The sequence below is a fragment of the Parahalioglobus pacificus genome, assembly GCF_014652275.1.
Taxonomy (GTDB): domain Bacteria; phylum Pseudomonadota; class Gammaproteobacteria; order Pseudomonadales; family Halieaceae; genus Parahalioglobus; species Parahalioglobus pacificus.
The window spans coordinates 230,687-283,249 of record NZ_BMYM01000003.1 but is presented as its reverse complement, the minus strand read 5'-3'; the positions used below and the strand labels follow the sequence as shown (position 1 = coordinate 283,249).

Genomic DNA, 52,563 nt, shown 5'->3' with positions numbered 1-52,563 from the left:
GCGATGGAAGAAGGTCTGCGTTTTGCGATCCGTGAAGGCGGTCGTACTGTAGGCGCGGGCGTTGTTGCTAAAATCATCGAGTAATCGATACGCATGCAGGTTTATCTTGCACGCTTCGGAGAACCCGGCCTTGTGCCGGGTTTTTTGTGCCTGTCTGAAGTGGACGATTTGTCCACATGGCTCATGCCGCGATTCGATACCCGGACACTCCATAGTTACATCCTCGAGGACCTGCGATATACAACTCAGCTTGCCGCGCCGATTTGGAATCTGTCTGATGCCGCGATTCGGCACCCGGACACGCCGTGAATACATCCATGTAGGCTCGCGCCCGGCCTCCTGCCTCGCGACGGTCCAAGCTGCTGAATTCTCGGCATCACTAGGCAGGTTCTGAGCATTACGTTCCGAGAATTTGAGTACGCGTGACCTTCACTTCGGATGGGCAGTTTTCAGGGGGCTAGTCAGTTGCGTAAGCGGATTGCTTCAGCGGAACGATCGAGTCGCGATTTGCGACGCAACCAGCTCTGGAGCTGTCGGCGAGCACTGTTCGAGTCCCGATTCTTCGCGCAGCGAAAAATGGTCGAGTAGCGCAGCAGCGAGTACTGTTGAAGTCGCAGCGACTGTTCCGTGAGGCAATGTGTGCTACGCAGCTATATGAGCTGTGCTCACCTCACCCGGCGTTGGCGCGTCAATAGTCTCGATTAACGTCGGACAATTGTTCATTCAGGGTCAAAAGATCCCAAAGCCAGCCGAGCAGGAACAGGCCGCCGGTGCACAGCCAGATGAGGCCGGTGAAAATTTTCCCCATGTAGAAGCGGTGCACGCCGAAAATGCCAAGGAACGTCAGCAGGATCCAGGCAAGGTTGTAATCGACGGGTCCGGCGACGTACCGTCGATCGGCCGAGCGTGACATGCCGGGTATGAGAAACAGGTCGATAATCCAGCCGATGAAGAACAAGCCCAGGGTGAAGAACCAGATGGTGCCCGAGATCTGACGGCCGTAATAGAACCGGTGTGCGCCCATGAATCCGAAGATCCAGAGCAGGTAGCCCATGAATATTGAGTGGGTATCGTCTTCTCGCGCCATAGTCGCTTCCAGTGTGTCGATCAGTGTCCATAATCCTGTGCGCAGTAAAGGTGGTCAAGGTGTGAAGGTGGAAGGATCTGTATCTATACTCGTGGAGATAGGCCGGTCGCAAACAGCACCACCGCTCTTCTGCGCGTTTGATAGACAAGGAAGGCATATGTTTGGTGAACACCACGACCTAGTGCATGAGTTTCCAGAGCTCAAGGACAAAATTCACGAGCTTAAGACCAGTGATGCGCAATTTCGCAAGCTCTTCGATGAATACCATGAGCTGACGAACTCAGTGGAAAACATGGAGGCGGAAGTGACTCCAGCGTCCACCAGGACCGAGGAAGAAGCCAAGGTGCGTCGCGTCCACCTAAAGGATGAGCTCTACAGGATGCTTGCCGCCTAGGTGCATTATTCTATCTGATTATAACTCCCAGGGCTGAAAGCCCAGAGTTCTATGCTCACGCGCGTCAGTGTGGGCATGCCCTTTTGGCGGTAGATTTAGGGCTTCTGGGCCCGCGAATCGACGCCTGATATTCCCCCTAAAATAATCCTGAATCCGCCTTGACAGGGTAGGGAGCGATCTTTAGAATTCGCGTTCCTTTTTCGGGGGGTCCCATGGCGGGCCTCTGGTTTTTTATTGATTGGAGTTAGGTCAGGTGCAGAATCAACGCATTCGGATTCGCCTAAAGGCTTTTGACCACCGTCTCATCGACTCTTCTACTCAGGAGATTGTAGAGACTGCACGCCGCACCGGTGCGCAGGTTAAGGGTCCTATCCCCCTTCCCACTCGGAAGGAAAAGTACACCGTGCTGGTTTCGCCGCACGTAAACAAGGACGCACGTGACCAGTACGAAATTCGTACCCACAAGCGTCTGTTAGACATCGTTGAGCCCACAGAGAAAACCGTGGACGCATTGATGAAACTCGACCTGGCAGCAGGTGTAGAAGTACAGATTAGTCTTGGTTAACGACAACTCGTAGCAAGACCTGCCCGGCATGATGTGGTCTGTCATGTTGGGCGTGTAACTCCCGGTAGCAGTATTACCGGAAGGCCATAGAGGGTTCAGCCCCGTACACTGGAGGTTAGCAAAATGACTATTGGCTTAGTCGGCCGGAAGTCCGGTATGACGCGCGTCTTTACAGAAGATGGCGTTTCAATTCCAGTAACCGTAGTGGAGGTTTCTCCAAACCGCGTTACTCAAATCAAAGAGCTCGATAGCGATGGCTATCGTGCAATTCAGGTCACTGCGGGTAACCGCAAGGCCGCGAAAGTGAGTAAGTCCGAAGCAGGACACTTCGCCAAGGCGGGTGTTGAAGCGGGCAACGGTTTGTGGGAGTTCCGCCTGGAAGCGGAAGACGAGGCGCCTGAAGTAGGTGCTGAACTGACTGTTGAGCGTTTCGAAGCCGGTCAGAAGGTCGACGTTGCGGGCAAATCCAAGGGTAAGGGTTTCCAGGGTGCTGTTAAGCGCTGGAACTTTAAGACTCAGGACGCCACTCACGGTAACTCGCTTGCTCACCGTGCCCCGGGTTCAATTGGCCAGTGCCAAACCCCCGGACGCGTGTTCAAGGGCAAGAAAATGGCTGGTCACATGGGCGCCGAGAACGTCACTACCCAGGGTCTGGAAGTGGTGCGTGTCGATGCCGAGCGCAACCTGCTGCTTATCAAGGGTGCCGTACCCGGTGCGCCCGGTGGTGACGTCGTTGTACGTCCCACAGTCAAGGCTTAATAGGGGGTCTCTGACGTGGAATTGAGTGTAATCAAGCCGGGCAATGAGTCTGCGGGTACTGTTTCAGTATCTGACGTGGCATTTGCCCGTGAATACAACGAAGACCTGGTACATCAGGTTGTTACTGCCTTTATGGCAGGTGCTCGCCAGGGTACTCGCGCCCAGAAGAACCGCGCTGCGGTCAGTGGTGGTGGTAAGAAGCCTTGGCGCCAGAAGGGTACAGGCCGTGCGCGTGCCGGTACCATTCGCTCGCCCATTTGGCGCAGCGGTGGTGTGACTTTTGCGGCACAGCCGCAGGATCACTCCAAGAAGGTTAATCGCAAGATGTATCGCGCAGCTCTGTGCTCCATCTTGTCAGAGCTGGCTCGTCAGGAGCGCTTGCTGGTGGTTGAGAGCATGGAAGTTGAAGCTCCCAAAACCAAGCTGCTGGTTAAGCAGCTGGGCGAGTACGGTGTAGACAACGTGCTGATCGTTTCCGACGAGGTAGGTGAAAACCTATACCTGGCGTCACGCAACCTGCACAAGGTAGACGTGCGTGATGTCGATGCAGTGGATCCGGTCAGCCTGATTGCCTATGACAAAGTCATGGTGACCGTTGATGCGGTTAAGAAGATTGAGGAGATGCTGGGATGAACCAGGAAAGAGTATTCCAGGTACTGGTAGGCCCTCATGTCTCGGAAAAGGCAGCCATTGTTGCCGACGAGAGCAATCAGTATGTATTTAAAGTCGCGGTAGACGCTACCAAGGCTGAGATCAAGAAGTCAGTTGAGCAGCTGTTTAAGGTCAAGGTGGACAACGTTCGCACGCTCAAGGTCAAGGGCAAGGTAAAGCGTAACCGTTTCGGTTATAGCACCAAGCCGACCTGGAAGAAGGCCTATGTACGACTGGAGCAGGGTCAAGATATTGACTTTGCCTCGGCTGAGTAAGGAGTAGTTCCCAATGGCAGTAATGAAGAGCAAGCCCACTTCACCCGGTCGTCGTCACGTAGTCCGTGTTGTTGGTGAAGACCTGCACAAGGGTGCACCCTACAAGCCGTTGCTGGAGAAGCAGTCTCGCAATGGCGGTCGTAATAACAATGGTCGTATCACCACACGTCATGTTGGTGGTGGCCACAAGCAGCATTACCGCATTATTGATTTCAAGCGCACCAAGGACAGCATCCCTGCGACTGTAGAGCGTCTAGAGTACGACCCCAATCGCACAGCGCACATCGCGTTGCTGCTGTTCAAAGACGGTGAGCGTCGCTACATCATTGCGCCCAAGGGTGTAAAAGCGGGCGATGTGCTGCAATCAGGGTCTGCTGCGCCTATCAAGGCAGGTAACTGCTTGCCTCTGCGCAACATTCCGGTGGGCTCTGTTGTCCACGCGGTAGAGCTGAAGCCTGGTAAGGGCGCCCAGCTGGCGCGCTCAGCGGGTTCATCCGTGCAGCTGGTAGCACGCGAAGGTCAGTACGCAACTATCCGTCTGCGCTCTGGCGAAATGCGCAAAGTGCTTTCAGATTGCCGCGCCACATTGGGCGAGGTATCTAATTCTGAGCACAGCCTGCGCAAATTGGGTAAGGCCGGTGCTGCGCGTTGGCGCGGTGTGCGCCCCACAGTTCGTGGTGTCGCGATGAACCCGGTAGATCACCCGCACGGTGGTGGTGAAGGTCGAACTTCGGGCGGTCGTCATCCGGTGAGCCCCTGGGGTACACCTACCAAGGGCTACAAGACCCGTAAGAACAAGCGCACCGACAACTTAATTGTTCGTCGTCGCGGTAAGAAGTAATAACGGTCGCTAGTACCAAGAGATATAGAGGAAAAGATAGTGCCGCGTTCATTGAAGAAAGGCCCCTTTATCGATCTGCACCTGATGAAGAAGGTGGAAGCTGCGATCGAAGCGAATGATCGTCGCCCGATCAAAACCTGGTCGCGTCGTTCAATGGTTTCACCCGATATGGTGGGTCTGACTATTGCAGTTCACAACGGTCGCCAGCACGTGCCCGTTTTGATCAACGAAGACATGGTTGGCCACAAGCTTGGCGAATTTGCGGTTACCCGCACGTTCAAAGGGCACATTGTGGACAAGAAAGCCAAGCGCTAAGCGCGAGCGAGGATTTGGAAATGGAAGTATCAGCAAGACTGAAAGGTGCTCGCATCTCCGCGCAGAAAGCGCGTCTGGTTGCAGACCAGGTCCGCGGTAAGCCCGTGGAAGAAGCGCTGGACCTGCTGGAGTTCAGCCCCAAGAAGGCTGCTCACCTGGTGAAGAAAGTATTGAACTCAGCGATTGCCAATGCTGAGAACAATGAGGGTGCCGACGTCGATGAGCTGAAGGTATCCAGCATTTTTGTAGATGAAGGTATGACCATGAAGCGTCTGCGCCCCCGTGCTAAGGGCCGTGCCGATCGCATTCTTAAGCGTTCCTGTCATATCACTGTAAAAGTCGCTGACGGCGAAGGCTAAGGTTTAGGAGAAGACCACATGGGTCAGAAAGTACATCCCACCGGCATCCGACTGGGTATCGTCAAGGATCACAACTCGATCTGGTACGCCGATAGCAAGAACTACTCCAAGCAGTTGATTACTGATTTGGAAGTTCGCGAATTCATCGAGAAGACACTGGATCACGCATCAGTGAGCCGTGTTGTTATCGAGCGTCCGGCGCAAACTGCACGCATCACCATTCACACTGCACGCCCCGGCGTTGTTATTGGTAAGAAAGGTGAAGACGTCGACAAGCTGCGCAAGGTCCTGAGCAAGAAGATGGGTGTGCCCGTGCACATCAACATCGAAGAAATTCGCAAGCCGGATCTCGATGCTCGCCTGGTCGCACAAAACGTTGCACAACAGCTGGAGCGTCGAGTGATGTTCCGCCGCGCTATGAAGCGTGTAGTGCAAAACGCCATGCGTCAGGGTGCCGAAGGCATCAAGGTGCAGGTTGGCGGTCGCCTCGGTGGCGCAGAGATTGCGCGTACAGAGTGGTACCGCGAAGGTCGTGTTCCTCTGCACACACTGCGCGCTGATATCGACTACGCGACTTACGAAGCTTCAACTACCTACGGAATCCTGGGTGTGAAGGTTTGGATTTTCAAAGGCGAAGTGATCGGCGGCGAAGAGCAGGCCGATAGCGCCAAGAAGACAGCAACTAATTAAGGGTTACGCAGATGCTTCAACCAAAGCGTACAAAATTCCGCAAGACCCAGAAGGGTCGTAATCGCGGACTTGCCCACCGCGGCAGCAAGGTGAGCTTCGGCGAATACGGTCTTAAAGCGACCGGTCGCGGTCGCGTCACTGCGCGCCAGATTGAGGCGGCTCGTCGTGCGATGACTCGTCACATCAAGCGTGGCGGAAAGATTTGGATCCGCGTATTTCCGGACAAGCCGATTACCGGCAAGCCCCTGGAAGTACGTCAGGGTAAAGGTAAGGGTAACGTCGAATACTGGGTAGCCCAGGTTCAGCCCGGCAAGGTTCTGTACGAAGTGCAGGGTGTGTCGGAAGAGCTGGCTCGTGAGGCATTCGAACTGGCTGCGGCCAAGATTCCCGTTTCCACAACATTCGTTAAACGGTCGGTGATGTGATGAAAGCAAGCGAACTTCGCGACAAGTCGGTCGACGAGCTGAACAAGGACCTGCTCACTTTGCGTGAGGAGCAGTTCAAGCTGCGCATGCAGAAGTCTACTGGTCAGCTGGGTCAAACCCATCTGCTCCGTCAGAACCAGCGCGACATCGCTCGTGTTAAGACTGTGCTCGGTCAAAAGGCAGGTAACTGATTATGACAGCTGCAGAACAGCGTACTCGTACGGCAACCGGCAGGGTTGTAAGCAACAAAATGGACAAGACCATCACGGTTCTGATTGAGCGTAGGGTTAAGCACCCTGTGTACGGTAAGTACATCACGCGTTCATCGAAAATCCACGCGCACGATGAGCAGAACAGCTGCAACATCGGCGACACAGTGACGGTTTCTGAGTCTCGTCCGCTGTCCAAGACCAAGACCTGGCAGTTGGTAGAGATCGTAGAAGCCGCCACAGCGGTTTAAGCGCACAGTAGCGGCTGCGGTCGCAGTTTGGAGTAAAAGATGATTCAGACACAGTCATATTTGGAAGTCGCAGACAACAGTGGTGCGCGCCGTGTGATGTGCATCAAGGTGCTGGGCGGTTCCAAGCGCCGTTATGCCCGCGTAGGTGACCTGATCAAGGTGACCGTTAAGGAAGCGATTCCCCGGGGCAAGGTTAAAAAGGGTCAGGTTATGACCGCTGTTGTTGTGCGCACCAAGAAAGGTGTTCGCCGCGCAGACGGTTCACTGATCAAGTTTGACGACAACGCTGCGGTTCTCCTGAACGCTCAGGAAGCACCGATCGGAACGCGTATTTTTGGCCCCGTAACTCGTGAGCTGCGCGGTGAAAAATTTATGAAGATTATCTCCCTCGCGCCGGAAGTTATCTAGGCCGGGTAATAGGGAAGAGGAAAGGCAATGAAGATCAAGCGCGATGACGAAGTGGTTATCTTGGCCGGTAAGGACAAGGGTAAGCGCGGCAAGGTTCGCAAAGTGTTGGCTGACAACCGTCTGGTAGTCGCTGGCGTGAACATGATGAAGAAGCACACCCGTCCGAATCCGCAGATGGGCGTTGCTGGCGGTATCGTGGAAAAAGAAGCTCCGATTCAGGTCTCCAATGTGGCGATTTTCAACGCTGCAACCAATAAGGCAGACCGTGTGGGCTACAAGGTAGAAGACGGCAAGAAAGTGCGCGTTTTCAAATCCACGGGTGAGGCGATCGACTCTTAAGCCTGGTGCTGACGAGCGAATAGGTAAACGACATGGCAACTTTGAAAGACAAGTACAAGAGCGAGCTCGCTCCCCAGCTGAAAGAAGAGCTGGGTCTGGACAATGTGATGGAAGTTCCTCGCATCACCAAGATCACCCTGAACATGGGTGTTGGTGAAGCGGTAGGTGACAAAAAGGTTCTGGAGAACGCCGTCGCTGACATGCAGAAGATTGCGGGCCAAAAGCCTGTGGTCACCAAGGCGCGCAAGTCTATCGCCGGATTCAAGATCCGCGATAACTGGCCGATTGGCTGTAAGGTCACTCTGCGTTCAGACCGTATGTACGAATTCCTGGAGCGTCTGATCACTATCGCAATCCCGCGTATTCGTGACTTCCGCGGTATCAGCCCCAAGTCGTTTGACGGTCGCGGTAACTTCGCGATGGGTGTGTCGGAACAGATTATTTTCCCGGAAATTGATTACGACCAGGTAGATGCCCTGCGTGGCCTGGATATCACTATCACTACCACGGCTCGTACGGATGATGAAGGCCGCGCTCTGTTGCGTGCGTTCAACTTCCCGCTGAAAGGTTAAGAGGCTTTATAGATGGCTAAGAAATCGATGATCGCGCGCGAGAACAAGCGTACTCGCATGGTGGCCAAGTTTGCTGGCAAGCGTGCAGAACTGAAGGCAATCCTCAAGGATCCCAACGCGTCAGATGACGACAAGTGGAATGCTCAGGTCGCTTTGCAGAAACTGCCTCGCGATGCCAGCCCGGTGCGTCAGCAGCGTCGCTGTCAGGTAACCGGTCGTCCACACGCCGTATATCGTAAGTTTGGCCTGTGCCGTAACAAGCTGCGTGAAGCTGCTATGCGCGGTGATGTACCAGGTCTGGTTAAAGCCAGCTGGTAACGGAGAGAAATAGACTATGAGTATGCAAGATCCTCTGTCAGATATGCTGACACGCATTCGCAACGCGCAAATGGCTGGCAAGGCCCAGGTAGAAATGCCCGGTTCCAAGCTGAAAGCTGCGGTGGCGAATGTTTTGAAGGAAGAAGGTTATATCACGGGCTTCTCCACCTCGGAAGAGGGCAGCAAGCCGCGTCTGAGCATCGACCTTAAGTACTACCAGGGTAAGCCTGTTATTGCCGAGATCGATCGTATCAGCCGTCCTGGTCTTCGTAACTACGCCGGCAAGGGTGAACTGCCCTCTGTGCGCGGCGGTCTTGGAATTGCCATTGTGTCCACGTCTCGCGGCGTGATGACCGATCGCGCCGCTCGTGCGGCCGGTGTTGGCGGTGAAGTGCTCTGCACGGTTTTCTAAGATTTACTGCATTAAAGAGCAATAGACATGTCTAGAGTTGCAAATAATCCGGTCGAGCTGCCCAGTGGCGTCGAAGTCAAAGTTGACGGCAGCCAGCTCACCGTAAAGGGAAGTAAAGGTTCCCTGGAGCTCTCCCTGACCGAGGGCGTGCAGGTCAATCAGAACGACAACGTTCTGAATGTCGCTTATGACAGTGACAAGGCCAAAGCCATGGCGGGTACTACTCGTGCGCTGATCAACAACATGGTTGTTGGCGTAAGCGCAGGCTGGGAGAAGAAGCTGGTACTGAACGGCGTTGGTTATCGTGCCAAGGCATCTGGTAAGAGCGTCAACCTGACTGTGGGTCTGTCCCACCCGGTTGATCACGAGCTCCCAGAAGGTGTCACCGCCGAAACACCCAGCCAGACAGAGGTTGTGGTTAAGGGTATCGACAAGCAGGCCGTGGGCCAGGCAGCGGCTGAGATCCGTGCCTACCGTCCGCCGGAGCCTTACAAAGGTAAGGGCATTCGTTACGCAGACGAGTACGTTCGTCGTAAAGAAGCCAAGAAGAAGTAGGTAAGTTGAGATGAGTGCAAAGAACGATTCAAGACTGCGTCGCGCACGTCGCTCACGCATCCGCATGCGCACCCAGGGCGTTAACCGCCTGAGTGTGCACCGCACCCCGCGTCACATCTATGCGCAGATTATTGCTGCCAGTGGCGACAAGGTGCTGGCGAGTGCTTCCACGCTGGATTCTGATCTGCGTGGTGGCAAGACAGGCAACGTAGAAGCTGCTGCTGCTGTAGGTAAGCTGGTTGCTGAGCGTGCCAAGGAAGCCGGTATCGAGAAAGTGGCTTTCGATCGCGGCGGTTACAAGTACCACGGGCGCGTTAAGGCACTGGCCGACGCAGCGCGTGAAAGTGGACTGGAATTCTAAGGTAGAACTATGGCTTTCAACGATCAAAAGAAGCAGCAACAGGATGGTGACCTCCAGGAAAAACTGGTTCAGGTCAACCGTGTTGCCAAGGTGGTCAAAGGTGGTCGTATCTTTGGTTTTACCGCACTGACAGTAGTAGGCGACGGCAACGGTAAGGTTGGCTTCGGTCGCGGTAAGGCGCGTGAAGTGCCTGTCGCCATCCAGAAGGCAATGGAAGCTGCACGTCGCAACATGATCAGCGTAGAGCTGAACAATGGCACGATCCAGTACCCGGTTAAGGCGAGCCACGGCGCGTCAAAGGTGTACATGCAGCCTGCCTCTGAAGGTACCGGCGTTATTGCTGGTGGTGCTATGCGCGCCGTGCTTGAAATTGCTGGCGTACACAACGTACTGGCGAAGTGCTACGGCTCTACCAATCCGGTGAACGTGGTGCGTGCAACCTTTAATGGCCTGCGCGACATGGCAGCACCCGAAGACGTGGCAGCCAAGCGTGGCAAGTCCGTCGAAGAAATTCTGAACTAATTAGCGAGCTGATCAGTCATGGCTAAAGCAACTATCAAGGTCACGCAGATCAAGAGCACCAATGGTCGCCTGAAGAACCACAAGGCGTGCGTTGCAGGCCTGGGTCTGCGTCGTATTGGTCACACGGTCGAAGTTGAAGATACCCCGTCGGTACGCGGCATGATCAACAAGGTTAACTACCTGGTACGGGTTGAGGATTAAACAATGTCTGAAGTAATGCGACTGAATACCCTGAGCCCCGCGCCAGGTGCCCGCAAAAATGCCAAGCGCGTTGGTCGCGGCATTGGTAGCGGCGTTGGTAAAACCGCAGGACGCGGCCACAAAGGTCAGAAGTCCCGCTCTGGCGGCAAGGTTGCACCCGGATTTGAGGGTGGTCAAATGCCTCTGCAGAAGCGTCTGCCCAAGTATGGCTTCTCTTCCCGTATTGGTCGCACCACTGCGCAAGTTCGTCTCGGTGAGTTGAACAAGGTAGATGGCGATACTGTAGATCTGGCGGCACTTAAAGCGGCTGACCTGGTCAAAGAGAACGTGACACGCGCACGTGTATTCCTGTCTGGCGAACTAAGCCGAGCGCTTACGATCCAGGGTCTCGCGGTCACCAAAGGTGCGCGCGAAGCGATCGAGCAGGCAGGCGGAAAAGTAGAGGACTAAATGGCGACAGGTCAGCTGCCAGGGGTCAATAAGGCAGGCATGGGCGAGCTCTTTGCTCGCCTTCGTTTTGTTTTACTGGCCATTATTGTTTACCGGATCGGTACGCATATACCGGTACCCGGTATAGACCCCGCCCAGCTGGCGGCCCTGTTTAACCAGAACCAGGGCACGATTCTGGGGCTGGCCAATATGTTCTCGGGCGGTGCCCTGGAGCGTATGAGTATTTTGGCGCTGGGCATCATGCCCTACATCTCTGCATCCATCATTATGCAGCTGATGTCAGCGGTAACACCGCAGCTGGAGCAGTTGAAGAAAGAGGGCGAGGCTGGCCGCCGTAAGATCAGCCAGTACACGCGCTACCTGACGGTAGTGCTGGCCATTGTTCAGGCCACAGGGATGACTGTGGGCATGGCCAACCAGGGAATGTCATATGACACTTCGATCCTGTTTTTTGTGATCGCTATTACCTCCCTGGTCACTGGCGCCGTCTTTATGATGTGGCTGGGCGAGCAAATTACAGAGAAGGGCGTGGGTAACGGTATATCACTGCTTATCTTCGCCGGTATCGTCGCGGGTTTGCCGGCGGCGATCGGGCAGTCGCTGGAGCAGGCGCGACAGGGTGAAATCAATATTCTGATTCTCCTGTTTATCCTCGCACTGGCCATTGCGGTGATTTACATGATTGTGTTCATCGAACGCGGCCAGCGTCGCATTACGGTGAACTACGCCAAGCGCCAACAAGGGCGCAAGATGGTCCAGGCGCAGAGCTCGCATCTGCCGCTGAAGGTGAATATGGCGGGTGTGATCCCCGCAATTTTCGCCAGCTCCATCCTGCTGTTCCCGGCATCGATTGCCCAGTGGATGGGTAGTGGTGATGGCGCTGATTGGCTGCAGGATTTGGCCGTGGCTATTGGTCCCGGTCAGCCGCTGAACATCTTGTTGTTCACGGTGTTTATTGTGTTTTTCTGCTTCTTCTATACGGCGTTGATGTTCAACCCGCAGGAAGTGGCTGACAACCTGAAGCGTTCCGGTGCCTTTGTGCCTGGTATTCGCCCGGGTCAGCAAACCGCCAACTACATTGATGGCGTGTTGACCAGACTGACGGTCTTCGGCTCAGCGTACATTGCGCTGGTGTGCCTGATGCCTCAGTTCCTGGTTGTAACGTGGAACGTGCCCTTTTATCTGGGTGGTACCTCGTTGCTGATCGTTGTTGTGGTTGTCATGGACTTTATGGCCCAGGTGCAAAGTCACTTGATGTCTCACCAGTATGACTCGGTGATGAAGAAGGCCAACTTGAAGAATTATGGTGGTTCCGGTCGCATTCGTTAAAGCGCGGTCGGACAACGGAGAGAGTAGAGATGAAAGTACGTGCTTCTGTGAAAAAGATCTGCAGGAACTGCAAGGTCGTCCGTCGCAAAGGCGTGGTGCGTGTGATCTGTAACACCGATCCCCGCCACAAGCAGCGTCAGGGCTGATTCGCTGCTGCTGTTGATTTTTTGAAACGATATCGCTAGAATGCTGCGCCTTTCGCCTCCGGTCCACAAAACTGAGTTAAATCAGGGGCTTGGAGTGCGTGCGTGGGCACGCTATGCGTCAATTTGAGTATTTGGAGAAAGTTGGATGGCTCGTATTGCCGGCGTCAACATACCCGATAACAAACATGCTGTTATCTCGCTGACCTACATCTTCGGTGTCGGCCGTACCCAGGCTAAGCGCCTGTGTGCCGAAACCGGTGTTGCAGAAAGCGACAAGATCGGGCAGCTCACTGAAGAGCAGATGGATTCACTGCGTTCCAAGGTCGCTGAAATGACCGTGGAAGGCGATCTGCGTCGTGAAGTGTCAATGAACATCAAGCGTCTGATGGATCTGGGCTGCAATCGCGGTCTGCGTCATCGTCGCAGTCTGCCGCTGCGCGGTCAGCGCACCAAGACAAATGCACGTACCCGTAAGGGCCCGCGCAAACCGATTCGCAAGTAATTCGATACCGAACAGCGAATCCTTTTTAGTGTAGCTGCGCCGTAGCGCAGTGTTGATATTAAAGTAGGAATTAACTATGGCTAAGCCAGGTGCCAAAGGCACTCGTAAGAAAATCACCAAGACAGTGGCAGACGGCATCGCCCACGTCCACGCGTCTTTCAACAACACCATTATTACTATCACCGACCGCCAGGGTAATACCCTGAGCTGGGCGACGGCTGGTGGTTCCGGTTTCCGCGGCTCTCGCAAGAGCACGCCATTCGCTGCTCAGGTAGCAGCAGAGCGCGCTGGCGAAGCGGCAAAAGAGTATGGTCTGAAAAATCTGGATGTTCGCGTTAAGGGCCCTGGGCCCGGTCGTGAATCTGCAGTACGTGCGCTGAATGCTTGTGGCTACAAGATCAGCAACATTACCGATGTGACGCCTGTGCCTCACAACGGTTGTCGTCCGCCCAAGAAGCGTCGCGTGTAATAGGAAGAAATATCATGGCTAGATATATTGGACCCAAGTGTAAGCTGTCGCGCCGCGAAGGCACCGACCTGTTCCTTAAGAGCGGTGTTCGTTCACTCGATAGCAAGTGCAAACCCGAATCAGCGCCCGGTCAGCACGGTGCCCGTCGTGGCCGCCTGTCTGACTATGGCATTCAGTTGCGTGAAAAGCAGAAAGTACGTCGCATCTATGGCGTTCTGGAAAAGCAGTTCCGTAACTACTACAAGGAAGCGGCCCGCCTGAAGGGTGCAACCGGTGAGAACCTGCTGCAGCTGTTGGAGAGCCGTCTGGACAACGTTGTTTACCGTATGGGCTTTGGCGCTACGCGCGCAGAAGCGCGTCAAATGGTTGCTCATAAGGCCATCCTTGTGAATGGCACAGTGGTAAACATCGCCTCGTACCAGGTGAAAGCCGGTGATGTTGTATCACTGCGCGAAAAGGCCAAGAAGCAGCTGCGCGTTCAGTCTGCCCTGGCGCTTGCAGCACAGCGTGGCGAGCCTGAGTGGATTGAAGTTGACGCCACTAAGCTCGAAGGTGTGTTCAAAGCGGTACCTGATCGTCAGGACTTGTCCTCAGAGATCAATGAAAACCTGATTGTGGAGCTTTACTCCAAGTAATCCGCTTCCAAGTAACGAATACTTAGCTACAGGTGCCCTATGCAAAGTGCTGTTAAAGAATTACTGACTCCGCACAAGATCGACGTCGATCAGAAGAGCGGAACCCGCGCCCAGGTAACTCTGGAGCCGCTGGAGCGTGGCTTTGGCCACACGTTGGGCAATGCCCTGCGTCGTATTCTGCTGTCGTCCATGCCCGGCTGCGCGATCACCGAAGTCGAAATCGATGGTGTACTGCATGAGTACTCTGCCATCGAGGGCGTACAGGAAGATGTTATTGAGATCCTGCTGAACCTCAAGGGTGTTGCCCTTGTGATGAACGGCAAGGACGAGGCTGAAATCACCCTGACCAAAAAAGGTCCTGGCCCGGTAACAGCTGGCGATATTCAGGTTGATCACGATATCGAGATCCGTAACCCGGAGCACGTGATCTGCCACCTGAACGACAACTCAGACATTATGATGCGTCTGACCGTCGCTCGTGGTCGTGGCTACTCGCCTGCGGATTCTCGTGAGAATCCCGAAGAGGAAACCCGTTCCATTGGCCGTCTACAGTTGGACGCTACGTTTTCACCCGTTCACCGCGTTTCCTACGTGGTAGAAGCAGCCCGTGTAGAGCAGCGTACTGACCTGGACAAGCTGGTTCTGGATCTGGAAACCAATGGCACCATCGACCCTGAAGACGCCATTCGTCGTGCAGCGACGATTCTGCAGCAGCAGCTGGCTGTCTTCGTAGACCTCGAGTCTGAGTCCGAATCTGAAGCGCTGGTGGAAGAGGATGAGGTTGATCCCATTCTGCTGCGCCCGGTTGACGATCTGGAGCTGACCGTACGTTCAGCCAACTGTCTCAAGGCGGAAAACATTTACTACATCGGCGATCTGGTGCAGCGTACTGAGGTTGAGCTGCTGAAGACCCCGAACCTGGGTAAGAAGTCTCTCACCGAGATCAAGGATGTGCTGGCATCACGCGGTTTGTCTCTGGGTATGCGCCTGGACAACTGGCCCCCCGCCAGCCTGAAGAACGACGAGCGGGTGCTTAGCGTTTAATGCGCACCCCACCGAATTGCTAGAAAGTGCTGCGATAGCACAGACATTATAGGATTGGAAAAATGCGTCATCGTCACAGTGGACGTCAGTTGAATCGTAACAGCTCGCACCGCAAGGCCATGTTCCGCAACATGACCATCTCGTTGGTTGAGCACGAACTCATTAAAACCACTTTGCCCAAGGCGAAGGAGCTGCGCAGCTATGCGGAGCCCCTGATTACGCTGGCGAAGAAAGACAGCGTGGCTAACCGTCGCCTGGCGTTCGACCGTATGCGCAATAAGGCCGCAGTGGGCAAGCTCTTCAGTGAGCTCGGGCCGCGCTACCAGGCGCGCCCCGGTGGTTACATCCGCATTCTCAAGTGCGGCTACCGCGCTGGCGACAAGGCGCCCATGGCCTATGTTGAGCTGGTTGATCGTCCTCAGCCCGAGCAGTTTGATGGCGACGAAGATTAATTCAGGCCTCTCCATCTCCTGAATGAAAAAGCCGGGCGTTGCCCGGCTTTTTTTTGCCCGCAATTTGAAACGCCTCTCCTGACAACAATCTGGTTGCCGCGGTTTCTCGGGAACAGGATTCAGGCAATGCGGTGACTCCGGCGAATGATCGCGGCCCTACCGGACGCGGCCCGACCGGACGCGGCCCGACCGATATGTCTCCAGTCCTGATATGCTTCACGAAACACGGGAGACAGACATGGCTGACACACAGATTGTTGCAGAGGGGCTGTACTTCGGAGAGGGGCCACGTTGGCACGCCGGTCGCCTTTGGTTCAGTGATTTCTACGATCATGCGGTGAAGTCTATGGGCACCAGCGGTGATGTTCGCACTGAGCATACCTTTGACGACCAGCCATCTGGCCTTGGGTGGCTGCCCGACGGGGCTCTATTAGTGGTCGCTATGCAGCGGCTGCAGGTTTTGCGCGAAACACCAACCGGATTTGTGGTGCATGCGGACCTTACAGACTTGGCGCGCTTTATGTGCAACGACATGACTGTCGACAACCAGGGTAGGGCCTGGGTGGGCAATTTTGGCTTTGATCTGGATACCGCCATCCGCAGTCAGGGCATGGAGCGCGTGCTGGCCGATGTTTCCACCACCAACCTCGTGAGAGTCGATCCCGATGGCAGTGCTCACTGTGCCGCTGCCGATATGGCGTTTCCCAATGGCACTGTGATTACCCCTGACGGCGACACACTGATTATTGCCGAAACACTCGGTGCTCGCCTTACGGCGTTCGATATCACGGCCGACGGCACACTGGCCAACAGGCGGGTTTGGGCGGCACTGGAAGGCATTGCACCGGACGGTATTGCTCTGGATGCCGAAGGTAACGTCTGGGTCGCCAATGCCCTGGCCCCCGAATGTTTTCTTGTGTCAGAAGGCGGACGTGCGGTGAGGCGTGTGCAAACCACGCAAAACTGCTATGCCTGCATGTTAGGTGGAGAGGATGGACGTCAATTGTTCGCGATGACGGCCAAGGGCGCTGACAAACAAGTGGCGACCCGCGAACGTGCGGGCCGAGTGGAAGCTATAGCAGTGGAGAGCCCCGGTGCAGGCTGTCCCTGATCAGGCCGCCTTGCGCCCCTTCTTTGGTTTCAGCATGGGTGCTAGGAATCGCCCGGTGTGTGAGCCCTTCACCTTGGCAACCGCTTCAGGTGTGCCGGTGGCGACAATCTGGCCACCGCCGCTACCGCCTTCCGGACCCAGATCGACCACCCAGTCTGCGGTTTTTACGACATCGAGGTTGTGCTCGATGATGACGACGGTATTGCCGTGGTCCCGCAGTCGGTGCAGCACTTCTAACAACTGCTTGATGTCCTCAAAATGCAGGCCGGTTGTGGGCTCATCCAGTATATAAAGCGTGTTGCCAGTGTCCCGCTTTGACAGTTCTCTGGACAGTTTGACGCGCTGGGCCTCGCCTCCCGACAGTGTGGTGGCGGCCTGCCCAAGGCGAATATAGGACAAACCTACATCCATGAGCGTTTGTAGCTTACGGGCTATCGCCGGCACGGCTTCAAAAAATGCCAGGGCATCCTCAACTGTCATGTCCAAGACTTCGTGGATGTTCTTGCCTTTGTAGCGAATCTCCAGGGTTTCGCGGTTGTAGCGCTTGCCCTTACAGACGTCACAGGGCACGTAAATGTCTGGTAGGAAGTGCATCTCTACCTTGGTGACACCGTCGCCCTGACAGGCCTCACAGCGGCCGCCCTTTACGTTAAAGCTGAATCGGCCAGGTTTGTAGCCCCGTGAACGCGCTTCCTGAGTGCCAGCAAACAGGTCGCGGATGGCGGTGAAAATGCCCGTGTAAGTGGCGGGGTTAGAGCGTGGTGTGCGACCGATGGGGCTTTGGTCAATATCAATGCACTTATCGATCAGATCCAGCCCGGCTATTGCCTCGTGCGCGGCTGGATTGAGCGTCGTTGCGCCATTCAGCTCGGTTGCTGCCAGGGGATAGAGGGTGGCGTTGATCAGCGTGGATTTCCCGGATCCCGAAACACCAGTGACACAGGTGAGCAGACCAATCGGGATCTCCAGCGTGACGTCGTTCAGGTTATTGCCGCTAGCGCCGCTTAGCACCAACATCCGATCGGGGTCGGGTGCATGCCGCTGCGAGGGAATCTCGACTTTGCGTTTGCCTGAGAGGTAGTCGCCTGTGAGGGAGTCTTTGCTCTTGATAATGCTTTTCAGTGGTCCCTCAGCAACGATCTCGCCACCGTGTACGCCTGCGCCCGGGCCGATGTCGATAATGTGGTCCGCCGTGCGGATTGCATCTTCGTCATGCTCCACCACCAGCACGGTATTGCCGAGGTCGCGAAGATGGGTCAGCGTGTTCAGCAATCGCTCATTGTCGCGTTGGTGCAGGCCAATAGAAGGTTCATCCAGGATGTACATGACGCCAACGAGCCCCGCGCCAATCTGCGAGGCCAGTCGAATTCGTTGAGCTTCCCCGCCAGACAGGGTTTCTGCACTGCGGTCCAGGGTGAGGTAATTCAGGCCCACGTCTACCAGGAAGCGGTAGCGTGCACGCAGCTCTTTTACGATTTTGTCGGCAATTTCGCCTTTGCGGCCATCCAACACCAGTTGCTCGAAGTAGGCTTGTGCATCGCCCACGGCCATGCCGGTCACGGAGGGTAGAGTGCGCTCATCGACGAATACGTGTCGGGCATCGCGTCGCAGGCGCGTACCGTGACAGTCAGGGCAGGGCGCTGTCGCCAGAAACTTGGCCAGGTCCTCACGCACCGACTGGCTGTCGGTATCCCGGTAGCGGCGCTCCATGTTGGGAATGATGCCTTCAAAGGAATGCGTGCGCTGGAAGACATCGCCGCGATCATTCACATACGCAAAAGCGATCTCTTCTTTACCGCTGCCGTGCAGGATGACCTGCCGGTGCTTTTTCGAGAGCTTTTCGAAAGGCAGATCGATGTCAAAGTCGTAGTGCTCTGCCAGGGAGCTGAGCATGTGAAAGTAGTACACATTGCGCCTGTCCCAGCCCCGGATGGCGCCTTCTGCCAGACTTGCTTCCGGGTGCTGAACGATACGGCTTTCATCGAAGTACTGCTTGATGCCGAGCCCGTCGCAGGAGGGGCAGGCACCGGCCGGGTTGTTGAAGGAAAACAGTCTCGGTTCCAACTCATCAATGCTGTGGCCACAAACTGGGCAGGCGAAGCGGGCAGAAAACAAGAGGTCGTCGCCATCACCGTCCATATACACCACGGAGGCCAAACCGTCGGTAAGATCCAGGGCTGTTTCAAAGGACTCTGCCAGGCGCAGGCCCAGATCCTCACGCACCTTGAAACGATCCACGATGACTTCGATCCGATGCTTCTTGTTCTTCTCCAGGGTGGGTACATCGTCGAGGTCAACCACAATGCCGTCTACGCGCGCGCGCACAAAGCCCGCAGCGCGCAGTTCCTCGAAAACGTGCAGATGCTCACCCTTTCTCTCGCGGATCACCGGCGCCAGCAGCATCAGCTTGCTGCCCTCCGGTAGCGCCAGCACAGCGTCAACCATCTGGCTGACGGTCTGGGCTTCCAGATTCACATCGTGGTCTGGGCAGCGGGGTTCACCCACTCGGGCAAACAGCAGACGCAGGTAATCGTAGATCTCCGTAATGGTGCCGACAGTGGAGCGCGGGTTATGAGACGTGGATTTCTGTTCAATGGAAATCGCCGGCGACAGGCCCTCGATATGGTCCATGTCCGGTTTTTCCATCATCGATAGGAACTGCCTGGCATACGTGGACAGGGATTCTACGTAGCGCCGTTGACCCTCGGCATAGAGCGTATCGAAGGCGAGGGACGACTTGCCTGATCCCGACAAACCGGTGATCACCACCAGTTTGTCGCGCGGGATATCGAGGTCGATATTCTTGAGGTTGTGCGTGCGTGCGCCGCGGACCTGTATGGTGTCCATTACTGAATCGAGGTGTCCTGAAAGTAAACGTCCCAGTATAGAGCCTCGCCTGATGAGCAGGCAAAGCCGCTGCAAATAAATACGTGGTCAGGCGCCGGGCAGATGCTGTGGTGTTTCCTTACTGGTAAACTAGCACCAATCAACTCTTGAGTTATCCGTGATTACCCGTAATCCCATGTCTCGCGGTGAGCGCAGAGCCGTGCTCTCGCTTGCCCTGCTGTACAGCTTTCGCATGCTGGGCCTGTTTATGGTTCTGCCCCTGCTGGCCCTGTACGCTACCGATATACCCGGTGCGACGCCGATGGCTATCGGATTGGCGCTGGGTGCCTACGGACTGACCCAGGCCGCACTGCAGATACCGCTGGGCTGGTTGTCTGACCGCGTGGGTCGCAAGCCGGTGATCGTTGCTGGGTTGCTGCTCTTCGCGTTGGGTAGTCTGATTGCGGCAGTTGCAGATTCACTCACGGGAATTGTCATTGGTCGGTTTATGCAGGGCGCGGGTGCCATCGCTGGCACCGTTATGGCGCTGGCCGCGGACCTGACTTCCGAAGAACAGCGCACGAAAGCCATGGCCATCATCGGTGCCTGTATCGGCGCCTCTTTTGCGATTGCACTCGTTATTGGACCGCTGCTGGCGGCCGCCGGCGGCTTGTCGCTGGTCTTTTCAGTGACAGCGGGGCTGGCTTTGATCGGGGTCGCTGTTGTTGTGTTTATGGTGCCCAAGCCACCCGCAGCCGTTCAGGTGCCCCAGACCGTGCAGCGAGGACAGGTGCTGGCAATGTTCGCGTCGCCCGCGCTGGCCCCCATCTATTTTGGGGTCTTTTGTCTGCACTACGTGCTGATGGCCAGCTTCCTGGTGGTGCCGGCTGCGATGGAAGCCGAGCTTGCTATCCCGCGCGATGCCCATTGGCAGGTATACCTCCCTGTGCTATTCCTGTCGGTGCTGGGTCTACTGCCTCTTATGCGCCTGGGTGAGCGCTACGGGCGATTACGCCTGGCAATGGCCATCGCAATCAGCCTGCTGCTTGTGTCAGTCGCCGCCCTGGTGTTGGGTGGAGGAATGCTTGTTTACTGGGTGGCACTGGTCGCCTTTTTCGCTGCTTTCAATTACCTGGAAGCCACCCTGCCGTCGCTGGTGAGCAAGCAAGCGCAGCCTTCGCTCAAAGGTACGGCGATGGGCGCTTTTTCCACCAGCCAGTTCCTTGGCGCCTTTTTCGGCGGTGTGGCAGGCGGTGCAGCTCTGTCGGTGGGTGGTCCTGTGGGCCTCGCCATCGCCTGTGTGCTGCCGGGCCTCCTATGGCTGGCGCTGTTGGTCCGTCTCGAGCCTGTGCCTGGCGCCAATAGGGCTGAAACTGCCTGATTCAGAGCGCTTAAAGCCTCTCCCTCTGGTGCAAACGCATGAGCGGATTGCTATAGTCGTGGTTTCTATAATCACTGCTTTGCAACGCGTTTCAGGGGGCCAAAATGGCATCAAGGGGAATCAATAAAGTCATTCTGGTGGGCAATCTGGGTAATGACCCGGAGACGCGCTATACGCAGTCTGGCTCAGCCGTCACCAACATTTCACTGGCCACCTCCGAAACCTGGAAAGACAAGCAGACCGGTCAGCCACAGGAACGGACCGAGTGGCACCGTATTGTGTTTTTTAATCGTCTCGCGGAAATCGCTGGTGAGTACCTGCGCAAGGGTTCCAAGGTGTATGTCGAAGGCGCCCTGCGCACCCGTAAATGGCAAGACCAGTCCGGCCAGGACCGTTACACCACAGAGATAGTGGCCGGTGAAATGCAGATGCTTGATAGTCGCGGCGCGATGGATGGCGCTGGCGGCGCAATGGGTGGCGATAACTACGGGCGGGGGCCTGCTCAGGGCGGGTACGACGCGCCCGCGCAGCAACCCCAGCGTTCAGCTCCCGCGCCACAGCAGCAGGCACCTGCTGCCCCACCTTCTGATTTTCCAGTTGATGACGATATTCCGTTCTGATTTCGGGCACCCGGGAATGTGGAACCCCCTCAACGCAGCGGCATAACTGAATGCGGGTACTTTTGCTGGGTGTCGATTGTGCATTGGGACAAGCACTACAGTCTCATTTGCTACGCTGGGGGCGTCATGAGGTGGAAGCACTGAGCTTTACTGCCAGTCGCTGGAAAAGCGAACGTCAGGCTAAGAAAGCGGTTCGCCGAGCGGAACCCGATGCCATCCTCGATCTACGCTTCCATGCGGCAAACGACGCAGGCGCCCAACTTCGTGATCATGACAGTGATCGCAGCCATTGGTTAGCCAAGGCCTGTTCGCGCGGTGACATCATCTACTTTTTTGTTTCCAGCGACCGCGTTTTCTCAGGTTGGCAGGAGCGACTTTACCGGGAAGTCGATGAGCCAGATGCGGCTGATGAAGCGGGCACCCTCCTGCGAGACGCAGAATCGAGCATCCGGCAAGCCTGTGATTCCCATTTGGTGCTGCGTCTCGGACAGGTGTTCTCCCACCACGGCGACAATGCCTTGACCCAATTCCTGGCGCATTTCGCTGAGGGTGGCGATATCGCTTTGCCCGGCACCCGCATAGGTTGCCCCGTTGAGTCCGGGGAAGCGGCCCGCGTGATGGCCGGTATGCTGGACCAGGTCAGTGCAGGCGCTGAAAATTGGGGCAATTTCCATTACTGCAGCTCGGACCCGACCAACTGCTATGAGTTTGCTGAGGTTGTATTGGCGGCTGCCTCGCAGTACTGGGGCTATGACGCTGAGTCCGTTCGTTTGGCGCTGGCACCGGACGAAGCACCGGTTATCCATCGCGTGCTGGACTGCAGTCGTTTGCGCAATCATTTCGCGATTAAGCAGGTGCCCTGGCGCGGTTTCGTCAGCGCGGCTGTGCGCGCACATTACGACATTGCGCGGCAACAAGAGGAAGAATAGTTATGGCTAAAGCCACAGACGGTGTTTCATTGGGCCTGAACGTCGCAGTGCTCACGGTTTCAGATACCCGCACCGCAGCTAACGATACGTCGGGTGATTTTCTTGCTGAAGCCTTGGCGGCAGCAGGTCACAGCGTCGCACAGCGCTTGATTGTGATTGATGATATCTACCGGATCAGGGCGGCGCTCTCCCAGTGGATCGCAGATGACAGCGTGCATGCGGTGCTGGTGACGGGTGGTACCGGGTTCTCGGGCCGCGACTCGACACCTGAAGCAGCTGCGCCTCTCTTCGACAAGCAGATTGAAGGCTTTGGTGAGGTCTTCAGAGCGCTGTCGTTTGATGAAATTGGGTCTTCCACGATTCAGTCCAGGGCCCTGGCCGGTTTCGCTAACAACACCGTCATCTTTTGCATGCCCGGTTCGACGGGTGCCTGCCGCACTGCGTGGAACGGCATCATCGCCGAGCAGCTGGACAGTGCTCATCGCCCTTGTAATTTCGTTGGGGTACTGAACGCTAGGGCAGGCTCGGCATAGCCGCTGATAAGGACAACACCCGGCGCGCGATATGAAAAAGCTAACCCCTCTGGCTGACGCTCTGGACCATATTCTGGAGCGCGCCCAGCCCATGGACGTGGTTGAAAGTGTGCGCCTGCAGGAGGCATTGGGTCGGGTATTGGCCGCGCCGGTCACTTCCGACATTGCGGTGCCTGGCGAAGACAACAGTGCCATGGATGGGTACGCCCTGCGCGCCAAGGATGCCGGTCAGGCACTGGCAGTCTCCCAACGCATAGCCGCCGGCGCGGTGCCCGAGCCGCTCACGCCTGGGACAGCCGCGCGTATTTTTACCGGGGCCACGGTGCCAGAGGGGGCCGATGCCGTGGCGATGCAGGAAGACTGTGTACTCAATGAGGGTGTGATCACCATCACTGCTGATGTGCGTGAGGGCCAGCACATCCGTCGCGCGGGTCAGGATATCCAGGCCGGCGAACAACTACTGGCGCCAGGCAGGCGTCTGCGGCCGCAGGATCTGGGCATGCTAGCATCTGTGGGCGTTGCCACTGTGCGTGTGTACCGGCCTTTGCGTGTGGCCATTCTTTCCACGGGTGATGAACTGCTGGAACCGGGCCAGCCACTGTCCCCCGGCAAACTCTATAACTCCAATCGCTACACCTTGCAGGGTTTGCTGCAGGGGTTGGGCATGGAAGTTATCGATGGTGGCATCGTCGATGACGATGCGGCCGGTACGCGAGAGGCTCTGTCTCGCGCAGCGGCCTCTGCCGATGTTGTTATAACCAGCGGTGGCGTATCGGTGGGTGAAGAAGATCACGTCAAGGACGCCGTGCGGTCGCTGGGTGAGTTGGGACTGTGGAAGCTGGCTATAAAGCCCGGCAAACCTCTCGCCTTCGGTCATGTGCAGGGCACGCCCTTTATCGGGCTGCCCGGCAATCCCAGTTCCGTTTTTGTGACCTTCTGTCTGATTGCGCGGCCCTACCTGCTCAAGCGTCAGGGGTGTGCTGAAATAGAGCCGCCATCCGTTCGCGCTCGCGCTGATTTTTCGATAACCCGGGTCGGCACCCGTCAGGAATATCTGCGAGCAATTCTATCGATTGATGGGGAGGTGATGCGTGTCAGTGTGGGCGAGAACCAAAGCTCCGGTGTGTTAAGCGCCGTCAGCCGATCCAATGTACTCGCCGTCATCCCACCCGGAATGACGGTTTCGCCCGGCGATACGGTGGAGGTATTTTTGCTGGATCTCCTGTCTGGCTAACCACCGCCAGACAGGACAGGTGAGCGTGCCGCTCAGTCGGTGAACTTCTGGAACACCAGCGACGCGTTGGTGCCGCCAAAACCGAAGCTGTTAGACATGACTCGCTGCAAATCCACGTTGTCGTGCCGTTCGGTAGCGATGGGTAGGCCCTCAGCCTCGGGATCCAAGGTCTCGATATTGGCGGAGGCAGCGATAAAGTTGTTCTGCTGCATTAGCAATGCGTAGATTGCCTCCTGTACACCCGCAGCCCCCAGTGAATGGCCAGAGAGTGACTTGGTCGAGCCAATGACAGGAATGTGATCCTGATCGCTGTAGGCAGTACGTACGGCCTTGAGCTCCTGAATATCACCCGCCGGTGTACTGGTGCCGTGAGCATTGATGTAGTCAATCGGGCCTTCCACAGTGGCCAGTGCCTGCTGCATACAGCGCACGGCGCCTTCGCCCGAGGGCGCAACCATGTCATAGCCGTCTGAAGTGGCGCCGTAGCCCACCACTTCAGCGTAAATCTTGGCGCCTCGTGCTTGTGCGTGCTCCAGTGATTCCAGCACCAACATGCCGCCACCACCGGCAATAACAAAGCCATCCCGGTCAGCGTCGTAGGCGCGTGATGCCCGCTCGGGTGTTTCGTTGTACTTGGTGGACAGTGCCCCCATCGCATCGAACAGACTGCTTAAGGTCCAGTGGAGTTCCTCGCCGCCGCCGGCGAACACCACATCCTGCTTGCCCATCTGGATTTGCTCCATCGCATTGCCGATGCAATGTGCACTGGTAGAACACGCAGAGGAGATGGAGTAGTTCACACCCTTGATTTTGAAAGGGGTGGCCAGGCAGGCAGACACGGTGCTGCCCATCGTCTGGGTGACGCGATAGGGACCTACGCGCCGCAGGCCACGGTCACGGAGAATATCAGCAGCTTCGGTTTGGCTGGCAGAGGATGCCCCGCCGGAGCCGGCGATGATGCCTGTGCGAACGTTGGAAACCTGATCTTCAGTCAGCCCAGCGTCGTCGATAGCCTGCTGCATTGAGATGTAGGCATAAGCTGCCGCATCGCCCATGAAACGCAGCTGTTTGCGATCAATGAGCGAGGGAATATCGATATCCGGTGCGCCGGCTACATGAGAGCGCATGCCAATGTCGATTTGCTCTTGCCGAGTGCTGATACCCGAAGTGCCGTGAAACAGCGATTCGGTGACCGCCTTGGCATCGTTGCCCAGGCAGGAAACGACGCCCAACCCGGTGATAACAACCCGCTTCGTCATTGCCCTAGAAACTCTCCGTTGAAGTGAACAAGCCCACGCGCAAGTCTTTGGCGGTGTAGATCTCGCGACCGTCCACCGAAACAGAGCCATCGGCAATTCCCATGACCAGCTTGCGTTCGATAACCCGCTTCATGTTAATGCGGTATTCCACTTTGGTGGCTGATGGCAGAATCTGGCCCGTGAATTTGACTTCGCCAGACCCCAGCGCGCGGCCGCGTCCGGGGTTACCCCGCCAGCCGAGGAAGAAGCCCACCAATTGCCACATGGCATCGAGGCCAAGGCATCCGGGCATAACGGGGTCGCCGGGGAAGTGGCACTGGAAGAACCAGAGGTCCGGATGGATATCCAGCTCGGCAACAATCTCTCCCATCCCATACTCTCCGCCTTCAGAGCTAATATGACCGATACGATCCAACATCAGCATGTTGTCGGTGGGGAGTTGGGCGTTACCCGGGCCGAACAGATCGCCGTGGCCGCAGGCAACCAATTCTTCCTTGGTATATGAGCTTTGTTGTGTCATGGATTTTCCAGTTGTCGCCCGCATTGCTCAAAACAGTCGCAGGCGGTGAAGGCGCATCAGTTGATGGGGCTGTAAGCGCTGCCATTCTAATGCCTGTGGGTGACAAGTCCAGCCTGTTTCGTGGGTGGCTGGCCATTCGGGAACGCCTTGTTTAACATGGGTACAGCGCGTTATTAGGTGGCAATAATGGCCGTTCGGATGGCACCCACCCCGCAGTTTTCCGTAGCAAGGACCCCATATGTTGATTCCTGTTCTCCTCTCTGGTGGCGTAGGCAGCCGGCTTTGGCCTGTCTCACGAGAGGCTCACCCCAAGCAGTTCCTGCCACTGGCCAGTGAGGCCTCTATGTTGCAGGACACGCTAGCCCGCACTCAGGGTCTGGATGCGGCGGCGCCTGTGGTGGTTTGCAATGAAGAGCACCGCTTTATGGTGGCGGAGCAGCTGCGCGAAATGGCCGTGAATCCGGATGCCCTGATATTGGAGCCTGAGGGCAGGAATACCGCCCCCGCGGTCGCACTGGCTGCGCTGCGTGCTTTGGAGGCGGACGCAGAGTCTGTCTTGCTGGTGCTGCCAGCGGATCATGTGATCACCGATCCTGACGCATTTGTTGCCGCAGTGGCCAAGGCCCTGCCGCAGGCGCAGGCAGGCCGCTTGATGACCTTCGGCGTGGTCCCCACTCAGCCGGAGACGGGTTACGGCTACATAAAATGCGGTGAGGCTCTGGCGGACGATTTGTTCGATTTGGAGCAATTTGTAGAGAAGCCCGACGCTGAGACGGCTGCGGCATACCTTGCCAGCGGCGACTACCTGTGGAACAGCGGCATGTTCCTGCTCAATGCCTCCACCTATATGAAGGAATTGGACGCTCAGGCGCCGGCTATGGCTGAGCAGTGTCGTGCAGCCATGGCAACAGCCGTACGGGATATGGATTTCGTGCGACCTGATGCTGCGGCATTTCGAGCTTGCCCCAGTGACAGCATCGACTATGCCGTCATGGAGAAAACCGCGCTGGGCGGTGTGGTTTCACTGGACTGCGGCTGGAGCGATGTGGGCGCATGGTCGGCCCTGTGGGACGTTGGTGCGCGTGACGACAGCGGTAATGTCAGTAAGGGCGACGTTGTTTTGGAAGACAGCACCAACAGCTATTTTCGCAGTGAATCCAGGCTGGTCGCGGCAGCAGGCGTCAGTGATTTAGTTGTCGTGGAAACTGCTGATGCCGTGTTGGTCGCAGACCGGGACCGGGTCCAGGACGTAAAGAAGATTGTTAATCGCCTGAAGCGCGAAGAGCGCAGCGAGGCGTCTCTGCATCATCGCGTGTTCCGTCCCTGGGGCTCCTACGAATCTCTGATCGTTTCTGAGCGCTTTCAGGTCAAGCGCATAGTCGTTAACCCGGGTCAAACCCTGTCCCTGCAAATGCACCATCACCGTGCTGAGCACTGGATTGTGGTAGCCGGAACAGCGGAGGTGACCTGCGAGGATAAGGTGTTCATGCTGGGCGAAGACGAATCCACCTATATTCCCTTGGGCCACAAGCACCGCCTGGCTAATCCGGGTCGTATCCCGTTGGAGTTGATCGAGGTGCAGTCGGGTACCTATCTAGGCGAGGATGACATCGTTCGCTTTGAAGATGTTTATGGTCGCAGCAGTTAAGGCGCAGTCGCGCTCAGCGAGAGAAGGAGAGTTCGCGTAATGATCAAGAAATGCCTGTTCCCGGTGGCCGGTTATGGCACCCGGTTCCTCCCCGCCACCAAGAGCATGCCCAAGGAGATGCTGCCGGTGGTGAACAAGCCACTGGTGCAGTACGGCGTTGAAGAAGCGATTGAGGCGGGCATGCGCAATTGTGCGCTGGTTACCGGGCGCGGCAAACGTGCCATCGCCGACCACTTTGATATTTCTTACGAATTGGAACATCAGATCTCAGGCACCGGTAAGGAAACCTACCTGAACAGTATTCGCGATGTACTGGATCAGGGGGTGTTCACCATGGTGCGCCAGCGTGAAATGAAGGGCCTGGGCCATGCCATTCTCACCGGCGAACCGCTCATTGGTAACGAGCCTTTCGGCGTTCTTTTATCGGACGACCTCTGCCTGAACGACGGTGCCGGCGTATTGGCGCAAATGGCGGAGCTGTATAACCAGTTTCGTTGCTCAATTGTGGCGATCCAGGAAGTCCCCGTGGACGAAGTGCACAAATACGGTGTGATCGCCGGTGAGAGCCTCAAGGACGGCATCTATAGAGTCGATGAGATGGTCGAGAAGCCCGATGCCGCCGATGCGCCCTCGAACCTGGCGATCATTGGTCGCTACATTCTGACCCCGGATATTTTTGACATCATTCGTGATACCCCGCCGGGTGCTAATGGCGAGGTGCAACTGACCGATGCACTGCAAACACAGGCGCGCAAGGGCTGCGTGATGGCTTACAAATTCCAGGGTCGGCGCTTCGACTGCGGCAGCGTGCCTGGTTTCGTGGAAGCCACAAACTTCGTTTACGAAAACTACTACGGCAAGGACTGATTCGGTGGAGAAGATTACCTGTTTCAAGGCTTACGATGTGCGTGGCCGGATTCCGGATCAACTCAATGAGGACATTGCCTATCGAATAGGGCGGGCCTATGCCGAAGTGATCAAGCCGAAGCGCGTGGTGGTGGGGCACGATATTCGTCTTACCAGCGAAGCGATCAAGGGCGCATTGAGTAACGGTCTGCGTGATCAGGGCGTAGACGTATTCGATATCGGCCTGTGCGGCACCGAAGAGATTTACTTCGCCACGTCCCACGCCAAAATGGATGGCGGTATCGCCGTCACTGCCAGTCACAATCCCAAGGATTACAACGGCATGAAGTTCGTGCGCGAAGGCTCCAAGCCTATCAGCGGCGATACCGGGCTGTTTGATATTCAGGCCCTTGCCGAGCGCAATGACTTCACCGCAGCAGCGCAGCGCGGTGAGTTGCACGCGCTGGATACCGACGCTGACTATGTTGCTCAATTGCTGAGCTATGTTGATGTGCCGACGCTAAAGCCACTGAAGATTGTGGTGGATGCGGGTAACGGGGGTGCAGGTCGCGTGATCGATCTGCTGGAACCGCACCTGCCGTTCAGCTTTACCAAACTGCATCATGAACCCGACGGTAATTTTCCCAACGGGGTGCCGAATCCTCTGTTACCCGAAAACAGGGAAGCCACGATCGCGGCGGTTCGTGAACAGGGGGCCGATCTCGGTATCGCCTGGGACGGTGACTTCGATCGCTGCTTTTTCTTTGACCACGACGGCAACTTCATTGAGGGCTACTACCTGGTGGGACTGCTGGCTGAGGCATTTCTGCGGCAGGAGCCCGGCGGTGCCGTTGTGCACGACCCGCGACTGACGTGGAACACCCAGGCGATCGTTGAATCAATGGGCGGCAAGGCTATCGAGAGCAAAACCGGGCACGCATTCATTAAAGAGCGGATGCGTCTGGAGAATGCGGTTTACGGTGGCGAGATGAGCGCTCACCACTATTTCCGGGACTTCGCCTACTGCGACAGCGGTATGATCCCATGGCTGCTGGTCGCGGGACTGATGGCCAGCCGCAATCAATCGCTTGCAGAGATGGTTGCCGAGCGCATGGCGGCCTACCCTTGCAGTGGTGAGATCAATCGCACGATTGATGACCCGCAGTCGGTCTTGCAGGCCGTGGAGTCAGCCTATACGGGCGCCGCCGCTTCGGTGGAGAAGGTCGATGGCCTGAGTATGAGTTTCGACGAATGGCGCTTCAATCTGCGCATGTCCAATACCGAGCCAGTTGTGCGACTGAATGTTGAGAGTCGCGGGGATGCCGCGCTGATGGAGGCAAAAACCGCCGAACTGCTGGCGATGATCGACGGCTAGGGCAGCCAACCCAGCGCCAGGCTAATCTTGTTGCTTGGCGCGGTCGTTCGCGGCACGCCAGGCGGCGATGTGTTTCAGCGTCACGGTATCGAGATCTACCGACGGTCGGGTGTTCTGCATGACCTCATAAATGCTGCCACTGATGTCCTTGCCCAGTTCCACGCCCCACTGATCAAAGGCGTTGATCCCCCAGAGCAGGCTGCTGAAATAAGTGCGGTGTTCATACAGCGCCAGCAATGCACCGAGCGAACGCGGGGTTAATGCATCCATTGTGATCAGGCTGTGTGGCCGGTTACCGGGTATTGCCAGGTGCGTCGCCAGAGCCTGTGCACGTTCCTCACCCGCGCCCCGCGCCAGTAGGCTATCGATGCACTGCTGTTCAGTGCGACCGACCGTCATCGCCCGGCTCTGTGCCAGACAATTGGCCACGAGTCGGCCGTGTTGTTCTGTCATGCCTGTGTGCGTAGTCAGGGGCAAGATGAAGTCGGCGCTGAAGGTGCGTGTGCCCTGATGCAGTAACTGGTGAAAGGAATGCTGTCCCATGGTGCCGGCTGCGCCCCACAGCATGGGTGCACTGTCGCTCTTCAGTTCCCTGCCCAGTACATCCACGCGCTTGCCGTTACTCTCCATCGTCAATTGCTGTAGGAATTCGGGTAAGTAGCCAAGCCCCTCACAGTAGGGGAGTACCACGTGGCTGTCGGCGCCCAGGAAGTTAGTGTTCCAGACCTCCAGCAATGCCATCAGGACCGCGAGGTTTTGCCCGGGGACCGCCGCTTCGACGTGCTCGTCCATCTGCTGCGCGCCAGCCAGCAGTTCAGAGAATGTGTGCCAGCCCAGCGAGATGGCGCAGCTCAGGCCAATGGCAGACCACAGCGAGTATCGCCCCCCCACCCAGTCCCAGAGTGGCAGGCAGTGGTCCTCGGGAATGCCCATGTCTGCTGCTGCCTGAATGTCGGTGGTAATCGCCAGGAAGTGCGCCCCCAATGCAGACGCTTCAGCGCCCGCTTGCAGCAACCAACTGCGCGCAGCCCGGGCATTGGTGATTGTCTCCTCCGTGCCGAAAGACTTGGAGCAGACAACGAACAGTGTGGATTCAGGCGATAAGCCAAGCAGTGCGTCTTGCAATGCAGCGGGATCTACATTCGCCACGAAATGGGCATCTATCTTGCCGTCGAACACCTGCAGTGCATCGTTAACCAGCCGCGGGCCGAGATCAGAACCGCCTATGCCGAGGTTCACGACATCAGTGATCGGCTGACCGCTGAAGCCCGTGTGCCGGCCTGAACGAATGTGCTCAGACCAGTCCTGCATGCGCCGTCGGGTTTCGGCCACCGCCGCGTACTCATTGGGGAGGCCCTCGGGGGCGCTGTTACTGCGCAACAGCGTGTGCAACGCAGGACGGTTTTCCGTGGCGTTAACAGTGCTGCCCTGACGCAGCGCGGCAAAGGCGTCGCGTAACTGGGCTTCAGTTGCGAGCGCCACCAGGTGGGTCAAAATGTCATCGGTAACGGCTTGACGGGAAAAGTCCAGGGTGAGGCCAGCAGCGCTCGCGCTGTAGGTGGTGCTTCGGTCTGGCTGGTCGACGAACAGGGACTCGATGGGTATCGAGCGCATGGTTGCTGCATCTTCAACCAGTTTGGGATAGGCCTTCCGCTCAAAGAGCTGCAGTATGGGCGCCATGACAACGTTTCGCTGTGGGGGGCTCCAGTATATGAAGCGGCTCTGGGCGTCGCAATCGGCTAGTGGTCTCGACTGACCGAAAGTTCTGCCAAGGCTTCCATGGCCTGCTTGGCGGCACTGTCGGACAGCCCATCCAGACTGGCCATTGCCTTATCCCTGTAGGCGCTCGCCTGGTTTCGCGTTTCAGTGAGGCCACCGCAGTCGCGCACGGCGGTCACAATGTCGGCAAGCTTGTCGGCGCTACGCTGGGTGATTGCCTCTCGCACTAACCCCTGCTGTGACTCGGTGCCCGTCTTGAGCACATGAATCAAGGGGAGCGTGGGCTTGCCCTCGGTGAGGTCGTCGCCAATGTTCTTACCGGTGACTGCCGGGTCACCTTCGTAGTCCAGTACGTCATCGATCATCTGGAAGGCAATGCCCAGATTAATACCAAACTGTTCCATTGCATCACAGCACGTTGCGTCCTCACCGCTGAGCAGTGCTGCGCCGCGACAGGCAGCGCCGAAGAGAACCGCCGTTTTGCGAGTAATGACATCCAGATACTGCGCTTCAGAGGTTTCGGCGTCGCCGGCGCGCACCAATTGCAGTACCTCACCCTCGGCGATGGTATTGGTTGTATCCGCCATATGGTGTAGCAGCGGCATATGATCCAGCTGAACCATTAACTGGAAGGCGCGGGTATACAGGAAGTCCCCGACGAGCACCGATGGGGCGTTGCCGAACTCCGCGTTGGCGGTGGGTCGGCCGCGGCGTAGCTGGGAGATATCGACAACGTCGTCGTGCAGCAGGGTGGCGGTGTGAATAAACTCCACCACCGCGGCGAAGGTCACATGTTGTGCCTCACAACCACCGAGGGCCTTGGCCGTCAGCAGGGCGAGCAGTGGACGCAGGCGTTTGCCGCCAGCATCGACGATATAGTGGCCCACGTTCTCGACCATATCCACGTCAGAGTGGAGTTGCTCGATGATAAGGTGATTGACCTGTTCGAACTCGTCGGCGACTGCGTCGCGTATATCCTGCATCGTGTGAGGGGTCCTTGATTGCCAGCGCATGCTATGGGGTGAGGCATCGGTGGTCAAGCGGTGGGTCAGACGCCTACAAAGGCAAAATCTAGGCAGCTAAGTGCCTGTCTTATAAAGGAAATTAAACCTTGCTAGGGGGCGGTGATTTCAGTAAAATCGCCGCCCTCATGTCACCCATGCACCGCCACAGGCGGCAGTGGATGGCGTTTTAACTGTTTATGCCTGGCTCTGCCCCTCCTTCGGAAGGATCCACAGACTGCGAGCAGGCTAACTAAACGGAGTGCAACATGTACGCAGTTATTGAAAGCGGTGGTAAGCAGCACCGCGTGATTGAGGGCGAAACCCTCAAGCTGGAAAAGATTGAAGCAGCTACCGGCGACACCATCGAGTTCGATCGTGTGCTGATGGTAGGTGGTGACGATGTGAAAATCGGCACGCCGCTGCTGGACGGCAGTAAAGTAACCGCCGAGGTGGTTGCTCATGGTCGTCACCCCAAGGTGAAGATTGTTAAGTTCAATCGTCGTAAGCACTATCGTCGTGAAACCGGCCACCGCCAGTGGTTCACCGAAGTGAAGATCACTGGTATTTCGGCCTAAAGGAGGGTATCGACCATGGCACATAAGAAAGCGGGTGGTAGTACTCGTAACGGACGCGATTCCGAGAGTAAACGCCTTGGCGTCAAGCGCTTCGGCGGTCAAGACGTTAAAGCAGGCAACATCATCGTTCGTCAGCGCGGCACCAAGTTCCACGCAGGCGACAATGTTCGCATCGGTAAGGACCACACTCTGTTTGCTGTCTCTGATGGCAAAGTAGAGTTCGTCACCAAGGGTCCGAAGAATCGCAAGTTTGTTCAGGTGGTGAGCGCCTGATCTGCGACTCTCGCAAGAATCCGAAAGAGCCTCGTCAATTGACGGGGCTTTTTTTTGCCCCCGAGATTGCAAGCTGGGGTGGTGGTAGCTTTTTGTTCGACCCGCGGCATCGGCCCCGCCGCCGGAGATGCCGTGAACCCGTCCGTGGGGGCTTGGGCTCGGCACCCTGCCTCGCACACTCCGGCGTTGCAGTGGCCGATACCGTGAGTCAGGCAGGTAGCAGCGTGATTGCGACGTGGTCAGCGAAGGCGGCAGGTTGCGCCCGTCACCAAGCGAACATCGTGGAGCGACTGAAGGGCGCAAGCGGACGACGAACGGTGCCATAAGCGGGTGGGTAAATACGCCGATTGAGCGGTGCTGCGTGTTCAAGACCCGCAGTGCCGGCCCTGCCGCCGGAGACGCGGTGAACCCGTCCGTGGGGGCTTGGGCTCGGCGTCCTGCCTCGCACACTCCGGCGCTGCAGTGACCGCTACCGCGGGCCCGATCGGTAAGCGGGACGATGACGAAGGGTTCAGTGAAGGCGGTAGATTGCGCCCGTCACCAAGCGAACATCGTGGAGCGACTGAAGGACGCAAGCGGACCACGAACGGGTGCCATGAGAGCGTTGGCAAGTGCGGCATCAAGAAGAGCATGAAAAGTTACCGTGTAATGCACGGCGTTGCAGGTAAAATGGACGGGTTATGAAATTTGTAGACGAAGCCAGTATCAAAGTTTTCGCGGGCAAGGGCGGCAATGGCTGCCTGAGCTTCAGGCGCGAAAAATACATTGCCAAGGGTGGCCCCGACGGGGGTGATGGCGGTGACGGCGGTAGCGTGATTATGCAGGCCGACAGCGCACTGAACACCATGGTCGATTACCGGTTTCAGCGGCAATACCGCGCCGAGAGCGGCGAGTCTGGCAAAGGTCGCAACTGTACCGGCAAGAGTGGCGAAGACCTGGTGCTTAACGTTCCCATCGGCACCACCATCCTTGATGAAGACAGCGGCGAGATTCTGGGAGACCTCTCAGCTGATGGCCAGCAGTTAATCGTTGCTCGCGGCGGCTTCCACGGCCTTGGTAATACCCGCTTCAAATCCAGCACTAACAGGGCACCTCGCCAGACGACACCCGGCAGCGAAGGCGAAATGCGCTCGCTGAAGCTCGAACTCAAAGTACTGGCAGACGTTGGTTTGCTGGGATTGCCCAATGCGGGCAAGTCCACATTTATCCGGGCTGTGTCCTCGGCCCGGCCGAAAGTGGCGGACTACCCCTTCACGACCTTGGTCCCCAATCTGGGCGTTGTAAAAGTCGATGCGCACCGCAGTTTTGTGGTGGCGGACATACCTGGGCTGATTGAAGGTGCCTCCGACGGGGCAGGTTTGGGGATTCGCTTCCTGAAACACCTCACGCGTAATCGCATCCTGCTGCACATTGTCGATATGGCGCCCTGGGATGGCACGGAGCCTGCCGACTCCGCGCTTGCCATTGTGCAAGAGCTTGCGCTGTTCAGCCCCACGCTGGCGGCCCGCCCTCGATGGCTGGTGCTGAACAAATCTGACCTGCTCACGCCGGAAGAGTTTGCCGAGCGGCGCGAGGCGGTGCTGTCTGCACTGGAGTGGGAAGGCCCCGTTTATGAGATTTCGGCCATTAGCGGCGAGGGCACGCAACGCCTCTGTCAGGACATGATGGAACTGCTGGAGCAGCAACGCGCACTGGAAGCGGAAGATCCCGAACTGGCAGAGCAGGAATTTCAATCGCAGGTGGCCATGCAGCAGGAAGCGCGGGAGCGCATCGCTGAACTGCGTGCTCGCCGTCGTTCGCAGGCGCAGGAAGCGGATGACGACGAGGATGATGACGATTACGACGTGGAGGTGGAGTACGCTCCCTGACCCGTCATGAGTAACCGTAGCGAGATCAGTGCCGCCCGCCGTTGGGTGTTAAAGGTGGGAAGCGCCCTGTTAACCGACGACGGTCGGGGCCTGGACCGGGGAATGATTACCGCCCTGGCGCAGCAGATAGCGGCTCTGCGAGGTGCGGGTAACGAGGTGGTACTGGTATCCAGTGGTGCTGTTGCTGCCGGTGTAGTTCGCCTTGGCTGGCAGTCCCGTCCAACCGCATTGCATGAACTGCAGGCTGCCGCAGCCGTGGGCCAATCCGAGTTGGTCCAATCCTATGAAGATGCCTTCAAGACCCACGGCCTTACTACGGCGCAGGTGTTGCTGGGCCATGACGATGTCAGTGCCCGGGATCGCTATCTCAATGCCCGGGGAACGCTGAATACACTGTTGCAGCTGGGCGTTCTGCCCATCGTTAATGAAAACGACACAGTCGTCACTGACGAGATCCGTTTCGGCGATAACGATACCCTGGCGGCTCTGGTTGCGAACTTGGTCGATGCAGACGCGCTGGTGCTACTCACAGATCAGGACGGCCTCTTTGACGCCAACCCCCGGGAAAATCCGAATGCCACGTTGATTGCTACCGCTGATGTCGGCGATTCCGCCCTGGATGCGGCTGCGGGGGAAGGCGGTGTGCTGGGTCGAGGTGGCATGGTGACGAAACTTCGCGCGGCGCGTCTGGCGGCGCGCTCCGGAACGGAGACTGTCATCGCCGGTGGCCGGCATACGAATGTTTTGGCTGCGATTGCCGATGGCGATAACATCGGTACCTGGCTACGCACCGGGCGCCAGCCGCAGACGGCGCGCAAACAATGGTTGGCGGGTCTGCTGCAGGTGCAGGGTCACATTGAGCTCGATGCCGGTGCCGTGAAGGTATTGAGAGAGTCTGGCCGAAGTTTGCTGCCGGTAGGTGTGGTTAATGTGAAGGGCAACTTTAGCCGTGGCGATCTGGTGTCGCTGACCGATAGTAAGGGCAATGAGGTGGCAAGGGGGCTGGTGAATTACCCAGCCGATGAAGCGCGCCGTATTGCTGGCCGCGCCTCGGGCGATATAGAGCCGCTGCTGGGTTATGGCGGTGATCCTGAGATGATTCACCGCGATAACCTGGTGCTCGCCTGAGTTTTTCGGGAAAAACTAGCTCAGCCAGCGTCCCAGCGGCGTCTTTATCCACATAAAGTGCATCAGCTTGCGCATACCCTCGGCGCTTTCGGCGCTGTAGGGATAGGCGTTTTGCATCTTGCCGCCAAATCGATCAATCACGATTGGCATTTCGTGGCAGTAACCGCGCAGGCCTTTTTTACCGTTCACTTGGCCCACGCCGGATTGTTTGCGCCCACCAAAAGGTGCCGCGGGTACACCGTAGCTCACAGCCATGTCGTTCACGCTGCATGAGCCGGTATCGATGGCCGAGGCCAACTGGTAGCCCTTCTCTTTATCCTGCGTCCATACGTTGCCGTTGAGGCCAAATTCGGAGTCGTTGGCTAAGGCCAGCGCTTCCTCCTCCGAGGCGACTCGTTGAATGCACAAGATTGGCCCGAAGGTCTCCAGGCGCATGATGTCCATGCTGTTGTCGACCTCTGTCACTACCGTGGGCTCGTAGTACAGGCCGGGCAGATCCGGATTGCGTCGCCCGCCCATATGAATAGTGGCTCCCTTGGCGCGCGCGTCCTCTACATGCGCTTCGATGATGCTCATCTGGCGGTCCCAGAACACCGCGCCTACATCTTCTTCCCAGCCGTGCTCGGTGCCCTGGCGCAGCTGTTTTCCTTTCTCAAGCACTTTGGCAAGGAACTCGTCGTAGATTGAATCCACCACATAGATTCGCTCGGTACCACAGCAGTAGTGGCCGGTATTCATGCACGAGCCCAACCAGGCCCCGTCTACTGCGCGGTCGATATCGGCGTCAGCACATACGATCATGGCGTCGTTGCCGCCAAGCTCCAGGGTGCAGGGAATGAGCTGCCGGGCACAGGCCTCCGCTACCTTGCGTCCAGTGGCAACGCTACCGGTGAAGGATATCTTGTCGACGCCGCCCTCAACGATGGCTGCGCCGGTCTCGCCGTCGCCCAGAAGCACTTGCAGCACACCCTCGGGCAGGCCGGCATCCAGGAGCAGTGTCTCGGCCAACTTGGCAGAGAAAGGTGTGACCTCAGAGCCCTTGGCGACCACGGTATTGCCGGCAAGAACGGCCTGTACGGCCTGGTTCATCACCAGTACAAAAGGTCCATTCCAGGGCGTGATAAGCCCTACCACGCCCAGGGGCTTGTAGAGTATGCGCAGCTGTTTGGCGATGCCCAGGATGCCGTGAATCTTGCGTTTGCGTGGCTTGAGAAATTTTTCGGCGTTTTTCGCGTAGTAACACAGCGAGTCTGCCACCGAGAATACTTCCATGCTCATGGCATCAGTTCTGGCCTTGCCGGTTTCGCGCACTACGGTGTCGATAATCTCGTCCTGACGTTCCAGCACCAACTGCAGAGCCCGCTGCACGATTGCGGCGCGCTCCTTCATGCTGGTAGCGGCCCAGGCGGGCTGTGCGGCCCTGGCTTTGGCAATCGCGACTGCCACATCTTCGCTGTTGGCGCACACCAGTTCGCCAATGGGCTCCAGGCTGACCGGACTCTTCAGCTGCAGGTGGCGGCGGGAATCACTGGATTCGACGGACTCGTAAATCGACATGGGCAGGCCCGGACATAGAGGATTGATGACCGAAACTAATGATCGTTAGTCTGGCTGTCAATTTCACTCCAATCACAACCTGCGCAAGGTGTGCGCTGTTGTACCACCACGAATGCTGCAATTGTCATGCTCGCAGCAGTGGAATATGAAATAATCGCCGGCTGCAAAAATGGACGGCCCACATGGATGCCAGTGCTACCCAGTTATTGATTCTCTACAGTGCCTGCATTGTGCTGGTGTCGTGGCTCGGCGGGTTGTTGCCGGGGTGGGTGCGCATGACCCACACGCGCACGCAGCTAATCCTCAGTCTTGTTGCCGGCTTGATGCTGGGCGTGGCGCTACTGCATCTGTTGCCCCACGCGGTTGTGATGTTTGAAGGCCCCCATGCGGTAGACGCCGCTGCGGTCTGGCTGTTAACAGGCCTGGTAACGCTGCTGTTACTGCTTCGTGTATTCCCCTTCCGACTTCAGGGCATCGAGGATGATGACCATCATCACGAGCACCACCACGATCATCAGCATCCCTCACCGGTCAATCAATTGAGTTGGCTGGCGCTTGCCGCGGGCCTGGGTATTCATGCTCTGCTTGACGGAGTTGCGCTGGGTGCGGCCATGCAGGCGCAGGCCGATCATGGCGGCAGGCTGATGGCATTCGGTGTGTTTTTGGCGATTCTGCTCCACAAACCCCTGGGTGCCATGGCGATTACTTCTGTGATGGCCGCAGGAGGATGGTCCCGGAGCGCGCAATTGGGTGCCAATGGGATGTTCGCCCTGTTGTGCCCCCTTGGCGCAGTGCTGTTCTACGCAGGCGTTGATGCCTTGATCGGTGGTGGCAGCGCGGTGGTTGCGGCTGCGCTTGCATTCTCTGCCGGCGCCTTTGTTTGTATCGCGCTTAGCGACCTGATCCCTGAGATTCACTTCCACAGCCATGACCGGGTCAAGCTTACCCTGGCGTTCCTACTGGGAATCGCGATTGCCTATAGTATTGGCGCGCTGGAACCGGCAGGTGCGCATCATGGATAAAGCGGGAGAAGAGGCATGACCACCAAGCGAGTGATCTACCCGCCCATGTGGTTGGTGTTCGGGATTGTGACCACCTTCGTGCTGAACGAATACCTACCGGGAACCCGATACACCAGTTTGGAAGGGCAGCTCATCGGCGGCGTGTTTATCGTGGCTGGATTGGCACTGTTGGTCTATGCAGGCGGGCTGTTCCAGCGCGCGGGCACCAATCTGGTCCCCTTTACCGAGGTGACCACGCTGGTGACAACCGGGGTCTACCGCTTCAGTCGAAATCCCATGTACCTTGGTATGACTGCGGTGCTATTGGGGCTGGCTATTACCGTAGGTGCCACCAGCGCACTGGCGGTGCCCGCGGCGTTCGTGCTGATCATCGAATGGCGCTACATTCGCCCAGAGGAGCAGATGCTGCGTGAGGCGTTCCCCGAAGAGTACGCCCACTATTGCGCCAGCGTACGCCGCTGGCTGTAAAGAACCGACGCTTACTCGCCAGCCAGCTTACGGGCATCATCAATGCCGCCGGCGTTGGTTAAGGCGGTGAAGCCTTCCCCGGCGAGCGCTTCCTTGGCTTTTTCCGCGCGACCACCTTTGCCGCAGTACAGATAGACGGGCGTATCGGGCGCCAACTCCAATGCGGCTACGCCGGTGGCGATGGCATCCCAGGGGATATTCAGCGCGCCATCCACGTGGCCGCTGGCGTATTCCGCCGGTGTGCGCACGTCGATCCACACGGCGTTGTCTTCAACTTGCGCGTTCACTGACACCGTCCATCCCAGCGCCAACAGCGCAACCATTTTACGAAGCATTCTCGTCTCCTCATCGTGTAGCGCCCTTGGCGAGCGCCTGTTCCAGTGTGACTTCCGGCGCCGTCACCGGTGTATCCAACCAGCCCTGAAGCTGCTCCCGCACCAGGGTGGCCAGGAATTCAATATGTGCCTGTTCAGCGTTCAGGCAGGGGATGTATTCATAGCGCTCCCCGCCAGCCTCCATGAAGTACTCGCGGTTCTCTTCCCCGATTTCCTCGATGGTTTCCAGGCAATCTGCTGAAAATCCCGGGCAAACGATTTGCACGGCGTTGATACCCTCAGCAGGCAACGATTTCAGCGTCTCGTCGGTATAGGGCTTTAGCCACTCTTCCCGGCCAAAGCGTGACTGGAAGCTGGTCATGTACTCGCCTTCTGTCAGCCCCAGATCCGCAGCGACCAGACGGGAGGTTTTGTGGCACTGGCAGTGATAGGGGTCGCCATTATCGAGATAGCGACGCGGTTCGCCGTGGTAACTGAAGATCAGTCGCTGGGCGCGGCCGTGCTGCTCCCAGTGGCGACGAATGCTGTCTGCCACGGCAGCGATGTAACCCGGATGGTCGCAGTAATGACTGACAAAGCGGAAGTCGGGTAGCCAGCGCCGCCGGGTAAAGTCTGCCGCCACCGCGTCGAAGGTGGACCCCCCGGTGGGACCGCTGTATTGCGGGTACAGCGGCAGCACCAACAACTTCCGCACACCGCGTTCCAGCAAGCGCTCGATGGCCCCATCAATGGCCGGTTGTCCGTAACGCATCGCGAAATCCACCAGCACCTGCTCCCCCAGTTCGCCGCTCAGTTTGGCCTGCAGGGCTTGGGCCTGGTCACGGGTGTGCAGTAACAGGGGCGAGCCTTGCTCCGTCCATACCGTCTTGTAGGCCTCGGCAGAGCGTCGGGGTCGGATATTGAGAATGATGCCGTTCAGGATGAACCACCACAGTAGGCGGGGGATCTCCACAACCCGGGGGTCGGACAGGAACTGCTTAAGGTAGGGCTTCAGGGCGCGCTTTTCGGGTGCCTGTGGCGTTCCAAGGTTGGTGACCAATACGCCGATACGTGGCGCCTGGTCATGGTTGAATTCGGGGAAGCCTGAATAGGTCATTGCGTGTCCATTATGCCGCGAAGCTGTAACCAGCGCGCATTATATATGCGTACGGTCAGTGACGAGCACGCATGTAGCGGTGTGTTTGGTCAGGTACGCGCGCAACTCATCGCTGGATTCCGGCGATTCATCGATAGTCACCAACAATTCATCGAATGCGTCTTTTTAGTGTCACGGTGCTGGCCTAACTTTGATCACGTGGTCGCAGCGAGAGGCACTCCGGAACGGCCACCCAAACAAGACAGCCAAGTGGCAATCAACACCGAAGGTGTAGGGAGAATGACCATGAAAAATGTAATCAACAGGACGTTGGCTTCTGCGGTAATTGGCATTGCCGCTGGTGTCGCACTGAATGCATCCGCAGAGACTTATGAAACAACCCAGGTAACGACTACTGTCGATAGCCTGCAGCAGGCAGCGGTGAGTCACGCTGACCTGGATCTCACAACAGTCAGGGGCCAGGAAACACTGTACTTCCGTATCAGTGCAGCTGCCGAACAGGTTTGCGGTTCCAGCAACCCCCGGGATGCCGGTGGCATGACCCAGGCGACAGAGAACAAGGTTTGTTTTCAGCGCGCCATGTCAGAAGCCATGGCACAGATAAACGCCGACCAGGTTGCCTCTATCAACGAGTAGGGCACTGGAACAACTTCGGGAGGTGGTCTTAGGCAATAGCCTGGACCGCTGACCAACCAAATAGCCGAATGGCATAAAAACACCGCAGGTGTAGGGAAATGACTATGAAAAATGTAATCCGCAAGACAGTCGCTTTCGCAGTTCTTGGTATCAGCGCTGGTGTAGCAATGACCGCGTCAGCAGAGAACTATGAAACCACGCGAGTAACGACCACCGCTGAGGGACTGCAACAGGCAGCCATTGGCCATAACGACCTGGATCTCACCACAGTACGTGGACAGGAAGCCCTGTACTTCCGCATCAGCGAAGCGGCTGAGCAGGTATGCGGCTCCAGCCATCCTAACGATGCCGGCGGCATTACCCAGGCCACCGAAAACAAGATCTGCTACCAGCGCGTAATGTCTGAGGCTATGGCCCAGCTGAACGCCAATCAGGTCGCTACGATCAACGAGTAAACACTCGTTCTGTTCCGGCTCCTGCAACCCCTGGCGGGGGCCATCAGGGAGCTGCCTTCCGGGGCAGCTCCCTGACGCTGTTTCACACAAGTCCCATCGTTACTGCAATCGTCCCAAAACAACATCCAGCCCCACCGCCAGCATCAGATCCAGGGTCAGGCCGCCACGCAACCACACCAGCGCTAGCCCGCAGGCCAGCGCCACACCCGCAGTGAATGCGATATAGCCATAAAAAGTTGTAGGGCTGACTAGCTTGTCTTCCAGCAAATGAACGCTGTACTGGTTGCGGTAATAGTTGTCTTTGTCGATGCCCTGCTTGCTATCGGTGAGGTCGTTCAGCAGGTTATTGCTAGCGTGTGCGAACAAAAGCCCTATGCAAGTCAGCAACCACACCCAAGGGTCAAACCTGCCTTCTCCCCAGGCCAGTAGTCCTCCCAGCGCTGCTGCCGCGAAGGTGATAAAAAGCACAGGGGCCCCCACCGCAATCAACCACTTGGACACGATGTCCAACTGTGACCAGCGCGCGGCATCCGGGCGCGCCATCTGGTCCAAAGCATTAACCCAACGGGCGATGATCGACATAAAAACCGGTCCGTATTGCCCCGCAGCTCGTTCCAGAGGCTAAGGTGTGTGATGAGCGATCAAGTGTAAGCGAAGCAATCACAGTAGGGGTGACACGGCGATGAAAACAGCACCTTGGACAGCGCGGATCTGTATGGGCATAGCGGCCTCAATCGCGGCACTGTCTGCTCACGCGTCTACAGATGCATCGGCAATGACGGACTACCTGGACGATAACTACCAGCGCTACGCCGGGATCGCGCGCACTATTTGGGAGAGCGCCGAGCTGGGTTATCAGGAAACCGAGAGCTCAAACCTGCTGCAGAAAACCCTGCGCGATGCGGGCTTCTCCGTGGAGAGCGGCGTTGCCGAGATTCCAACCGCGTTCGTCGCAAGCTACGGGCAGGGTGAGCCTGTTATCGGCCTGCTGGCGGAGTTCGATGCGCTGCCGGGTATCTCACAAACCGATTCGCCTTTCCGGGAAATCAGGCAGGATCGCAACGCCGGGCATGCCTGTGGTCATCATCTCTTTGGTGCCGGATCTACGGCGGCGGCCATCGCCGTGAAACAGTGGATGGCAGACAACGATGTACCGGGCACCATCCGGTTGTACGGCACTCCCGCCGAAGAGGGCGGCTCGGGCAAAGTGTATATGGTGCGTGCGGGACTGTTTGATGATGTGGACGCGGTGCTGGACTGGCACCCTGCCAGTCTGAACAGTGCGAACCCCTCCACCAGCCTGGCGAACAAGTCGGCCAAGTTTCGGTTCTACGGGGTTTCCGCCCACGCGGCTGCTTCACCCGAGAAGGCGCGTTCAGCGCTGGATGCCGTGGAAGCCATGAACTTTATGGCCAATATGATGCGCGAGCATGTTCCTCAGGAGACCCGCATTCACTACGTGATTACTAGCGGTGGCTCGGCACCCAATGTCGTGCCCGACTTCGCCGAGGTGTTCTACTACGTCAGGCACCCCAAAGCCGAGACGCTCAAGGGCTTGTGGGAACGCGTGATGGCCACGGCAGACGCCGCGGCTATCGGTACCGGAACCACCCTGAAGGCAGAGGTGATTCACGGCAACCACAGCTTATTGCCGAATACCGTACTGGCTCGAGCACTGCACGCCAATCTGACCACTGTCGGCGGCGTTGACTATGACGCGCAGGAGCGCGCATTTGCCAACCGTATCGATGAGACCCTGAACAATGATCGTGATATCACGGGTTGGGAAAGCACTATCCAGCCCTTTGAGGAAGAGCTGGGCATGGGCTCTACCGATGTTGGCGATGTGAGCTGGCGGGTGCCTACGGCGGGCGTTCGGACGGCAACCTGGGTACCGGGCACCTCGGCCCACAGCTGGCAGGCCATCGCCGCCGGCGGCACCTCGATTGGCTATAAGGGCATGATGGTCGCCGCCAAGACACTGGCGTTAACAGCAGCACAGTTGTTCCAGCAGCCCGATACGTTGGCGCAGGCCCGTGCCGAGTATGAAGAGCGCATCGGTCCCGATTTCGAATACGAAGCGTTACTGGGCGACAGGGATCCGCCGCTGGATTACCGCAAGTAGCAGGCCATAAACCAATAACAGTGCCGCCTGAATCCGGCGACGCAAACAAGGAGAAACGAATGGGAGTTCTGGATCATTTTCGCCTGGATGGCAAAGTTGCCCTGATCACGGGCGGCGGTAAAGGTATTGGCGCAGCGATTGCCCGCACGTTTGCGGAAGCGGGCGCAGATGTCGTGGTGGCCGCACGCACCGAGGCGGATATCCGTGCGGTTGCCCAAGACGCCGAGGCCATGGGGCGTCGCGCTCTGCCGGTAGTGACCGATGTGCTGGACTTTGCCCAGCTTGAGCACTTGGTGAATACGGTACGCGATACCTTCGGCCGTCTCGATATTCTGGTTAACAATGCCGGCGGCTTTCCGCCCAAACCGGCCGCCCAAACCACTGCCAGCGAGTTCGATGCGGCTTTTCGCTTCAACGTGACCACCGCTTTTGAACTGACCCGTCTTTGCGTTCCCTTGATGACCGATGGAGAGGGCGAGGGTGCTGTGCTGAATATTTCCTCCATTGCCGGGCACAAACCCGCACCCTGCTTCACCGCTTATGGCACCGCCAAGGGGGCGCTGTCGTTCCTTACGCGGGAAATGGCGCAGGAATACGCACCGAGGGTGCGCGTCAACGGAATTGCAGTGGGCTCCACCAAAACCGATGCGCTCAATACGGTGTTAACGCCCGAGATCGAGCAGACCATGGTGGACCTGACGCCAATGGGGCGTCTGGGTGAAGTTGAGGATATCGCCCTGGGGGCCTTGTACCTTTGCTCTCCGGCCGGGAGCTACGTTACCGGCGACATCCTGGCGGTGAATGGTGGTATGGAGCGACTGAACATGCAGATGCCGCGTGCCTTTGGCGGCATGGGCTAGGGCGTTTCGGGCGTATCTGGTTGTCGCGACGGATGCGCCCTGATGAAGGCATCTTGTTGGTTGCAGTGCTCAAAGATCCGTTCCAGCGTGGGAAACGGCGACATGTCTACATCAAAACGATAGGCATTAAACATCTGAGGAATCAGCAGGCAGTCGGCCATTCCCGCGGTTTCCCCGAAACAGAATAGGCCGCCGTTACCGCGCACGGCGGTCTCCACGCCGGTGAAGCCGCGGTGCATCCACTGGGTGTACCAAGCATGGATATCGTCTTCGTCCGCCCTCAGGTTCGCTTTAAGGTAAGCCGTAATACTCATGTTGTTTAGCGGCTGCATATCACAGGCAATGCTGTGGCAGACGCTGCGCACCGCCGCTTGTTCCACCGGGGTGGCGGGCAGTAGGGCCGGCGACGGGTAGCATTGATCCAACCACTCTAGAATGGCCATGGATTGCGACAGCGTTGTGCCATCGTCCAATACCAGGGCGGGCACCAGTTGCTGCGGATTCAGCGACGAATAGTCCACAGACTGGTGCTCCGTGCGCAGTAAATTTACCGGTACGATGGTGTAGTCCAGTCCCTTCAGGTTCAGTGCGATGCGAACCCGGTAGGCTGAGGAAGAGCGGTAGTAGCTAAACAGTTTCATGGCTGGATGATGACATAAGGGTCGCGCGCCGCAAGGTTTTCTGTTGCGTTTGTAACCATATCTCGCCTTACCTATACTTTTGCGCCCAGCCTCGGCGGAGCTGCTATGAGCGCGGACTCGACCCAAGACAAACTCAGCCTGCAATCGTTCTTGCCCTATCGCTGCACGCGCTTGGCGCAGTCCATGAGCGTGGCGCTCTCGAGAATCTATACCTCGGAGTTTGGCCTCAGCGTGGCTGACTGGCGAATAATCGTGACGCTGGCCGAACATGGCGAACTCACGGGCCGTACACTGACAGAGCGGACCACGATGGACAAAGTCCGTGTTTCCCGAGCATTGGCTTCGCTTGAGCAGCGTTCGCTGGTGCGTCGACGGCCCTGCGAGCAGGACAGCCGGGCCGCGCTGGTGGCTCTCACTGAGGCTGGGCTAGCGCTTTACCGCGAGTTAGCCCCACAGGCACTCGCCTGGGAGGCGGACCTCTCCAGCGCGTTCAGTGCCGGTGAGCGGGACACCTTCCTGAATCTGCTGGATAAGCTCGAGACCCAGCTGGCACAGCTGGGAAAAACCGCGCCGTGAATCAGTCGGCGCTGATCCAGTCACTGCCCGAGCACCTGCGTGGCTTTGTGCAATATCAGGATTACTCGCGCTACACGCCGCAGGACCACGCGTTGTGGCGATGCCTGATGGCGCAGCTGAGTGAACGGCTGCAGCAGACCGCCCATGCGGTATACATGGACGGCCTTCGGCTCACGGGTATTTCGCTGGATCACATCCCTTCTATCGAAGAAATGAATGAGGCTTTGGCAGCGCTGGGTTGGCGGGCCGTCGTGGTGGACGGCTTCATTCCGCCGGCCGTCTTTATGGAATTTCAGGCCCTGAGGATTCTGGTGATAGCGCTAGACATGCGCGCTGTGGAGCACACGCTCTATACCCCTGCACCCGATATTCTGCATGAGGCAGCCGGTCACGCCCCTTTTATCGTAGACGTGGACTACGCTGAGTTTCTGCAGCTGTTCGGCGAGGTCGGTATGCGTGCTATTGCCTCGAAAGAGGATCACGCCGTTTACGACGCTATTCGCGCACTCTCAGACCTGAAGGCCTGTGCCAATGGTACCCCTGCCGACATTGCCGAGGCGGAGGCAAGGCTGGAAGCCGTAACTGCTGCCAATACTGAGCTGTCCGAGGCGGCGCTGCTGGCACGTTTACACTGGTGGACGGTGGAATACGGCCTGGTTGGGGCCGTCGACGACTACCGTATTTTCGGTGCGGGGCTACTCTCATCCCTGGGCGAGAGTGTGCACTGCCTGGATGATGACGCGGTGCAAAAACTACCACTGACAGTGGACGCCATCAACACAGCGTACGATATCACCCGCGAGCAGCCGCAGCTGTTTGTCACCAGCAGTTGCAAACACCTGAGCCAAGTATTGCGCGAGTTCGCCAATTCCATGGCCTATCAGCAGGGCGGGCTGGCCGGTCTTCAAAAGGCCATCGCGGCGGCATCCGTCTGCACGGCCCAGTACCAGTCCGGCCTGCAAGTGAGCGGACGATTCTGCGATGTGAGGGCTGATGCTGTGGGCAATGTGATCTGGCTGCGAACGGAGGGGCCTACCCAATTGGCGTATCAGGAGTCGCAATTGCCCGGTCACGGTACACAGGCGCACGCGTCCGGTTTCAGCTCCCCGGTGGGCCTAGTCAAGGATTTCAGCCGTTGCCTGTCTGAGTACAGCGTTGACGAACTGAAGGCTCACGGCATCGTAGTGGGCGACTCGGTGCGGCTGGCGTTCCTCTCAGGTATCACGGTCAGCGGCAAACTGGTGGGCATTCATCGGCAGGACCAGCGCAATCTGGTCTTCAGTTTTGAAAATTGCACGGCGACCGATCTAGCCGGTGATGTACTGTACCGCCCGGAATGGGGTGTGTTCGATATGGCGGTGGGCGCCCGCATACCTTCCGTGTTTGGTGGCAGCGCAGATCGCGCTGCCTACCCGCTACACACTCCGCCTGCGTCGCACCGGGAGCCGATTCTGCCCGCGCAGGATGACGCGCTGCTGGGAACCTATGCCGCGATAGACGCGGTTGTCCGAGGGAATCGGTCTCTGGAGGCGGGTCAACTGGAGGCGTGGGCCCGTGTTGCCCAGCGTTATCCTGATGAATGGCTGCTGCGCGTGGAATTTCTGCGGCTGGAGGGTAGCGTAGGCGGTGTGGGGCTGTTGAAGGGGCGAGCGCGCTCTGAGCTTGAGACCATCCTCCAGTCAAAACCGGCACTGGCGGCCACCTTGCGGTTTTAGGGTAAATAGCCGCGGTTTCAGGGATCAGTGATTGCGCCGAGGGGACGAAATACCTAATATTTTGTTTTCATACTCAAGATTCAAAGACTGCCTTTCGGCCGGAGCCACCCCATGAGCCTCACCTTCGATAGTGCCCGTATGCCTAACCCCCACATGAGGGAAGAGCATGAGGCCTGGCGCACCCAGCTACGGCGATTCGTTGACACAGAAATAATGCCCTACGCTGAACAGTGGGATGAGGATGGCCATATTCCCATTGAGCTGTGGCCCAAGGCGGCAGAGGTTGGGCTGTTGGGCCTGGGTTACCCCGAAGCCTTCGGCGGCATCAGTGAGGGCATCGATTCCTGGCACAACTGGATTACTAATGAAGAGTTGGCCCGCATTGGCGTTGGCGGCATACCGGCCAGCCTGATGGTCCACGGGATCGGGCTGCCCCCGGTCATTAACTGGGGTTCAGAGGCTATGAAGCAGGCGGTTGCTCCGTCCGTCATTGCTGGCGAGAAACACATTGCGCTGGGTATCACCGAACCCGGTGGTGGCTCGGACGTGGCAAACCTCAGCACGACCGCTGAGCGTGACGGCGATCATTTTATTGTTAATGGCTCCAAGACCTACATCACCGGCGGCATGCGCGCGAACTGGGTATCCACCGCGGTGCGCACGGGCGGTGAGGGTCCGGGCGGTGTGTCCATGCTCTTGATCCCCACGGACGCCGAGGGTTTTTCACGCACAGCGCTGGATCGTAAACAGGGATGGTGGGCCTCAGACACGGCCACCTTGTACTTCGACAATGTGCGAGTCCCGGTGGAGAACTTGATCGGCGAAGAGAACAAGGGGTTCCTGGTCATCATGACGAACTTCAACGGTGAGCGTATGGCAATGGCATCGGGCATGGAAGCCATGGCCCGGGTGTGCCTGGAGGAGGCGGTGGCGTGGGCGCAAGAGCGTAAAACTTTCGGCAAGCGCCTCGCCGATCATCAGGTCATTCGTCACAAAATTGCACAGATGAAGCAGAAGCTGAACGCGACGCAGGCCTACGTGCGCGCATGCTATGAGTCCATAGAAAGCGGGACGCCCAATCCCGGGGATATTGCCATGCTCAAAGTGCAGGCGAGTGAGACCGTGGAGTTTTGCGCGCGTGAGGCGATGCAGATTCTCGGCGGCATTGGCTACATGCGTGGGTCGCGGGTGGAGCGGATATACCGCGAGGTACGTGTTAACGCGATTGGCGGCGGCTCGGAAGAGATTATGCGCGACCTGGCCAGCCGCCAGTACGGGATATAATCATGAAGCTCTGGCACTGCAATGGCGCGCGTTCACTGCGCGCGCTCTGGACCCTGGAGGAGCTGGGTCTCGACTACGAGTTGGAAGTCATGCCTTTTCCGCCGCGCATTTTTCAGCGCGAGTATCTGGACGTCAATGCGCTGGGCACCATCCCCTACCTGGAAGACGGTGACGTCAGCATGACGGAATCCAGCGCCATTTGTCAGTATCTGGTAGACCGTCACCAGCGCTGGGATTTTGGCTTACAGCCCGACCATCCTGAGTACGGTGCATACCTGAACTGGCTGCATCATGCAGATGCGACACTGACGTTCCCTCAAACCATTACCCTGCGCTACTACTATTTAGAGCCCAGCGAGGCGAAACAGGAGGTGGCAGATGACTACGCGCGCTGGTTCACTGCGCGCTTACGCCGACTGGATGCGCACCTCGAATCGCATGATTACCTGGTGGACAACCGATTCACGGTGGCAGACATTGCAATAGGTTATGCGCTCTACCTCGCGCGGACCATAGAGCTCGACCAGCGCTTCAAACCGCAAACGCGCAGCTACCTTGAACGCCTGTGTGAGCGCGATGCCTTTAAGCGCGCCGATGCTTTTGGCGAACCGCTAAACTTACCCAAGCGAAACACTTAAACCGGATAACCGGGAGAACGATAATGACCGCGTCCCAGAACGAACTGGAAGCCTTCCGCGCTGAAGTCAGTGCCTGGATGGCAGAAAACAAGCCCGCTGACCCTGGCTTTTTATTGCCTCAATCCTTCATGGAGGTGAGCAACGAACAGCAGCTGGAATTCCTGCGGGAGTGGCAGCACAAAATCTGGTCTGCTGGCTATCTGGGCATGCACTGGCCCAAAGAATACGGTGGCCGTGGTATGGATGCGGTATACCAGAGCATTGCGGACCAAGAGATGCGTCGCCACGACGTGCCGATTGTTTTTAATGTCATTGGATTGGGTTGGGCCGGGCCGCTCATCAATCACATGGGAACCGAGGAAGAAAAGCAGCGCTATCTGAAAGGGATTCTCAGCGCTGAAGACATCTGGTGTCAGGGTTTTTCCGAACCGGACCATGGGTCCGACCTGGGTAACGCGCAAACCCGAGCGGTTCGGGATGGCGAGGAGTACGTGATCAATGGCTCCAAGATCTGGACGACCATGGGTAACTACGCCAAGTACATGATCCTGCTGGCCAGGACCAACCCAAATACAGAGCGTAAATACGATGGTTTGTCCTTCTTCCTGTCGCCAATGCAGGCAGACGGCATCGAGACGCGGCCCATTCGAAAGATTACCGGAGAATACGGATTCACCGAGACCTTCTTCACCGATGCGCGCATCCCCGCGTCCTGCTTGATGGGCGAGGAAGGGCAGGGCTGGAAAATTGCCATGCAAACCCTCCAGTACGAGCGTGGTGCACAGGCTGGCGCCGCCGGTGGACTGCAATTCGTTAACATTGTGATTGACGACATGATCAGTCAGCTGGCTGATGTGCGACGCGACGGCGAAGCTGTACTGGATGATGCTGTGGTCCGGGATGAGCTGGTGAAGCTGATCATGGCGGAGAAAGCCGTAACACTGGGCGACAAGCGCTCCTCCATTCCCGCACTCAGTAGCGATTACCCCTTCTCGTTGGCGCTGTCGCATAAGCTCCGCTGGACCGAGTACACGCGCCAGATGCGTCAGTTTGCGATAAACCTTCAGGGTGCCAGTGGCGCACTGTATGTGGGTGATGATGAGGCGCGCCAGGGCGGGTTCTGGCAGCGCGCTTATTTCAATAGCTTCTCCGCCACCATTGGTGGCGGGACCAGTCAGGTGCAGGCCAATATCATTGCCGAGCACGTTCTCGGCCTGCCGAAGTAAGGGGTTACAGATGTCAGTGATTGCAAATACGAAAATGCGCGTAAGCGACGAGCAGTCCATGCTGCTGGATGTGGCGCGTGAATTCTGTCGCGATAAATCCCCTATCGACCGAGTGCGTGCTGAGCTGGAAACTGAAACGGGTTTCGACGCAGCGGTGTGGCAGGAGATGGTCAATCTGGGCTGGACGGGTATTGCCCTGCCAGAATCGGCCGGTGGCTCCGGCTTGGGCATCGGTGCGGTTGTGCCGGTTGTGGAGAGTATGGGTCGAGCCATGCTCGGGACACCGCTCATTAGCACCACGCTGGCGGGACAGCTGATTGTTCGGGCTGGGGGAGAAGAGATGTGGGGTGACCTGGTCGCACAGGTCGCCGCCGGTAGCGTGGCAACCATCGCGCTGTTGGATAGTGCAGATTGGGGGGAAACGCGCATCACCTGTGAGTTGGACAGTGATAACCGCCTGTCGGGCACCAAGACCTTTGTTGCTGATGCCGGCGTTGCAGAACATCTACTGGTCGTCGCACAGCGTGGGGGTGAGCCTGTGGTGGTTCACCTCACCGCAGATCAGTTACCCGAGGGGGCGATCCATCAGCACACCCTTATTGACCAGACCAAGCGCAGTGCGCGGGTCAGTCTGGAGGGCATTGTTGTGGAGGCTTCTCAGGTTCTGGCCGGAGCGGCAGTGGTAGACGCAATTCGCGATGTACGGTTGCTGGGGGCACTGTTGGTGGCCGCAGAGGCCACGGGTAGCGCGGCCTCGTGCCTCGATACCACCGTTGATTATCTCAAAACCCGTAAGCAATTCGGTAAGCTTATTGGTTCTTATCAGGCACTGAAGCACCCGGCGGTTGATATCCTTTGTGATGTCGATTCTGCGCGCTCTTTCGTTTATCACGCGGCGACCCTGGTATCCGATACCTCATTGGGCAGTGATGCGGAAACGGCCTGTCGTATGGCAAAAGCACAGGCCAGCGATACCCTCGACTACGCTGGAGACCGAGCCGTGCAGTTCCACGGCGGCATGGGCTTTACCTACGAATGCGACGCGCAGCTCTACATTCGCCGTGCGCAATGGTCGCGCCAACAGTGGGGTGATGCCCAGCATCATCGCAAGCACTTAGCGCGACTGTTGTTGGACGCGAAGCGATAGCAGAGGTCTCATGCCGGGCCCTGTTCGTATAACAGGCCGTGAGTAAGCCATCCCCACCCCTGAAACGCGGCCCGCTGGGCCGCGGTTTCACTGTGTCCGTTGCCGGTCTTCGAGCCGGTGGCGCGCTGGCCATTGGTGGTGCGCTTCAGAAGCTGCGTGGCAGGCAGGAAGAAACCGCGTTCATGCGTCGCGAGGCTCGGCGCTTTGTGGCCGAGCTCGGTCGCCTCAAAGGCACTTACGTAAAAATCGGGCAGATGTTCGCCCTCTTGGGTGAGCACTTTTTGCCACCGGCACTCACCGAGGCGCTTCACGAACTGGATGCCTCCACCGACCCCTTACCCTGGTCAGAGATAGAGCCGGTGTTGCGCGCCAACCTGGGAGCGAAGCTGGAAGACTT

The 52,563-nt window shown here is 57.6% G+C and carries 68 protein-coding genes (1 of these 68 running past the window's edge); 57 read left to right on the top strand and 11 right to left on the bottom strand.

All coding sequences use genetic code 11. The features are described from left to right. Window positions 1–84: EF-Tu C-terminal domain-related protein (locus tag IE089_RS15865; RefSeq protein WP_080361393.1), on the top strand; the 84-nt coding region annotated here is incomplete at its 5' end. 604 nt (window positions 85–688) lie between these two features. Here the strand turns inward: IE089_RS15865 and IE089_RS14740 are convergent. After that, window positions 689–1,054 (bottom strand): NINE protein, encoded by a 366-nt coding sequence (locus tag IE089_RS14740; protein ID WP_189478623.1) that lies wholly within the window; start codon window positions 1,052–1,054, stop codon window positions 689–691. Window positions 1,055–1,244: 190 nt separating this feature from the next. Between IE089_RS14740 and IE089_RS14735 the strand changes: the two genes are divergently transcribed. The 30 genes from IE089_RS14735 (at window position 1,245) to IE089_RS14590 (ending at window position 16,647) form a co-directional block, all read left to right on the top strand. Beyond that, entirely contained in the window at window positions 1,245–1,481 is a 237-nt protein-coding gene (locus tag IE089_RS14735; RefSeq protein WP_189478599.1) for an HP1242/YdcH family protein, read from the top strand. Window positions 1,482–1,734: 253 nt separating this feature from the next. Beyond that, entirely contained in the window at window positions 1,735–2,046 is a 312-nt protein-coding gene (gene rpsJ / locus IE089_RS14730) for a 30S ribosomal protein S10 (RefSeq protein WP_189478598.1), read from the top strand. 123 nt (window positions 2,047–2,169) lie between these two features. Next, window positions 2,170–2,805 carry a 50S ribosomal protein L3 gene (rplC, locus tag IE089_RS14725; RefSeq protein WP_189478597.1) on the top strand — a complete coding sequence of 212 codons (636 nt, stop codon included), beginning with the start codon at window positions 2,170–2,172 and terminating at the stop codon, window positions 2,803–2,805. Window positions 2,806–2,820: 15 nt separating this feature from the next. After that, window positions 2,821–3,438, top strand: coding sequence for a 50S ribosomal protein L4 (gene rplD, locus IE089_RS14720; protein WP_189478596.1), 618 nt, complete (start codon window positions 2,821–2,823; stop codon window positions 3,436–3,438). Continuing rightward, complete coding sequence (gene rplW, locus IE089_RS14715; protein WP_189478595.1) at window positions 3,435–3,731, top strand: 50S ribosomal protein L23; 297 nt, start codon at window positions 3,435–3,437, stop codon at window positions 3,729–3,731. The genes rplD and rplW overlap by 4 nt, the downstream gene beginning before the upstream one ends. A 13-nt stretch (window positions 3,732–3,744) precedes the next feature. After that, complete coding sequence (gene rplB, locus IE089_RS14710; protein ID WP_189478594.1) at window positions 3,745–4,572, top strand: 50S ribosomal protein L2; 828 nt, start codon at window positions 3,745–3,747, stop codon at window positions 4,570–4,572. 39 nt (window positions 4,573–4,611) lie between these two features. Beyond that, window positions 4,612–4,887 carry a 30S ribosomal protein S19 gene (gene rpsS, locus IE089_RS14705; RefSeq protein ID WP_189478593.1) on the top strand — a complete coding sequence of 92 codons (276 nt, stop codon included), beginning with the start codon at window positions 4,612–4,614 and terminating at the stop codon, window positions 4,885–4,887. A gap of 20 nt (window positions 4,888–4,907) precedes the next feature. After that, the gene (gene rplV, locus IE089_RS14700) at window positions 4,908–5,246 is read left to right on the top strand and encodes a 50S ribosomal protein L22 (protein ID WP_189478592.1); all 339 of its coding nucleotides are present in this window, start codon (window positions 4,908–4,910) and stop codon (window positions 5,244–5,246) included. An 18-nt stretch (window positions 5,247–5,264) separates the two neighbouring features. Beyond that, window positions 5,265–5,936: a 30S ribosomal protein S3 gene (rpsC, locus tag IE089_RS14695; protein ID WP_189478591.1), complete on the top strand. Its 672-nt coding sequence runs from the start codon at window positions 5,265–5,267 to the stop codon at window positions 5,934–5,936. A gap of 11 nt (window positions 5,937–5,947) precedes the next feature. Beyond that, window positions 5,948–6,361, top strand: a complete 414-nt coding sequence (rplP, locus tag IE089_RS14690; protein ID WP_189478590.1) for a 50S ribosomal protein L16 — start codon at window positions 5,948–5,950, stop codon at window positions 6,359–6,361. After that, on the top strand, window positions 6,361–6,552 hold the full coding sequence (rpmC, locus tag IE089_RS14685; protein WP_189478589.1) for a 50S ribosomal protein L29: 192 nt from the start codon (window positions 6,361–6,363) through the stop codon (window positions 6,550–6,552). Before rplP ends, rpmC begins: the two co-directional genes overlap by 1 nt. Window positions 6,553–6,554: 2 nt before the next feature. Continuing rightward, window positions 6,555–6,821, top strand: a complete 267-nt coding sequence (rpsQ, locus tag IE089_RS14680; protein ID WP_189478588.1) for a 30S ribosomal protein S17 — start codon at window positions 6,555–6,557, stop codon at window positions 6,819–6,821. A gap of 39 nt (window positions 6,822–6,860) precedes the next feature. Further along, window positions 6,861–7,229: a 50S ribosomal protein L14 gene (gene rplN, locus IE089_RS14675; protein ID WP_189478587.1), complete on the top strand. Its 369-nt coding sequence runs from the start codon at window positions 6,861–6,863 to the stop codon at window positions 7,227–7,229. 27 nt (window positions 7,230–7,256) lie between these two features. Continuing rightward, window positions 7,257–7,568 carry a 50S ribosomal protein L24 gene (gene rplX / locus IE089_RS14670; protein WP_189478586.1) on the top strand — a complete coding sequence of 104 codons (312 nt, stop codon included), beginning with the start codon at window positions 7,257–7,259 and terminating at the stop codon, window positions 7,566–7,568. A gap of 32 nt (window positions 7,569–7,600) precedes the next feature. After that, window positions 7,601–8,140, top strand: coding sequence for a 50S ribosomal protein L5 (rplE, locus tag IE089_RS14665; protein WP_189478585.1), 540 nt, complete (start codon window positions 7,601–7,603; stop codon window positions 8,138–8,140). A gap of 12 nt (window positions 8,141–8,152) precedes the next feature. Then, window positions 8,153–8,458 (top strand): 30S ribosomal protein S14, encoded by a 306-nt coding sequence (gene rpsN / locus IE089_RS14660; protein ID WP_189478584.1) that lies wholly within the window; start codon window positions 8,153–8,155, stop codon window positions 8,456–8,458. Between the two features lie 16 nt (window positions 8,459–8,474). Next, window positions 8,475–8,870: a 30S ribosomal protein S8 gene (rpsH, locus tag IE089_RS14655; RefSeq protein ID WP_189478583.1), complete on the top strand. Its 396-nt coding sequence runs from the start codon at window positions 8,475–8,477 to the stop codon at window positions 8,868–8,870. Between the two features lie 27 nt (window positions 8,871–8,897). After that, the gene (gene rplF, locus IE089_RS14650) at window positions 8,898–9,425 is read left to right on the top strand and encodes a 50S ribosomal protein L6 (RefSeq protein WP_189478582.1); all 528 of its coding nucleotides are present in this window, start codon (window positions 8,898–8,900) and stop codon (window positions 9,423–9,425) included. Between the two features lie 10 nt (window positions 9,426–9,435). After that, a complete protein-coding gene (gene rplR, locus IE089_RS14645) occupies window positions 9,436–9,786 on the top strand; it encodes a 50S ribosomal protein L18 (protein ID WP_189478581.1) in 351 nt (116 codons plus the stop codon). Between the two features lie 9 nt (window positions 9,787–9,795). Beyond that, window positions 9,796–10,308: a 30S ribosomal protein S5 gene (gene rpsE / locus IE089_RS14640; RefSeq protein ID WP_189478580.1), complete on the top strand. Its 513-nt coding sequence runs from the start codon at window positions 9,796–9,798 to the stop codon at window positions 10,306–10,308. 18 nt (window positions 10,309–10,326) lie between these two features. Continuing rightward, window positions 10,327–10,509, top strand: a complete 183-nt coding sequence (gene rpmD / locus IE089_RS14635) for a 50S ribosomal protein L30 (RefSeq protein WP_189478579.1) — start codon at window positions 10,327–10,329, stop codon at window positions 10,507–10,509. A gap of 15 nt (window positions 10,510–10,524) precedes the next feature. Then, on the top strand, window positions 10,525–10,959 hold the full coding sequence (gene rplO / locus IE089_RS14630) for a 50S ribosomal protein L15 (RefSeq protein ID WP_189478622.1): 435 nt from the start codon (window positions 10,525–10,527) through the stop codon (window positions 10,957–10,959). Continuing rightward, window positions 10,960–12,288, top strand: a complete 1,329-nt coding sequence (gene secY, locus IE089_RS14625) for a preprotein translocase subunit SecY (protein WP_189478578.1) — start codon at window positions 10,960–10,962, stop codon at window positions 12,286–12,288. 29 nt (window positions 12,289–12,317) lie between these two features. Beyond that, complete coding sequence (gene rpmJ, locus IE089_RS14620) at window positions 12,318–12,434, top strand: 50S ribosomal protein L36 (RefSeq protein WP_075998814.1); 117 nt, start codon at window positions 12,318–12,320, stop codon at window positions 12,432–12,434. Window positions 12,435–12,579: 145 nt separating this feature from the next. After that, a complete protein-coding gene (gene rpsM, locus IE089_RS14615; RefSeq protein ID WP_189478577.1) occupies window positions 12,580–12,936 on the top strand; it encodes a 30S ribosomal protein S13 in 357 nt (118 codons plus the stop codon). A gap of 76 nt (window positions 12,937–13,012) precedes the next feature. Then, complete coding sequence (gene rpsK / locus IE089_RS14610) at window positions 13,013–13,405, top strand: 30S ribosomal protein S11 (protein ID WP_189478576.1); 393 nt, start codon at window positions 13,013–13,015, stop codon at window positions 13,403–13,405. A gap of 14 nt (window positions 13,406–13,419) precedes the next feature. Continuing rightward, a complete protein-coding gene (gene rpsD, locus IE089_RS14605) occupies window positions 13,420–14,040 on the top strand; it encodes a 30S ribosomal protein S4 (protein ID WP_189478575.1) in 621 nt (206 codons plus the stop codon). Window positions 14,041–14,079: 39 nt separating this feature from the next. Continuing rightward, on the top strand, window positions 14,080–15,084 hold the full coding sequence (locus IE089_RS14600) for a DNA-directed RNA polymerase subunit alpha (protein WP_189478574.1): 1,005 nt from the start codon (window positions 14,080–14,082) through the stop codon (window positions 15,082–15,084). Window positions 15,085–15,146: 62 nt separating this feature from the next. After that, window positions 15,147–15,536 (top strand): 50S ribosomal protein L17, encoded by a 390-nt coding sequence (rplQ, locus tag IE089_RS14595; protein WP_189478573.1) that lies wholly within the window; start codon window positions 15,147–15,149, stop codon window positions 15,534–15,536. A gap of 238 nt (window positions 15,537–15,774) precedes the next feature. Continuing rightward, complete coding sequence (locus IE089_RS14590; RefSeq protein WP_189478572.1) at window positions 15,775–16,647, top strand: SMP-30/gluconolactonase/LRE family protein; 873 nt, start codon at window positions 15,775–15,777, stop codon at window positions 16,645–16,647. Here the strand turns inward: IE089_RS14590 and uvrA are convergent, their stop codons facing one another. Beyond that, entirely contained in the window at window positions 16,648–19,494 is a 2,847-nt protein-coding gene (gene uvrA, locus IE089_RS14585) for an excinuclease ABC subunit UvrA (RefSeq protein ID WP_189478571.1), read from the bottom strand. Between the two features lie 157 nt (window positions 19,495–19,651). Between uvrA and IE089_RS14580 the strand changes: the two genes are divergently transcribed. From IE089_RS14580 to IE089_RS14560, 5 genes are all read left to right on the top strand, one after another. After that, complete coding sequence (locus IE089_RS14580) at window positions 19,652–20,854, top strand: MFS transporter (RefSeq protein WP_189478570.1); 1,203 nt, start codon at window positions 19,652–19,654, stop codon at window positions 20,852–20,854. Between the two features lie 104 nt (window positions 20,855–20,958). Next, complete coding sequence (gene ssb / locus IE089_RS14575) at window positions 20,959–21,474, top strand: single-stranded DNA-binding protein (protein WP_189478569.1); 516 nt, start codon at window positions 20,959–20,961, stop codon at window positions 21,472–21,474. A 50-nt stretch (window positions 21,475–21,524) separates the two neighbouring features. After that, entirely contained in the window at window positions 21,525–22,403 is an 879-nt protein-coding gene (locus IE089_RS14570; RefSeq protein WP_189478568.1) for a sugar nucleotide-binding protein, read from the top strand. 2 nt (window positions 22,404–22,405) lie between these two features. Next, on the top strand, window positions 22,406–22,936 hold the full coding sequence (moaB, locus tag IE089_RS14565) for a molybdenum cofactor biosynthesis protein B (protein WP_189478567.1): 531 nt from the start codon (window positions 22,406–22,408) through the stop codon (window positions 22,934–22,936). A 31-nt stretch (window positions 22,937–22,967) separates the two neighbouring features. Next, the gene (locus IE089_RS14560; RefSeq protein ID WP_189478566.1) at window positions 22,968–24,170 is read left to right on the top strand and encodes a molybdopterin molybdotransferase MoeA; all 1,203 of its coding nucleotides are present in this window, start codon (window positions 22,968–22,970) and stop codon (window positions 24,168–24,170) included. A 32-nt stretch (window positions 24,171–24,202) separates the two neighbouring features. On the opposite strand, the gene fabB is transcribed toward IE089_RS14560, so the two are convergent. Together fabB and fabA are read right to left on the bottom strand one after the other, a co-directional pair. Then, window positions 24,203–25,429, bottom strand: coding sequence for a beta-ketoacyl-ACP synthase I (gene fabB / locus IE089_RS14555; RefSeq protein WP_189478565.1), 1,227 nt, complete (start codon window positions 25,427–25,429; stop codon window positions 24,203–24,205). A 4-nt stretch (window positions 25,430–25,433) separates the two neighbouring features. After that, window positions 25,434–25,949 (bottom strand): 3-hydroxyacyl-[acyl-carrier-protein] dehydratase FabA, encoded by a 516-nt coding sequence (fabA, locus tag IE089_RS14550; protein ID WP_189478564.1) that lies wholly within the window; start codon window positions 25,947–25,949, stop codon window positions 25,434–25,436. Between fabA and IE089_RS14545 the strand changes: the two genes are divergently transcribed. From IE089_RS14545 to IE089_RS14530, 4 genes are all read left to right on the top strand, one after another. Further along, a complete protein-coding gene (locus IE089_RS14545) occupies window positions 25,943–26,104 on the top strand; it encodes a hypothetical protein (protein WP_189478563.1) in 162 nt (53 codons plus the stop codon). The genes fabA and IE089_RS14545 overlap by 7 nt on opposite strands. 83 nt (window positions 26,105–26,187) lie before the next feature. Beyond that, a complete protein-coding gene (locus tag IE089_RS14540; protein WP_189478562.1) occupies window positions 26,188–27,597 on the top strand; it encodes a mannose-1-phosphate guanylyltransferase/mannose-6-phosphate isomerase in 1,410 nt (469 codons plus the stop codon). Between the two features lie 39 nt (window positions 27,598–27,636). Next, window positions 27,637–28,464: a UTP--glucose-1-phosphate uridylyltransferase GalU gene (galU, locus tag IE089_RS14535; protein ID WP_189478561.1), complete on the top strand. Its 828-nt coding sequence runs from the start codon at window positions 27,637–27,639 to the stop codon at window positions 28,462–28,464. Between the two features lie 4 nt (window positions 28,465–28,468). Then, the gene (locus IE089_RS14530) at window positions 28,469–29,818 is read left to right on the top strand and encodes a phosphohexomutase domain-containing protein (RefSeq protein ID WP_189478560.1); all 1,350 of its coding nucleotides are present in this window, start codon (window positions 28,469–28,471) and stop codon (window positions 29,816–29,818) included. A 21-nt stretch (window positions 29,819–29,839) separates the two neighbouring features. Here IE089_RS14530 and pgi read toward each other — a convergent pair whose 3' ends face one another. Together pgi and IE089_RS14520 are read right to left on the bottom strand one after the other, a co-directional pair. Then, a complete protein-coding gene (gene pgi / locus IE089_RS14525; protein ID WP_189478559.1) occupies window positions 29,840–31,498 on the bottom strand; it encodes a glucose-6-phosphate isomerase in 1,659 nt (552 codons plus the stop codon). A 59-nt stretch (window positions 31,499–31,557) separates the two neighbouring features. Beyond that, window positions 31,558–32,520, bottom strand: coding sequence for a polyprenyl synthetase family protein (locus IE089_RS14520; RefSeq protein ID WP_189478558.1), 963 nt, complete (start codon window positions 32,518–32,520; stop codon window positions 31,558–31,560). A 287-nt stretch (window positions 32,521–32,807) separates the two neighbouring features. Here IE089_RS14520 and rplU point away from each other — a divergent pair, with 287 nt between their 5' ends. The 4 genes from rplU (at window position 32,808) to proB (ending at window position 36,385) form a co-directional block, all read left to right on the top strand. After that, window positions 32,808–33,116 carry a 50S ribosomal protein L21 gene (rplU, locus tag IE089_RS14515; RefSeq protein ID WP_189478557.1) on the top strand — a complete coding sequence of 103 codons (309 nt, stop codon included), beginning with the start codon at window positions 32,808–32,810 and terminating at the stop codon, window positions 33,114–33,116. Window positions 33,117–33,131: 15 nt separating this feature from the next. Continuing rightward, window positions 33,132–33,389, top strand: coding sequence for a 50S ribosomal protein L27 (gene rpmA, locus IE089_RS14510; protein ID WP_189478556.1), 258 nt, complete (start codon window positions 33,132–33,134; stop codon window positions 33,387–33,389). 680 nt (window positions 33,390–34,069) lie between these two features. Further along, window positions 34,070–35,257 carry an Obg family GTPase CgtA gene (gene cgtA / locus IE089_RS14505; protein WP_189478555.1) on the top strand — a complete coding sequence of 396 codons (1,188 nt, stop codon included), beginning with the start codon at window positions 34,070–34,072 and terminating at the stop codon, window positions 35,255–35,257. Window positions 35,258–35,263: 6 nt separating this feature from the next. After that, window positions 35,264–36,385 (top strand): glutamate 5-kinase, encoded by a 1,122-nt coding sequence (gene proB / locus IE089_RS14500; RefSeq protein ID WP_189478554.1) that lies wholly within the window; start codon window positions 35,264–35,266, stop codon window positions 36,383–36,385. A 15-nt stretch (window positions 36,386–36,400) separates the two neighbouring features. Here the strand turns inward: proB and IE089_RS14495 are convergent, their stop codons facing one another. Then, window positions 36,401–37,942, bottom strand: a complete 1,542-nt coding sequence (locus IE089_RS14495; RefSeq protein ID WP_189478553.1) for an aldehyde dehydrogenase family protein — start codon at window positions 37,940–37,942, stop codon at window positions 36,401–36,403. 182 nt (window positions 37,943–38,124) lie between these two features. Here IE089_RS14495 and IE089_RS14490 point away from each other — a divergent pair, with 182 nt between their 5' ends. Both IE089_RS14490 and IE089_RS14485 read left to right on the top strand, forming a co-directional pair. Beyond that, on the top strand, window positions 38,125–38,964 hold the full coding sequence (locus IE089_RS14490) for a ZIP family metal transporter (protein ID WP_189478552.1): 840 nt from the start codon (window positions 38,125–38,127) through the stop codon (window positions 38,962–38,964). A 15-nt stretch (window positions 38,965–38,979) separates the two neighbouring features. Further along, window positions 38,980–39,432, top strand: coding sequence for a methyltransferase family protein (locus IE089_RS14485; protein WP_189478551.1), 453 nt, complete (start codon window positions 38,980–38,982; stop codon window positions 39,430–39,432). A gap of 11 nt (window positions 39,433–39,443) precedes the next feature. Here the strand turns inward: IE089_RS14485 and IE089_RS14480 are convergent, their stop codons facing one another. Then, window positions 39,444–39,767, bottom strand: a complete 324-nt coding sequence (locus IE089_RS14480) for a rhodanese-like domain-containing protein (RefSeq protein ID WP_189478550.1) — start codon at window positions 39,765–39,767, stop codon at window positions 39,444–39,446. Window positions 39,768–39,777: 10 nt separating this feature from the next. Next, window positions 39,778–40,863 (bottom strand): ferrochelatase, encoded by a 1,086-nt coding sequence (gene hemH / locus IE089_RS14475; RefSeq protein WP_189478549.1) that lies wholly within the window; start codon window positions 40,861–40,863, stop codon window positions 39,778–39,780. 285 nt (window positions 40,864–41,148) lie between these two features. Here hemH and IE089_RS14470 point away from each other — a divergent pair, with 285 nt between their 5' ends. Both IE089_RS14470 and IE089_RS14465 read left to right on the top strand, forming a co-directional pair. Then, complete coding sequence (locus IE089_RS14470) at window positions 41,149–41,499, top strand: UrcA family protein (protein ID WP_189478548.1); 351 nt, start codon at window positions 41,149–41,151, stop codon at window positions 41,497–41,499. 104 nt (window positions 41,500–41,603) lie between these two features. Further along, entirely contained in the window at window positions 41,604–41,954 is a 351-nt protein-coding gene (locus IE089_RS14465; RefSeq protein WP_189478547.1) for a UrcA family protein, read from the top strand. A 99-nt stretch (window positions 41,955–42,053) separates the two neighbouring features. Here the strand turns inward: IE089_RS14465 and IE089_RS14460 are convergent, their stop codons facing one another. Beyond that, window positions 42,054–42,536 carry a UbiA family prenyltransferase gene (locus tag IE089_RS14460; RefSeq protein ID WP_229802794.1) on the bottom strand — a complete coding sequence of 161 codons (483 nt, stop codon included), beginning with the start codon at window positions 42,534–42,536 and terminating at the stop codon, window positions 42,054–42,056. 100 nt (window positions 42,537–42,636) lie between these two features. On the opposite strand from IE089_RS14460, the gene IE089_RS14455 reads away from it, so the two are divergent. Next, window positions 42,637–44,079, top strand: a complete 1,443-nt coding sequence (locus IE089_RS14455) for an amidohydrolase (RefSeq protein ID WP_229802793.1) — start codon at window positions 42,637–42,639, stop codon at window positions 44,077–44,079. Between the two features lie 59 nt (window positions 44,080–44,138). Beyond that, window positions 44,139–44,939 (top strand): glucose 1-dehydrogenase, encoded by an 801-nt coding sequence (locus IE089_RS14450; RefSeq protein ID WP_189478546.1) that lies wholly within the window; start codon window positions 44,139–44,141, stop codon window positions 44,937–44,939. Here IE089_RS14450 and maiA read toward each other — a convergent pair. After that, on the bottom strand, window positions 44,936–45,580 hold the full coding sequence (gene maiA, locus IE089_RS14445; protein WP_189478545.1) for a maleylacetoacetate isomerase: 645 nt from the start codon (window positions 45,578–45,580) through the stop codon (window positions 44,936–44,938). The genes IE089_RS14450 and maiA overlap by 4 nt on opposite strands. Window positions 45,581–45,685: 105 nt before the next feature. On the opposite strand from maiA, the gene IE089_RS14440 reads away from it, so the two are divergent. The 7 genes from IE089_RS14440 to IE089_RS14410 form a co-directional block, all read left to right on the top strand. After that, window positions 45,686–46,156: a MarR family winged helix-turn-helix transcriptional regulator gene (locus tag IE089_RS14440; protein WP_189478544.1), complete on the top strand. Its 471-nt coding sequence runs from the start codon at window positions 45,686–45,688 to the stop codon at window positions 46,154–46,156. Beyond that, the gene (locus IE089_RS14435; RefSeq protein ID WP_189478543.1) at window positions 46,153–47,871 is read left to right on the top strand and encodes an aromatic amino acid hydroxylase; all 1,719 of its coding nucleotides are present in this window, start codon (window positions 46,153–46,155) and stop codon (window positions 47,869–47,871) included. The genes IE089_RS14440 and IE089_RS14435 overlap by 4 nt, the downstream gene beginning before the upstream one ends. Before the next feature lie 111 nt (window positions 47,872–47,982). Then, window positions 47,983–49,155, top strand: coding sequence for an acyl-CoA dehydrogenase family protein (locus IE089_RS14430; RefSeq protein WP_189478542.1), 1,173 nt, complete (start codon window positions 47,983–47,985; stop codon window positions 49,153–49,155). A gap of 2 nt (window positions 49,156–49,157) precedes the next feature. After that, the gene (locus IE089_RS14425; RefSeq protein ID WP_189478541.1) at window positions 49,158–49,793 is read left to right on the top strand and encodes a glutathione S-transferase family protein; all 636 of its coding nucleotides are present in this window, start codon (window positions 49,158–49,160) and stop codon (window positions 49,791–49,793) included. Between the two features lie 23 nt (window positions 49,794–49,816). Further along, window positions 49,817–51,019, top strand: a complete 1,203-nt coding sequence (locus tag IE089_RS14420; protein WP_189478540.1) for an acyl-CoA dehydrogenase family protein — start codon at window positions 49,817–49,819, stop codon at window positions 51,017–51,019. A 10-nt stretch (window positions 51,020–51,029) separates the two neighbouring features. Beyond that, window positions 51,030–52,166 carry an acyl-CoA dehydrogenase family protein gene (locus tag IE089_RS14415; protein WP_189478539.1) on the top strand — a complete coding sequence of 379 codons (1,137 nt, stop codon included), beginning with the start codon at window positions 51,030–51,032 and terminating at the stop codon, window positions 52,164–52,166. Between the two features lie 38 nt (window positions 52,167–52,204). After that, window positions 52,205–52,563, top strand: partial view of an ABC1 kinase family protein gene (locus IE089_RS14410; RefSeq protein WP_189478538.1) — the 5' portion only. 1,018 nt of this gene lie beyond the right edge of the window; 359 of the gene's 1,377 nt are visible here — the first part of the coding sequence; it begins with the start codon at window positions 52,205–52,207; its stop codon lies beyond the right edge, outside the window.

Coding starts and splice junctions, on each gene's coding strand:
- IE089_RS14600 (WP_189478574.1), top strand. CDS start 14,080: ATGCAAAGTGCTGTTAAAGAATTACTGACTCCGCACAAGATCGACGTC.
- hemH (WP_189478549.1), bottom strand. CDS start 40,863: ATGACCTATTCAGGCTTCCCCGAATTCAACCATGACCAGGCGCCACGT.
- rpsE (WP_189478580.1), top strand. CDS start 9,796: ATGGCTTTCAACGATCAAAAGAAGCAGCAACAGGATGGTGACCTCCAG.
- pgi (WP_189478559.1), bottom strand. CDS start 31,498: ATGGCGCCCATACTGCAGCTCTTTGAGCGGAAGGCCTATCCCAAACTG.
- rplO (WP_189478622.1), top strand. CDS start 10,525: ATGCGACTGAATACCCTGAGCCCCGCGCCAGGTGCCCGCAAAAATGCC.
- rplV (WP_189478592.1), top strand. CDS start 4,908: ATGGAAGTATCAGCAAGACTGAAAGGTGCTCGCATCTCCGCGCAGAAA.
- IE089_RS14740 (WP_189478623.1), bottom strand. CDS start 1,054: ATGGGCTACCTGCTCTGGATCTTCGGATTCATGGGCGCACACCGGTTC.
- IE089_RS14450 (WP_189478546.1), top strand. CDS start 44,139: ATGGGAGTTCTGGATCATTTTCGCCTGGATGGCAAAGTTGCCCTGATC.
- rplB (WP_189478594.1), top strand. CDS start 3,745: ATGGCAGTAATGAAGAGCAAGCCCACTTCACCCGGTCGTCGTCACGTA.
- ssb (WP_189478569.1), top strand. CDS start 20,959: ATGGCATCAAGGGGAATCAATAAAGTCATTCTGGTGGGCAATCTGGGT.
- fabA (WP_189478564.1), bottom strand. CDS start 25,949: ATGACACAACAAAGCTCATATACCAAGGAAGAATTGGTTGCCTGCGGC.
- rplQ (WP_189478573.1), top strand. CDS start 15,147: ATGCGTCATCGTCACAGTGGACGTCAGTTGAATCGTAACAGCTCGCAC.
- rpsN (WP_189478584.1), top strand. CDS start 8,153: ATGGCTAAGAAATCGATGATCGCGCGCGAGAACAAGCGTACTCGCATG.
- rplW (WP_189478595.1), top strand. CDS start 3,435: ATGAACCAGGAAAGAGTATTCCAGGTACTGGTAGGCCCTCATGTCTCG.
- IE089_RS14540 (WP_189478562.1), top strand. CDS start 26,188: ATGTTGATTCCTGTTCTCCTCTCTGGTGGCGTAGGCAGCCGGCTTTGG.
- IE089_RS14735 (WP_189478599.1), top strand. CDS start 1,245: ATGTTTGGTGAACACCACGACCTAGTGCATGAGTTTCCAGAGCTCAAG.
- IE089_RS14425 (WP_189478541.1), top strand. CDS start 49,158: ATGAAGCTCTGGCACTGCAATGGCGCGCGTTCACTGCGCGCGCTCTGG.
- secY (WP_189478578.1), top strand. CDS start 10,960: ATGGCGACAGGTCAGCTGCCAGGGGTCAATAAGGCAGGCATGGGCGAG.
- rplP (WP_189478590.1), top strand. CDS start 5,948: ATGCTTCAACCAAAGCGTACAAAATTCCGCAAGACCCAGAAGGGTCGT.
- rplR (WP_189478581.1), top strand. CDS start 9,436: ATGAGTGCAAAGAACGATTCAAGACTGCGTCGCGCACGTCGCTCACGC.
- rpmD (WP_189478579.1), top strand. CDS start 10,327: ATGGCTAAAGCAACTATCAAGGTCACGCAGATCAAGAGCACCAATGGT.
- fabB (WP_189478565.1), bottom strand. CDS start 25,429: ATGACGAAGCGGGTTGTTATCACCGGGTTGGGCGTCGTTTCCTGCCTG.
- maiA (WP_189478545.1), bottom strand. CDS start 45,580: ATGAAACTGTTTAGCTACTACCGCTCTTCCTCAGCCTACCGGGTTCGC.
- rplX (WP_189478586.1), top strand. CDS start 7,257: ATGAAGATCAAGCGCGATGACGAAGTGGTTATCTTGGCCGGTAAGGAC.
- rplU (WP_189478557.1), top strand. CDS start 32,808: ATGTACGCAGTTATTGAAAGCGGTGGTAAGCAGCACCGCGTGATTGAG.
- rpmJ (WP_075998814.1), top strand. CDS start 12,318: ATGAAAGTACGTGCTTCTGTGAAAAAGATCTGCAGGAACTGCAAGGTC.
- IE089_RS14490 (WP_189478552.1), top strand. CDS start 38,125: ATGGATGCCAGTGCTACCCAGTTATTGATTCTCTACAGTGCCTGCATT.
- rpsD (WP_189478575.1), top strand. CDS start 13,420: ATGGCTAGATATATTGGACCCAAGTGTAAGCTGTCGCGCCGCGAAGGC.
- uvrA (WP_189478571.1), bottom strand. CDS start 19,494: ATGGACACCATACAGGTCCGCGGCGCACGCACGCACAACCTCAAGAAT.
- IE089_RS14460 (WP_229802794.1), bottom strand. CDS start 42,536: ATGTCGATCATCGCCCGTTGGGTTAATGCTTTGGACCAGATGGCGCGC.
- IE089_RS14470 (WP_189478548.1), top strand. CDS start 41,149: ATGAAAAATGTAATCAACAGGACGTTGGCTTCTGCGGTAATTGGCATT.
- moaB (WP_189478567.1), top strand. CDS start 22,406: ATGGCTAAAGCCACAGACGGTGTTTCATTGGGCCTGAACGTCGCAGTG.
- IE089_RS14420 (WP_189478540.1), top strand. CDS start 49,817: ATGACCGCGTCCCAGAACGAACTGGAAGCCTTCCGCGCTGAAGTCAGT.
- cgtA (WP_189478555.1), top strand. CDS start 34,070: ATGAAATTTGTAGACGAAGCCAGTATCAAAGTTTTCGCGGGCAAGGGC.
- proB (WP_189478554.1), top strand. CDS start 35,264: ATGAGTAACCGTAGCGAGATCAGTGCCGCCCGCCGTTGGGTGTTAAAG.
- IE089_RS14415 (WP_189478539.1), top strand. CDS start 51,030: ATGTCAGTGATTGCAAATACGAAAATGCGCGTAAGCGACGAGCAGTCC.
- IE089_RS14590 (WP_189478572.1), top strand. CDS start 15,775: ATGGCTGACACACAGATTGTTGCAGAGGGGCTGTACTTCGGAGAGGGG.
- IE089_RS14570 (WP_189478568.1), top strand. CDS start 21,525: ATGCGGGTACTTTTGCTGGGTGTCGATTGTGCATTGGGACAAGCACTA.
- IE089_RS14465 (WP_189478547.1), top strand. CDS start 41,604: ATGAAAAATGTAATCCGCAAGACAGTCGCTTTCGCAGTTCTTGGTATC.
- IE089_RS14560 (WP_189478566.1), top strand. CDS start 22,968: ATGAAAAAGCTAACCCCTCTGGCTGACGCTCTGGACCATATTCTGGAG.
- rplE (WP_189478585.1), top strand. CDS start 7,601: ATGGCAACTTTGAAAGACAAGTACAAGAGCGAGCTCGCTCCCCAGCTG.
- rpmA (WP_189478556.1), top strand. CDS start 33,132: ATGGCACATAAGAAAGCGGGTGGTAGTACTCGTAACGGACGCGATTCC.
- rpsM (WP_189478577.1), top strand. CDS start 12,580: ATGGCTCGTATTGCCGGCGTCAACATACCCGATAACAAACATGCTGTT.
- IE089_RS14430 (WP_189478542.1), top strand. CDS start 47,983: ATGAGCCTCACCTTCGATAGTGCCCGTATGCCTAACCCCCACATGAGG.
- rplC (WP_189478597.1), top strand. CDS start 2,170: ATGACTATTGGCTTAGTCGGCCGGAAGTCCGGTATGACGCGCGTCTTT.
- rpsH (WP_189478583.1), top strand. CDS start 8,475: ATGAGTATGCAAGATCCTCTGTCAGATATGCTGACACGCATTCGCAAC.
- rpsQ (WP_189478588.1), top strand. CDS start 6,555: ATGACAGCTGCAGAACAGCGTACTCGTACGGCAACCGGCAGGGTTGTA.
- rpmC (WP_189478589.1), top strand. CDS start 6,361: ATGAAAGCAAGCGAACTTCGCGACAAGTCGGTCGACGAGCTGAACAAG.
- IE089_RS14480 (WP_189478550.1), bottom strand. CDS start 39,767: ATGCTTCGTAAAATGGTTGCGCTGTTGGCGCTGGGATGGACGGTGTCA.
- rpsK (WP_189478576.1), top strand. CDS start 13,013: ATGGCTAAGCCAGGTGCCAAAGGCACTCGTAAGAAAATCACCAAGACA.
- IE089_RS14455 (WP_229802793.1), top strand. CDS start 42,637: ATGAAAACAGCACCTTGGACAGCGCGGATCTGTATGGGCATAGCGGCC.
- galU (WP_189478561.1), top strand. CDS start 27,637: ATGATCAAGAAATGCCTGTTCCCGGTGGCCGGTTATGGCACCCGGTTC.
- IE089_RS14485 (WP_189478551.1), top strand. CDS start 38,980: ATGACCACCAAGCGAGTGATCTACCCGCCCATGTGGTTGGTGTTCGGG.
- rplN (WP_189478587.1), top strand. CDS start 6,861: ATGATTCAGACACAGTCATATTTGGAAGTCGCAGACAACAGTGGTGCG.
- IE089_RS14495 (WP_189478553.1), bottom strand. CDS start 37,942: ATGTCGATTTACGAGTCCGTCGAATCCAGTGATTCCCGCCGCCACCTG.
- IE089_RS14520 (WP_189478558.1), bottom strand. CDS start 32,520: ATGCAGGATATACGCGACGCAGTCGCCGACGAGTTCGAACAGGTCAAT.
- rpsC (WP_189478591.1), top strand. CDS start 5,265: ATGGGTCAGAAAGTACATCCCACCGGCATCCGACTGGGTATCGTCAAG.
- rplF (WP_189478582.1), top strand. CDS start 8,898: ATGTCTAGAGTTGCAAATAATCCGGTCGAGCTGCCCAGTGGCGTCGAA.
- IE089_RS14440 (WP_189478544.1), top strand. CDS start 45,686: ATGAGCGCGGACTCGACCCAAGACAAACTCAGCCTGCAATCGTTCTTG.